The 57291-nt window shown below is 62.0% G+C and carries 53 protein-coding genes and 1 tRNA gene (2 of these 54 cut by a window edge); 31 read left to right on the top strand and 23 right to left on the bottom strand.

From position 1 onward, the window contains the following. The 4 genes from DS839_RS20570 to DS839_RS20555 form a co-directional block, all read left to right on the top strand. Window positions 1–1055 carry the 3' portion of an NAD-dependent succinate-semialdehyde dehydrogenase gene (locus DS839_RS20570; protein ID WP_119272331.1) on the top strand. The gene continues 415 nt to the left of window position 1, outside the view, so 1055 of the gene's 1470 nt are visible here — the last part of the coding sequence; its start codon lies beyond the left edge, outside the window; its stop codon occupies window positions 1053–1055. A 92-nt stretch (window positions 1056–1147) separates the two neighbouring features. Continuing rightward, on the top strand, window positions 1148–2335 hold the full coding sequence (gene doeA, locus DS839_RS20565) for an ectoine hydrolase DoeA (protein ID WP_119272330.1): 1188 nt from the start codon (window positions 1148–1150) through the stop codon (window positions 2333–2335). 24 nt (window positions 2336–2359) lie between these two features. Beyond that, complete coding sequence (locus DS839_RS20560) at window positions 2360–3142, top strand: maleate cis-trans isomerase family protein (RefSeq protein ID WP_119272329.1); 783 nt, start codon at window positions 2360–2362, stop codon at window positions 3140–3142. A 2-nt stretch (window positions 3143–3144) separates the two neighbouring features. Beyond that, on the top strand, window positions 3145–3948 hold the full coding sequence (locus DS839_RS20555; protein ID WP_119272328.1) for an aspartate dehydrogenase: 804 nt from the start codon (window positions 3145–3147) through the stop codon (window positions 3946–3948). A gap of 15 nt (window positions 3949–3963) precedes the next feature. Here DS839_RS20555 and DS839_RS20550 read toward each other — a convergent pair whose 3' ends face one another. The 6 genes from DS839_RS20550 to ehuB are packed head-to-tail and all read right to left on the bottom strand — an operon-like array spanning window position 3964 to window position 8419. Next, a complete protein-coding gene (locus tag DS839_RS20550) occupies window positions 3964–4539 on the bottom strand; it encodes an HD domain-containing protein (protein ID WP_119272327.1) in 576 nt (191 codons plus the stop codon). A gap of 44 nt (window positions 4540–4583) precedes the next feature. Then, window positions 4584–5342: an aldolase gene (locus DS839_RS20545; protein ID WP_119272326.1), complete on the bottom strand. Its 759-nt coding sequence runs from the start codon at window positions 5340–5342 to the stop codon at window positions 4584–4586. Between the two features lies 1 nt (window position 5343). Then, the gene (ehuA, locus tag DS839_RS20540) at window positions 5344–6186 is read right to left on the bottom strand and encodes an ectoine/hydroxyectoine ABC transporter ATP-binding protein EhuA (RefSeq protein ID WP_119272325.1); all 843 of its coding nucleotides are present in this window, start codon (window positions 6184–6186) and stop codon (window positions 5344–5346) included. Beyond that, window positions 6174–6830 carry an ectoine/hydroxyectoine ABC transporter permease subunit EhuD gene (gene ehuD, locus DS839_RS20535; RefSeq protein ID WP_119272324.1) on the bottom strand — a complete coding sequence of 219 codons (657 nt, stop codon included), beginning with the start codon at window positions 6828–6830 and terminating at the stop codon, window positions 6174–6176. Before ehuD ends, ehuA begins: the two co-directional genes overlap by 13 nt. Then, on the bottom strand, window positions 6827–7495 hold the full coding sequence (gene ehuC / locus DS839_RS20530; protein ID WP_368911790.1) for an ectoine/hydroxyectoine ABC transporter permease subunit EhuC: 669 nt from the start codon (window positions 7493–7495) through the stop codon (window positions 6827–6829). The genes ehuD and ehuC overlap by 4 nt, the downstream gene beginning before the upstream one ends. A 42-nt stretch (window positions 7496–7537) precedes the next feature. Then, a complete protein-coding gene (ehuB, locus tag DS839_RS20525; protein ID WP_162918692.1) occupies window positions 7538–8419 on the bottom strand; it encodes an ectoine/hydroxyectoine ABC transporter substrate-binding protein EhuB in 882 nt (293 codons plus the stop codon). A 210-nt stretch (window positions 8420–8629) separates the two neighbouring features. Between ehuB and DS839_RS20520 the strand changes: the two genes are divergently transcribed. Then, complete coding sequence (locus DS839_RS20520) at window positions 8630–9574, top strand: LysR substrate-binding domain-containing protein (RefSeq protein ID WP_119272322.1); 945 nt, start codon at window positions 8630–8632, stop codon at window positions 9572–9574. Window positions 9575–9621: 47 nt separating this feature from the next. Here the strand turns inward: DS839_RS20520 and DS839_RS20515 are convergent, their stop codons facing one another. The 3 genes from DS839_RS20515 to DS839_RS20505 form a co-directional block, all read right to left on the bottom strand. Continuing rightward, window positions 9622–10770, bottom strand: a complete 1149-nt coding sequence (locus DS839_RS20515) for an alpha-hydroxy acid oxidase (protein WP_119272321.1) — start codon at window positions 10768–10770, stop codon at window positions 9622–9624. 32 nt (window positions 10771–10802) lie between these two features. After that, on the bottom strand, window positions 10803–12458 hold the full coding sequence (locus tag DS839_RS20510) for a thiamine pyrophosphate-requiring protein (protein WP_162918691.1): 1656 nt from the start codon (window positions 12456–12458) through the stop codon (window positions 10803–10805). Between the two features lie 466 nt (window positions 12459–12924). After that, window positions 12925–12999 (bottom strand) — tRNA-Gly (locus DS839_RS20505). 111 nt (window positions 13000–13110) lie between these two features. Here DS839_RS20505 and DS839_RS20500 point away from each other — a divergent pair. The 6 genes from DS839_RS20500 (at window position 13111) to DS839_RS20475 (ending at window position 16700) form a co-directional block, all read left to right on the top strand. Then, window positions 13111–13605 carry a prolyl-tRNA synthetase associated domain-containing protein gene (locus DS839_RS20500; RefSeq protein ID WP_119272401.1) on the top strand — a complete coding sequence of 165 codons (495 nt, stop codon included), beginning with the start codon at window positions 13111–13113 and terminating at the stop codon, window positions 13603–13605. A 48-nt stretch (window positions 13606–13653) separates the two neighbouring features. Next, on the top strand, window positions 13654–14244 hold the full coding sequence (locus tag DS839_RS20495) for a hypothetical protein (RefSeq protein ID WP_119272319.1): 591 nt from the start codon (window positions 13654–13656) through the stop codon (window positions 14242–14244). Between the two features lie 305 nt (window positions 14245–14549). Then, complete coding sequence (gene trxA / locus DS839_RS20490; protein WP_119272318.1) at window positions 14550–15479, top strand: thioredoxin; 930 nt, start codon at window positions 14550–14552, stop codon at window positions 15477–15479. Between the two features lie 6 nt (window positions 15480–15485). Beyond that, window positions 15486–16157 (top strand): LON peptidase substrate-binding domain-containing protein, encoded by a 672-nt coding sequence (locus DS839_RS20485; protein WP_119272317.1) that lies wholly within the window; start codon window positions 15486–15488, stop codon window positions 16155–16157. 7 nt (window positions 16158–16164) lie between these two features. Further along, entirely contained in the window at window positions 16165–16350 is a 186-nt protein-coding gene (locus DS839_RS20480) for a Trm112 family protein (RefSeq protein WP_119272316.1), read from the top strand. Further along, complete coding sequence (locus DS839_RS20475) at window positions 16347–16700, top strand: gamma-butyrobetaine hydroxylase family protein (protein WP_119272315.1); 354 nt, start codon at window positions 16347–16349, stop codon at window positions 16698–16700. The genes DS839_RS20480 and DS839_RS20475 overlap by 4 nt, the downstream gene beginning before the upstream one ends. 86 nt (window positions 16701–16786) lie before the next feature. Here DS839_RS20475 and trmB read toward each other — a convergent pair whose 3' ends face one another. From trmB to lnt, 4 genes are all read right to left on the bottom strand, one after another. Continuing rightward, on the bottom strand, window positions 16787–17446 hold the full coding sequence (gene trmB, locus DS839_RS20470) for a tRNA (guanosine(46)-N7)-methyltransferase TrmB (protein ID WP_119272314.1): 660 nt from the start codon (window positions 17444–17446) through the stop codon (window positions 16787–16789). Further along, a complete protein-coding gene (gene metK, locus DS839_RS20465) occupies window positions 17443–18636 on the bottom strand; it encodes a methionine adenosyltransferase (protein WP_119272313.1) in 1194 nt (397 codons plus the stop codon). Before metK ends, trmB begins: the two co-directional genes overlap by 4 nt. A gap of 290 nt (window positions 18637–18926) precedes the next feature. After that, entirely contained in the window at window positions 18927–19331 is a 405-nt protein-coding gene (locus tag DS839_RS20460) for a helix-turn-helix domain-containing protein (protein WP_119272312.1), read from the bottom strand. Between the two features lie 195 nt (window positions 19332–19526). After that, complete coding sequence (gene lnt / locus DS839_RS20455; protein WP_162918690.1) at window positions 19527–21095, bottom strand: apolipoprotein N-acyltransferase; 1569 nt, start codon at window positions 21093–21095, stop codon at window positions 19527–19529. A 66-nt stretch (window positions 21096–21161) separates the two neighbouring features. Between lnt and DS839_RS20450 the strand changes: the two genes are divergently transcribed. After that, window positions 21162–21956 carry a maleate cis-trans isomerase family protein gene (locus DS839_RS20450; RefSeq protein ID WP_368911769.1) on the top strand — a complete coding sequence of 265 codons (795 nt, stop codon included), beginning with the start codon at window positions 21162–21164 and terminating at the stop codon, window positions 21954–21956. Window positions 21957–22131: 175 nt separating this feature from the next. On the opposite strand, the gene DS839_RS20445 is transcribed toward DS839_RS20450, so the two are convergent. Then, the gene (locus DS839_RS20445; protein WP_119272309.1) at window positions 22132–22557 is read right to left on the bottom strand and encodes an EamA family transporter; all 426 of its coding nucleotides are present in this window, start codon (window positions 22555–22557) and stop codon (window positions 22132–22134) included. A gap of 2 nt (window positions 22558–22559) precedes the next feature. After that, window positions 22560–23534: an agmatinase gene (gene speB / locus DS839_RS20440; RefSeq protein ID WP_119272308.1), complete on the bottom strand. Its 975-nt coding sequence runs from the start codon at window positions 23532–23534 to the stop codon at window positions 22560–22562. 167 nt (window positions 23535–23701) lie between these two features. Between speB and DS839_RS20435 the strand changes: the two genes are divergently transcribed. The 12 genes from DS839_RS20435 to DS839_RS20380 all read left to right on the top strand — a co-directional run bounded on the left by DS839_RS20435 (window position 23702) and on the right by DS839_RS20380 (window position 39062). Beyond that, window positions 23702–24766 (top strand): dipeptidase, encoded by a 1065-nt coding sequence (locus DS839_RS20435; protein WP_119272307.1) that lies wholly within the window; start codon window positions 23702–23704, stop codon window positions 24764–24766. 1 nt (window position 24767) lies between these two features. Beyond that, window positions 24768–25883 (top strand): NAD(P)/FAD-dependent oxidoreductase, encoded by a 1116-nt coding sequence (locus tag DS839_RS20430; protein WP_162918689.1) that lies wholly within the window; start codon window positions 24768–24770, stop codon window positions 25881–25883. 162 nt (window positions 25884–26045) lie between these two features. Next, a complete protein-coding gene (locus DS839_RS20425) occupies window positions 26046–27641 on the top strand; it encodes an ABC transporter substrate-binding protein (RefSeq protein ID WP_119272305.1) in 1596 nt (531 codons plus the stop codon). Window positions 27642–27697: 56 nt separating this feature from the next. Continuing rightward, window positions 27698–28711, top strand: a complete 1014-nt coding sequence (locus DS839_RS20420) for an ABC transporter permease subunit (protein WP_119272304.1) — start codon at window positions 27698–27700, stop codon at window positions 28709–28711. After that, the gene (locus DS839_RS20415; RefSeq protein ID WP_368911768.1) at window positions 28701–29612 is read left to right on the top strand and encodes an ABC transporter permease subunit; all 912 of its coding nucleotides are present in this window, start codon (window positions 28701–28703) and stop codon (window positions 29610–29612) included. Before DS839_RS20420 ends, DS839_RS20415 begins: the two co-directional genes overlap by 11 nt. A 12-nt stretch (window positions 29613–29624) precedes the next feature. After that, a complete protein-coding gene (locus DS839_RS20410; RefSeq protein WP_119272302.1) occupies window positions 29625–30620 on the top strand; it encodes an ABC transporter ATP-binding protein in 996 nt (331 codons plus the stop codon). Continuing rightward, window positions 30617–31609 carry a peptide ABC transporter ATP-binding protein gene (locus DS839_RS20405; RefSeq protein ID WP_119272301.1) on the top strand — a complete coding sequence of 331 codons (993 nt, stop codon included), beginning with the start codon at window positions 30617–30619 and terminating at the stop codon, window positions 31607–31609. Before DS839_RS20410 ends, DS839_RS20405 begins: the two co-directional genes overlap by 4 nt. A 22-nt stretch (window positions 31610–31631) precedes the next feature. Next, window positions 31632–33239, top strand: a complete 1608-nt coding sequence (locus DS839_RS20400; RefSeq protein ID WP_119272300.1) for a 5-guanidino-2-oxopentanoate decarboxylase — start codon at window positions 31632–31634, stop codon at window positions 33237–33239. Beyond that, a complete protein-coding gene (locus DS839_RS20395) occupies window positions 33232–33909 on the top strand; it encodes an HAD family hydrolase (protein ID WP_119272299.1) in 678 nt (225 codons plus the stop codon). The genes DS839_RS20400 and DS839_RS20395 overlap by 8 nt, the downstream gene beginning before the upstream one ends. A 22-nt stretch (window positions 33910–33931) precedes the next feature. Continuing rightward, window positions 33932–37372 (top strand): acyl-[ACP]--phospholipid O-acyltransferase, encoded by a 3441-nt coding sequence (locus DS839_RS20390; protein ID WP_368911767.1) that lies wholly within the window; start codon window positions 33932–33934, stop codon window positions 37370–37372. After that, window positions 37369–38646 carry an aconitase X gene (locus DS839_RS20385; RefSeq protein ID WP_119272298.1) on the top strand — a complete coding sequence of 426 codons (1278 nt, stop codon included), beginning with the start codon at window positions 37369–37371 and terminating at the stop codon, window positions 38644–38646. The genes DS839_RS20390 and DS839_RS20385 overlap by 4 nt, the downstream gene beginning before the upstream one ends. Continuing rightward, complete coding sequence (locus tag DS839_RS20380) at window positions 38643–39062, top strand: aconitase X swivel domain-containing protein (protein ID WP_119272297.1); 420 nt, start codon at window positions 38643–38645, stop codon at window positions 39060–39062. The genes DS839_RS20385 and DS839_RS20380 overlap by 4 nt, the downstream gene beginning before the upstream one ends. Here the strand turns inward: DS839_RS20380 and mdoH are convergent. The 3 genes from mdoH to DS839_RS20365 form a co-directional block, all read right to left on the bottom strand. Beyond that, entirely contained in the window at window positions 39034–40911 is a 1878-nt protein-coding gene (gene mdoH / locus DS839_RS20375) for a glucans biosynthesis glucosyltransferase MdoH (protein ID WP_162918688.1), read from the bottom strand. The genes DS839_RS20380 and mdoH overlap by 29 nt on opposite strands. Next, window positions 40896–42440 (bottom strand): OpgD/OpgG family glucan biosynthesis protein, encoded by a 1545-nt coding sequence (locus DS839_RS20370; RefSeq protein ID WP_119272295.1) that lies wholly within the window; start codon window positions 42438–42440, stop codon window positions 40896–40898. The genes mdoH and DS839_RS20370 overlap by 16 nt, the downstream gene beginning before the upstream one ends. Before the next feature lie 135 nt (window positions 42441–42575). Continuing rightward, complete coding sequence (locus DS839_RS20365; protein ID WP_119272294.1) at window positions 42576–44147, bottom strand: aldehyde dehydrogenase family protein; 1572 nt, start codon at window positions 44145–44147, stop codon at window positions 42576–42578. A gap of 120 nt (window positions 44148–44267) precedes the next feature. On the opposite strand from DS839_RS20365, the gene DS839_RS20360 reads away from it, so the two are divergent. From DS839_RS20360 to DS839_RS20345, 4 genes are all read left to right on the top strand, one after another. Continuing rightward, the gene (locus DS839_RS20360) at window positions 44268–45407 is read left to right on the top strand and encodes an AI-2E family transporter (protein WP_162918687.1); all 1140 of its coding nucleotides are present in this window, start codon (window positions 44268–44270) and stop codon (window positions 45405–45407) included. A 238-nt stretch (window positions 45408–45645) separates the two neighbouring features. Then, window positions 45646–46011 (top strand): SPW repeat protein, encoded by a 366-nt coding sequence (locus DS839_RS20355; protein WP_162918686.1) that lies wholly within the window; start codon window positions 45646–45648, stop codon window positions 46009–46011. Window positions 46012–46122: 111 nt separating this feature from the next. Next, a complete protein-coding gene (locus DS839_RS20350) occupies window positions 46123–47295 on the top strand; it encodes a pyridoxal phosphate-dependent aminotransferase (protein WP_119272291.1) in 1173 nt (390 codons plus the stop codon). A gap of 4 nt (window positions 47296–47299) precedes the next feature. Then, window positions 47300–48748 (top strand): aromatic amino acid lyase, encoded by a 1449-nt coding sequence (locus tag DS839_RS20345; protein ID WP_119272290.1) that lies wholly within the window; start codon window positions 47300–47302, stop codon window positions 48746–48748. On the opposite strand, the gene DS839_RS20340 is transcribed toward DS839_RS20345, so the two are convergent. Further along, entirely contained in the window at window positions 48738–49706 is a 969-nt protein-coding gene (locus DS839_RS20340) for an aminoglycoside phosphotransferase family protein (RefSeq protein ID WP_368911765.1), read from the bottom strand. The genes DS839_RS20345 and DS839_RS20340 overlap by 11 nt on opposite strands. Before the next feature lie 33 nt (window positions 49707–49739). Here DS839_RS20340 and DS839_RS20335 point away from each other — a divergent pair, with 33 nt between their 5' ends. Further along, window positions 49740–50954 (top strand): MFS transporter, encoded by a 1215-nt coding sequence (locus DS839_RS20335; RefSeq protein WP_368911764.1) that lies wholly within the window; start codon window positions 49740–49742, stop codon window positions 50952–50954. A 147-nt stretch (window positions 50955–51101) separates the two neighbouring features. Continuing rightward, window positions 51102–52646 carry a CYTH and CHAD domain-containing protein gene (locus DS839_RS20330; protein ID WP_119272288.1) on the top strand — a complete coding sequence of 515 codons (1545 nt, stop codon included), beginning with the start codon at window positions 51102–51104 and terminating at the stop codon, window positions 52644–52646. Between the two features lie 164 nt (window positions 52647–52810). On the opposite strand, the gene DS839_RS20325 is transcribed toward DS839_RS20330, so the two are convergent. Further along, window positions 52811–53038, bottom strand: coding sequence for a hypothetical protein (locus DS839_RS20325; protein ID WP_119272287.1), 228 nt, complete (start codon window positions 53036–53038; stop codon window positions 52811–52813). Between the two features lie 221 nt (window positions 53039–53259). Next, on the bottom strand, window positions 53260–54183 hold the full coding sequence (locus DS839_RS20320) for a LysR substrate-binding domain-containing protein (protein WP_119272286.1): 924 nt from the start codon (window positions 54181–54183) through the stop codon (window positions 53260–53262). Window positions 54184–54287: 104 nt separating this feature from the next. On the opposite strand from DS839_RS20320, the gene DS839_RS20315 reads away from it, so the two are divergent. Further along, window positions 54288–55322: an aldo/keto reductase gene (locus tag DS839_RS20315; protein WP_119272285.1), complete on the top strand. Its 1035-nt coding sequence runs from the start codon at window positions 54288–54290 to the stop codon at window positions 55320–55322. On the opposite strand, the gene DS839_RS20310 is transcribed toward DS839_RS20315, so the two are convergent. Together DS839_RS20310 and DS839_RS20305 are read right to left on the bottom strand one after the other, a co-directional pair. After that, window positions 55310–55918 carry a sarcosine oxidase subunit gamma gene (locus DS839_RS20310; RefSeq protein ID WP_162918685.1) on the bottom strand — a complete coding sequence of 203 codons (609 nt, stop codon included), beginning with the start codon at window positions 55916–55918 and terminating at the stop codon, window positions 55310–55312. The genes DS839_RS20315 and DS839_RS20310 overlap by 13 nt on opposite strands. After that, on the bottom strand, window positions 55911–57291 hold the 3' end of the coding sequence (locus DS839_RS20305) for a sarcosine oxidase subunit alpha family protein (RefSeq protein WP_119272283.1). 1562 nt of this gene lie beyond the right edge of the window; 1381 of the gene's 2943 nt are visible here — the last part of the coding sequence; its start codon lies off the right edge, out of view; the stop codon is at window positions 55911–55913. Before DS839_RS20305 ends, DS839_RS20310 begins: the two co-directional genes overlap by 8 nt.

The raw sequence follows: 57291 nt of genomic DNA, 5'->3' as shown, positions 1-57291 counted from the left end.
CTCTGCCTGACAGGCGCTTTATTGTCTTGAAGGAACCAATTGGCGTGGTCGCCGCGATCACCCCTTGGAATGCGCCCCACTCGATGGTCGCACGCAAGTGTTCGCCGGCTTTGGCCGCCGGTTGCCCTGTGGTTCTCAAACCCGCCGAACAGACGCCCCTCTCCGCGTTGGCGCTCGCCGTCTTGGCGGAGCGCGCTGGATTTCCGAAGGGCGTGATCAATATTGTTACCTGCGGCGATCCTGTCCCTATCGCGCGCACTCTGACGGACAGTGAGATCGTTCGCCTTGTAACGTTCACAGGGTCCAGCGAGGTTGGGCGCAACCTGGCACGGGAATGCGCACCCACGCTGAAGCGGCTGTCGCTGGAACTTGGCGGCAATGCCCCGTTCATCCTCTTCGAGGACGGCGACGTCGAGGCCGCCGTGGAAGGGGCAATGCAGGCAAAGTTTCGTGTGATTGGCCAGAACTGCGTCGGTGCGAACAGATTCTACATTCATGAGAGTCTGAAGGACCGCTTCGTCTCCGGCTTCAAGGCGCGGATGGCGCTTCTGCGGACAGGGCCGCCGACTGACGAGAACGCCATTGTCGGGCCTGTGATTGATGATGCGGCCGTGGCGAAACTCACGCGACTGGTAAGTGATGCGACTGGGAAAGGCGCACGCGTTCTGCTCGGTGGTGGCGTTCACCCCGCGGGCAAGTGCTTTTTTGCGCCCACTTTGATAACCGAGGTCGATAATTCCATGGCCATCGTCCATGAAGAGATTTTCGGGCCAGTCGCCACCATACAGAGCTTTGCGAACGAGGACGATGTAGTGCGTGCCGCCAATACGACGCCCTATGGTCTTGCGGCCTACTTTTATACGAAGGATCTGCGCCGAGCCTGGCGAGTCGCCGAACGGCTTGAGGCCGGCATGGTTGGCATCAATGTTGGGATGATGTCGTCGGCCGTAGCGCCGTTTGGCGGAGTTAAGCAATCCGGCTATGGCCGCGAGGGTTCGAAATACGGCATCGAGGAGTTCCTTGAGTTGAAATATGTCTGCATGGGCGGACTGTGACACTATGGCGGACAGGAAAGAGCCATGCCGCGATGTTGGTCGGCCAATATGATCAACCTGAGCTGTCCCCAACTCGACGCAGGAGATGCTGAATGATTCCGGCCCAACCCAAGCTCGCATTCTCACGCACCGAATATCGCGGCCGCCTGGAGGCAACTTGGGCATCGATGCAGAAGAATGAGATAGACTTGTTGGTGGTAACGGATCCTGCCAATATGGCTTGGCTTACCGGCTACGACGGATGGTCATTCTACGTTCACCAGTGCGTATTGGTGCCGCTGGGCGAGGATCCCCTTTGGTATGGCCGCATGCAGGACGTGCAGGGAGCGTACCGGCGCACCTACCTCCCCCACGATCGGGTGGTGGGTTACGAGGACCACTACGTCCAATCAACCCAACGACACCCTATGGATTTTCTTGCGGAGATCATTCGGCAGCGCGGGTTTTCCCATCAGAAGATCGGCGTGGAATTGGACAACTACTATTTCACCGCTGCCGCGTATCTATCATTGCAGAAACATCTACAACGTAGCGCGCTGAAGGATGCCACATATCTGGTCAATTGGCTGAGGGTCGTCAAATCATCGGCGGAAATTGACTATATGCGCAGTGCTGCCCGTGTCGTCGAAGGCGTATTTGAGCGTGTGCGCTCCGTCATGCGGCCTGGTCTGCGGCAGTGCGACCTGGTTGCCGAGATCTACGATGCCGAAATCAGGGGCAAAGGTGACGACTGGGGCGATTATACGGCCATTGTGCCGCTTATCGGCGCCGGGCCCGACGCTGCCGCGCCTCATCTTACTTGGACAGATGAACCGTTGCGAGCGAACGAAGGCATCTTCCTCGAGCTCTCAGGTGCGCACCGTCGCTACCACTGCCCGATGTCGCGCACGTTCTACATTGGAAAACCCGACGCGAAATTTCGCGAGACCGAGAAGGCAGTGCGTGAGGGCTTGGAGCAAGGACTGGACAAAGCCAAACCAGGCAATACTTGCGAGGACATTGCGGTGGCGTTTTACACTACGATCGAGCGCTACGGTCTCAAGAAAGACAGCCGTACCGGCTACTCGATAGGCCTTGCCTATCCACCTGACTGGGGTGAGCATACCCTCAGTCTGCGCCGCGACGATCGCACCGAACTGCGTCCCGGTATGACCATCCACTTCATGCCTGGACTGCATTTTGGCGATTGGGGTTTCCAGATCACCGAAAGCATCGCAATTACGAATACGGGCCACGAGTGCTTAGCCCGTGTCCCTCGCGAAATCATGGTCGTCGACTAACATCAAAACACACCGAGGCAAGTCATGTCTATTCAGCAGGCGAAAAACGAGATCCACAATTCCGTGCTCCATTTCGATGCGAGAATGGATGGCGGCTTTGCCGGCAAGCCGGTGATCGGGCTCATCACCTTGTCCACCGACTGCATAACAGAGTACGAACTCCGTCAAATGGCGCCGGCCGAAAAGATCGTGATCTCCGCCACTCGGATCAAGACACACAATCCGCTGACAGTAGCGATCCTGCGAGACCATGTTGCCGAAATTGGCAATGCGGTGCGGTTGTTTGATCCTGCTGAAACCGCGAACGTATACGCCTATGCATGCACCTCCGGGTCGGCCGTAAATTCGCACGAAGCACTCACCCAAGGGGTGCGCAATGCAGGTTCACAGGCGCCCATCACCGCGCCAATGCCGGGGGCGCTTGAGGCTTTCAAGACGCTCAATGTGACACGTATCGCCATGCTTACACCATACCCGGACGAAGTGACCTTGTTCATGCGCGATCATCTGGCAAGGAACGGCGTGGAGGTGGTATCGATGGGGTCATTTCATTTCGATATCGACTACGAGATGGCTCGTATTTCGCCGCAATCGATCATTGAATCGGCCGCTGCGCTGGATGATCCGCGCTCTCAGGCGGTTTTCCTGCCCTGCACCGGTCTGCGTGCCTCCAGCGCCATCGAAGCCCTTGAGCAGCGACTGGGGAAGCCGGTTGTGACAGCGCATCAGGCCATGCTCTGGCACGCCGTAAAACTTGCCGGATATCAAATCAAGCTGCCTCGCCTGGGCCGCCTCTTCCAACTCTGAGCATGACCGCCACCGTTGCGATCTGTGGCCTCGGAGCAATAGGGATGGAGGTGGCGCGTGGGCTTGATAGAGGCATAGAAGGCCTAAAGCTGATAGCTGTCGCGGCACGTGACCAGGAGTCTGCAAGAACTCGGGCGGCTACTCTGAATTGCAAGCCCGCCGTGGTTTCATTACCCGATCTGGCTCTGGCCGATATCGTCGTGGAAGCAGCGCCAGCGGAGGTTTTCTCCGATGTCGCTGAACCTGCGATCGATGAAGGCCGGATTTTCATTCCGGCGTCCGTAGGGGCGCTGCTTCGACGAATGGACCTGATCGAACGTGCCAAACTCACAGGGGCCCGAATTCTTCCGCCAACCGGGGCATTGCTCGGACTGGACGCCGTGCGGGCCGCGGCCGAAGGCGGTATACACACCGTCACTCTTGAAACCCGGAAACACCCGAGGAGCTATCAAGGAACTCCATGGGTTGTGTCGCGGACTATCGATCTCGGCGCCATGACTGAGCCGACCTGCATTTTCGATGGCAGTGCACGTGAAGCCGCCGCATGGTTTCCGGCGAACGCAAACATCGCAGCAGCCTTGGCCCTGGCAGGTATCGGTCCCGAGAGGACTCAGGTAAAATTCTGGGCCGTTCCGGATTTGCAGCGGAATGTGCACACGGTCAGTGTGGATTCGGACGCCGCGCGCTTTACCATGACCATCGAGGGCCTCCCCTCCCCTGCAAACCCACGCAGCAGCCGCTTAACTCCGCTATCCATACTGGCGAGTCTGCGCGGATTGGTGGCGACCTTGAAGAGTGGCAGCTGAGCCAAACACTGACCTCTAGTCGGGCGCACGCATCGAAACGGTGTACGGCACTCGGCCCAGGACCCGATACACCGCGGGTTTGAACGCCTCCAGAGGCATGTGTTGAAAATCCGGATCGAACGCCGCTTGATCATAGCGCGCACAAAACTCCACGCAAGCTTCGAAGTAAGGATGGCCTCGATACCGTTCCCGCTCGTTCGGATCACGGCCGTAGTACTGAAAGAAATAGATGCCTTGAAAGAGATCGTGATGGGCGACGATCCATCGCGTTCGCTCCGTCACGTATGGGCGAAGGATGTCGGCTGCGAAATTGCCATGATTCTCCGGCGCCAGGTCATCACCGATATCGTGCAGCAGGGCTGCCACGACCATCTCCTCGCTTTCACCGGCGACATGCGCGCGCGTCGCCGTCTGCAAGGAGTGAACCAGCCGGTTCACCGGGAAGCCGAACGTCTGACCCGCCATGCTCTCCAAGGTTCGCAACACGCGATCTGGAACGCCGGCGATGTGCTCTCTATCGTAACCGGCGATGATGGCGAAATCCTCGGCGGTCGCCTCCGCCATGGTCTTGAAGCTTGCCTGTCGATCCATCGAATGTTTCCTCCACCTCTGGTGGTCACTCCGCCGTGACCGGCTCAGTCCCGATAGTCTGGTTCCTCGGCATCGAGGCGCCTCTTCAACGCTGCAAAATGCAGATCAATCTGATATGCATCGGCGGCCATCTGGCGCCGTGTCTCGGAAGCCGCTTCCGCCGGCAGGACCCTCAGCTTGCGACCTGTTGACATCGCCAGCACCTGGGTCTGGCAAGCGCGCTCAAGATAATAGAGATCGTTGAATGCCTCAGCGATTGTCGGACCGACAACGGTGACACCGTGATTGGCCATGAACAAAACACGCTTGTCGCCCATCGCGCCGGCAATGCGATCACCTTCCTCGACACCCTTGACGAGACCGCCATAAACCGGATCGTAGGCAATCCGCCCGTGGAAAAAGATGGCATTCTGGCCGGCCATCTCCAGGGTCATATCCTCAAGCCACGTGAGAGCTGTGGCGTAAGGCATATGACTGTGCAGCACGGCTGCGCCGGCCGGATGCGCGATATGGATACGTGAATGGATCCAGAATGCGCTCTCCTCAACCTCGCCGTCGCCTTCGAGCTTCTCGCCTCTTTCGTTTACCAACACCAAATCGCTCGCGCGGATCTCGCTCCAATGCAGTCCATACGGATTGACCAGAAAACGGTGCTCGTCACCGGGCACCATGAGGCTGAAATGGTTGCAGATCCCTTCGTGATATCCGAAACGCACAGCCAGGCGGATCGCCGCTGCAAGATCCATCCGATATTCCTGCAGCCGGTTGTGCCCGGCGCGCGGTCGTGTTGTCGGCGTTGCCATCTTACCTTCCCTGGACCTTTCCCGTTAATTCAAGATCAGGTTTTGCTTCCGCATTCAGAACCGCATTCAAGAACGCGCGGGTTCGTTGCTCGACCGGCCTTCCCAGTATGAGATCAGGTGGTCCCTGCTCGACGATGCGGCCACCCTCAAAGAAGCAGACGCGATCGGCGATCTCGCGCGCAAACCCCATTTCGTGGGTGACCAGGATCATAGTCAGGTCATGCTCGTGCGCGAGTTCACGGATCACCTGAAGAACCTCACCGACAAGTTCCGGATCGAGGGCGGAGGTTACTTCGTCGAACAGCATCAGCCGCGGTCGCATCGCCAGGGCACGCGCTATCGCTACCCGCTGCTGTTGGCCGCCGGAGAGGCGGGCGGGATAGCTGGCCATTTTGTCTGATAAGCCCACCTTCCTTAGCAGCTCGGCGGCTCGCGCTTCCGCTTCCTGCCGCGACAGGCCAAGCACTCGACGCGGCGCCAACGAAACGTTCTCCAGGGCCGTCATGTGCGGAAACAGATTGAACATCTGGAAGACCATTCCAATCTTTTCGCGGATCTTGCGCAGATGCGCTTGGTTCGCCGGGCGTCGTTGACCGTCGACCAAGCGGTGCCATACCGGCTGACCGTCGATATCAACCGACCCGCTATCGATTCCTTCCAAGGTCATCAGGATTCGAAGCAGCGTGGATTTGCCGGATCCGCTTGGTCCGATGAAGACAACTTTCTCTCCATGTGCGACGTCCAGCGAAAGCTCGTTCAGGACCCGTGTTGGACCAAAATCCTTGACTACGCGATGGAATCGAACCATCGGGTGGGTTGGCTGCGATTGCGTCATCGTGTCCATCTTCCCAGCCAGCGTTCGACCTGCTGCACGAGCGCCGCGGCGCTCAAGCTCAGCACGAGGAAGATTGCGCCGACGATTGTGTAAGGCTCGGTGTATCGGAATGTTTCCGAGCCGATCAATTTTGCAACCGAGAGCATCTCATGTACCGAGATGACGAACAGGATGGGTGTCTCCTTGAACATTCCGATCAGGTAGTTGCCGAGTGCCGGCACGATCGGAAGCAAAGCCTGTGGCAGCACGATGTCGCGAAATGTGTGGTAGCGCCCAAGATTGAGAGCGACGGAGGCCTCACGCTGTCCCTGCGGCACTGATTCGAATCCAGCGCGAAAAACCTCCGATATGTAGCATCCATAGTGCAGCCCCAGGGCCAGGACTCCAGTCAGCCAGGCGCTCATCACGATGCCCCAGTTCGGAAGCACGTAGTACAGGAAGAAGATCTGCACGAGGAGGGGCGTGGAACGAATCGACTCGACAAAGCCGATGACAGCCCACGCAATTACTCCGCGACGTGGCCGGCAGGCGAAGATGAGGCCGATAACCATGGCCGCCGCGAACCCGCCGAAGGTCGCCGCAATGGTAACTCGTGCGCCCCCCAGGATCTGGGGAATTATGGATATGGCGAAATCCGTGTCCCAGAAACTCATGGCATAGTCCGCCGATCGATGCCCCTCGCGGCCCATCGCTCAAGGGCGCGAAAGACCGAGGTCAGGCAGATCGCCAATCCCAGATACATCAATAGTGTGAGACTGAATATTTCCAGTGGACGGTATGTACGACTGTATATCTGATAACCGGCATAGGTGAGGTCTGTGACCGAGATCAGCGAGACCAGCGCCGTCCCCTTCAGAACTTCAATTGACAGATTGCTGAAGGGCGGCAGCATGGTTCGAATGGCCTGCGGCAAAACCACGTCGAACATTGTTGACACGGCCGATAGATTGAGTGCCGTCGCCGCTTCCCACTGACCTTTCGGAAAGCTCTGCAGGGCACCCCTGACGATCTCGGAGCCGTACGCACCGCCATTCAATCCAAGAGCGAGGATGCCGGCGGCAATCGGCGGTATCTGGAGTCCCAACTTCGGAAGCACAAAATAGAGCCAGAACAACTGCACCAAGATTGAGGTGCCGCGGAAGAACTCGACATAGACACGCGAGCTCCATCGAATGATGCGCCACCGCGCAAGGCGCCCGATACCAGCGATAAAGGCGAGGATAAATGACAGCAAGATTGCACCTGCCCCCACTTCAATGGTTCGGACCAATCCTACGCTCAGAGGTCCGAGATAATCAAAGATTGGAGGCAGGTTCACAATGAAGCTCAATCGAGAACCGAAGCATGCGACGATATAGTCTCACTTCCCTTCGCAGAGTTCTTGGGCTGTCTTTGGTGGCGTAGGCGGATTCTCGGCACTGGTGATGCCGAAGGGAGCATAGAGGGCCGCCTGTTCGGGGCTGCCGCGGAAGGTGGCGAGCTGCGTGTTGAATGCATCGCGCAGATCGGTGTCCTCCTTGCGGAATACTTCACCTTGATAGAATTTCATCAATGCCCCCTCGATGACGACATCGCCAAACGGAAGCGCGCGCTCGACGCCCCCGCTGGGCCCCAACTCGTTAAGCATGGCTTGAACGGTGACCGGCGCCAACGCGAACGCATCGATCCGATCCGCTTTCAGTCCGGCAAGCATCGCGGCCGGATCGGGGAAATTGACCAAACGGGCCTCTGGCATGCCGAGTGCCTTCAGCCAATTGCCTTCCTCTGCGCCCTGGATTACGCCAATCCGCGCGTCGGCACTCTTCACTGCATCATCGTAACTGTGGATGTTTTTCGGATTGCCTGCCTTGACCATCATAGCGCTGCCAATGCCGACCGACGGTTCGTCGAATATCACAACCTCGCACCGTTTTGGCCGCACAGCCATTCCTGTGGCGATGATGTCGATCTGGTTGGCTTGCAAGGCCGGGATCAGGCTATCCCAGGCCATGTCAACTGCCTCGATATTGGCTATTCCGATCTTCGTCAGGATTGCGCGCGCGTTCTCAATGGCAAGCCCTGTTGGCTTGCCATTCTCGTCTATATAGGCAAATGGTTTTTCGCTGTTGAATCCAATGCGGAGCTTGCCTTCCCTCTTTCCGCGTTCGAGCGTGGTTTCGGCCATTGCCAAGGTCCCAACCGCCACCATCGAGACAATGGCTACCAATAGCGTGCATATCGTTCTTCTAGTCCAGGCGAGCATGTTAACCTCCCGTCTCTTAGGCATTATTTTTCATTCACCCGGACGACAGGTGAACACTACGGTTAGCCTGAGGCAATAGACGAGAAGTGATTCTTAGATTAATATCCATCTTAAGTTATCAGATGGCTTGTGCTTATCCGTTTGGCATTGCACACATTTGCATCCTGTCTCTGTCTTTGCACAGAAAACCGGCTGGGGCCCCTGGAGACAATGGTTTCTACAGAGGATATTCGCTTTTTTGTGGTTTTGGCCACATCGTCTTCGCTATCGGCGGCCGCACGGTCGCTTGACGTGACCCCGCCGGCCATCAGCCAGCGCTTACGGCTGATGGAGGAGAGGTTGGGTGTCCGATTGCTCGACCGAACCCGGCGCCGGATGATACTGACCGACGAGGGCAGCGCCCTCGTCGAACGAGGGCGCGAAATCCTCGACGAACTCGGGCGCTTGACGGATACCCTGGCGGCGCGCCGGGGTACTGTTTCGGGGCATCTTGGTATCGTGGCACCATTCGGCTTTGGCAGGCGCTATGTCGCACCGCTTGTCGGCCGTTTTCGTGGCTCTTTTCCTGACTTGAACATCAGTCTCAAACTATCGGACAGGCCGGGTCATGAACAGGATTCCGCCTGCGACCTGGTGATCCATATCGGCCAGCTGCGCAATTCTTCCCTGCAGGCGAGGCGTTTGGCGCCAAATGATCGGTTTCTCTGTGCTGCGCCCGAGTATTTGGCAAAGCGTGGAACACCGGAAAACCCTGAAGATCTCCGACACCACGATTGCATCGTTCTGCGGGAGAATATGGAGGACGCCACCAAGTTGAAGTTCTTGCAGGATGGGAGCCGCACCCCTGTCCAGGTCAGAATCGAAAGCGCCCTATCGAGCAATGATGGCGATGTCATCCGCACCTGGGCGCTGGCAGGTCTCGGGCTGATGGTTCGATCGGAGTGGGATGTCGCCGAAGATCTGGCGGCTGGCCGATTGGTCCGTCTGATGGAGCGTTGGCGCTTGCCGCCGGCCGATATCTACGCACTCTCAGAAAGCCGCCATGGCCGGTCCGCGCGGGCGAAGCGTTTTCTGGACTGGCTGCGAGATTCACTCAAGCCCGTCCCCTGGCGAAATTTAAAGCCGTTGCCGGTTGCTGCAGTCGGTGGAGATTGACGACGTACCCATCAGGGTGCTCCCGCCTCAACGACTATTGGACGCTATCACGGATTTTCTTTCCAGACGAAGCTTGGCAGGTCCGTAAGTTTCTCGCACCCGATTTGCCCCATTGTCGAACGTAATTCTTCTCGCAGCACGGAGATGACGTGGTCGCCTCCCGTTCGGCCAAGAGCGGCGACACCGAACATGAAGGCGCGGCCCAGAAGGACGAAATCCGCCCCACATGCCAGCGCCCGGGCAATGTCTAGGCCGGACCTGATTCCACCGTCGACCAGGACAGGCATATTCGCGCCGATGGCACGTTTCACCTCGGCCAGGACTTCGATCGCGGCCGGCGCCGCGTCGAGCTGCCTCCCGCCATGGTTTGAAACGACGATGGCATCAACCCCGATCCCTTTGCACGCCACGGCGTCGGCCGGATCGAGCACGCCCTTGGCGACAAGCTTCCCACGCCACCGATCACGGATTCTTTTCAACCGCTCCACTGAGACATGGCCCTCCATGATCCTCGCCACGAACTCGCCAAGCTCAACCAGGTTCAACTTTCCGGGCAGATAGGGTTTCAGATTTTCAAACTCGGGAACTCCCGTTTGAAGCGTGTGAATCGCCCATGCCGGGCGCTGCAGAATTTGAAGGAGCGTTCTGACGTCAAAGCGTGGTGGAATTGATAGACCGTTTCTAATATCGTGCTCGCGTCGCGTCGCGGTTGGCACATCAATCGTGACAACAAGGGTTTCGTATCCCGAGCGCTGCGCCCGAGCGATAAGATCCTCCTCGATCGCCGCGTCATTGGGGACATTGAGCTGAAACCAGGCATATTGCGGCGCGAGCTGGGCAATGCGCTCCAAGCGAGTGGTCGCAAACATGCTTAGGGCGAAGGGAATCTTGTGGCTTTGCGCCGTGACGGCAAGGAGTTCGGCAGATCCCGGCCAAATCATCCCGCTCAAACCCATCGGCGAGACACCAATGGGAAGGTCGTAGGTTCGATCCAAAAGTGTACAGGCAAGATTGGGCTTGCAACTCGTAAGGTATCTCGGGAGAAACCTCACGGCATCGAGGGCCTGGCGGTTGCGTCTCAAGCCAAGCTCTGCGCCAATCCCCCCAACCATATACTCGAAGGCAAATCGCGGCACGCGGCGTTTCGCCGCCACCTCCATCGACGCGACAGTTGGATACTTTTGGTCAACATTCATTCTGGTGTTGGAATGGCATCAGGCGCCGGCCGTTACATCTTCGGAAGAAGATTCGGTATGCGCACCTCCTCGCGCGTGATGATTTCGATGAGTGCTGGCATACCCTTGGCATTTTGCGCCAAAGCCCGTCTTAGCGCCGGCTTGATATCGGCAGGCTTATCCACGCTCTCGCCGTGTCCGCCCATAGCGGTCGCCATCGCCGCATAATTTCCACCTAACTTCTCGATTGAATACTTCTTGGCCGCTTCAGGATGATGTCTCGTGTAGCCGCCCATGACGGAGTTCTTAAGGACGATCGTGGTTACGCCGATCTGGTTGCGCACCCCGGTTTCAAAGTCCATCCCAGTCATGCCAAACGCCGCGTCTCCCATGATATTGATGCAATTCCAATCCGGGCGCGCCAACCTCGCGCCGTGCATCAGGCCGAGTCCCATTCCCAACTGTGTGGTTTTACCCCAGCCCATATAACCATGAGGAACAATGGTTTCGTAGAAGGCCGTCACCTGATCACGCGGCGTACCCGCATCATGAGTCACGACGGTTTTGCGGCGATCCACGGTGTGCATGAGATCCCAGACGACCCGATATGGCGAAATCGGTTCTTCCTCAGAGGTCAAATGCGGCATCCACTTGGCCATGAACGCGGATTTGACAGCGGCGACCTCGCCTGCAATTGCGTTTTCAGCTTTGCGCCCGTCTGGTCCGATACGGCCCTTTATCACCTCTATGACTGCGGCAAGCGAGAGTTTCGCGTCTCCGATGACCCCGAGGTCGACCGGGTAGTCTTTGGAGATATCGCCTTCCCAGTTGGTGAGCTGTGCAAATATTCTGCCTTCGGTCGGGAAGGGTGTGATGTAGTCCGATCGCGTAAAGCTCGTTCCCAGCCCAATGATCAGATCCGCCTTATCTAGAAAATGGATGACCTGATCAGGACGCGAATACCCTGCACAGCCAAGCGCCAGCGGATGGTTCTCTGGAAAGCAACTCTTTCCATTCAATGTCGACATGACCGGGATTTGTGTGAGCTCGGCCAACTCCAGCAGTTCGCGGCAAGCCTCGGCATAGAGGATGCCTTGACCCGCCACGATAACCGGAGCACGGGCGCGCAGAATGGCATTGGCCAGATCCGCAATGTCCTTTGGATCGGCAATCGGTGTCGAGCGGCGCTGCACCTTATATGCTGCCGCCAAGCTGGGATCGACCTCTTCGGTCATAATGTCGATGGGCACCTCCAACGTCACCGGCCCGGGCCTGCCATTTCGGAGCAATGCGAAGGCATGCTGCAGCATTTGCGGGATACGCCCCGAAACCGGAACCACCTCGCACCATTTGTTTAGAAACTGCATGTTGCGAGCAGCGCTGAAGTTGGGCGCTACGCCTTGGCTTTCTCGAGCATACCCGCCGGGGATATGCAGCACGGGTACGTTATCTGCATAACATTGCGCGATGGCTCCAACCGAATTCTCCGAACCTGGGCCATGTTGGACCGCCGTGCAGCAAATCTTGCATCCGGCCGTCGTTCGCGCATAACCGTCGGCAATATGCAGTGCATGACGTTCTTGCCGTACAATGATCGGTCTGATTCCAAACTTGGTTCCTGCTTCAATAAGATCGCTGTAGGGAAAGGCGGGCATGATCGCCACACCTTCCTTGCTTAAGATGGACGCAATAAGCTCGGAACCATTCATCTTCATCGCCTGCCCCACATTTCACTCGTCTTGATCATCAAGCGTTGTAGTTAGGCACGCCAATTCACGGGTTACAATTAACTCGACTTTGATAGTGAAGTTAATGCAGTAGTTATTGAATGCTCGACGAACAGCTCTCTCGATGCATGCGAGTCTTGCGGTTCTTTCAGACGGCGTGGCTTCGGACGATGACGTATTGGCGCCGAGTATGGCAGGTCGTTCCTGAAGCGGCGCAAAAGCCGATGCGGTGGGTACGAGACAAGGTCATTGCGTATGCCGTTCGTCGCAAAGGACGAAAGGTCCATCACGTGGACCTAGGCGAGGGACGCTGTCCTTCGGCCCCAATATTTCGGGCAAAGTCCGCCATCGACTTCCTGCAATTTCTTCGCTTTGCTTCCCCAGCCAAAATCAAATAGGGCCCCTCCGCCATGGGACCTTCATACGGCATTGATTTCATGTATAAATTTGGAGCGGGCGAAGGGATTCGAACCCTCGACCCCAACCTTGGCAAGGTTGTGCTCTACCCCTGAGCTACGCCCGCATTAGGTAAGGCGCCGGTTGAGTTCCGGCGCGCCGGTCTTATTGCTTAAGCCCGGCACAAATGCAATAGGAACCTCGCTTTTCCGGTAAACCCTTCCTTCAGATGGTGAAAATGCCTTCCAGCCGCGCCGATCTCATGGCCCGATTCTCGCAGCTGGGTATAAAGACCCAGACCCGCGAGCACCCACCCGTCTTCACGGTCGAGGAAGCAAGGGAGCTGCGCGGCCAGATCCCGGGCGGCCATTGCAAGAACCTCTTCCTCAAGGACGAGAAGGGCGTCGTCTGGCTGATCGTCTGCCTGGAGGATTCGAAGATCGACCTCAAAGCGGCCCCGGCCAGGATCGGCTCGCGCCGGCTGTCCTTCGGCAAGCCGCCGCTCCTCATGGAGCTCTTGGGGGTCGAGCCCGGCTCCGTCACCCCCTTCGGCCTGATCAACGACACCGAGAACCGCGTCACCGTCATCCTCGAGGAGCGCATGATGCAGGAGCCCCTTCTCAACTATCACCCGCTCAGCAATGACGCTACGACGACCATCGCCGCGGCCGATCTCTTGACCTTCATCCGCTCCTGCGGGCATGAGCCCCGCATCGTGGCGCTTGCCGATTGAATCATTCCGACTTGCGCTTTCCGCTCGCCTGGCGATGATCGGCGCATCATGGAAGCCGCACCTATTCCTCATGATGCGTTCATCCACATCCGCATCATCCTCGGCATCGTCCTGGGCTTGAGCCTGACGCGTCTCGTCTCAGGCTTGACGCGTTTCGTGCAGCATCCCCAGCGCGAGCAGATCTACCCGATCCATTTGGGCTGGGTCCTGTTCCTGCTTCTCGCCATCACCCATTTCTGGTGGTTCGAGTTCGGACTGGCCTCGCTCAGCCACTGGACCTTCGAGATCTATCTCTTCCTGATCTTCTATGCCGCGATCTTCGCGGTCCTCGCCGCCCTTCTGTTTCCCGACCGCATGGACGAGTACAAAGGGTTCGAGGACTATTTCCAGTCGCGCCGCCAATGGTTCTATGGCTTCCTGGCGCTCATCTTCGTGCTCGACCTCATCGACACCTGGATCAAGGGGGCTGACTATTTCCGCTCCTTCGGCATCGAATATCCCCTGCGCCAGGCCGCCTTCGCCTTGTGCTCGATCATCGCCATGTTCGTGCCGAGCCGGCGCTATCAGGCCGCCTTCGTCACCGTCGGGCTCATCTACCAGCTGTTCTGGATCCTCAGGCAGTTCGAGGTCCTGGCCTGAGGATTCGCTCTTGCTATCGCGGGCCAGACCGTGAGATTTGGAGAATCTCAGCATGGGCCTATGCATCTCGAGCGCCTCGGCGTCCTACCCGGCCGGATAATTCCCTGCTCGCTCAAGCGGAATTCCCTGCTCGGAACGCTAAGCCCTTGATTTTGCTGAGGCCGGCACTTTTTGCAAAAAATCCCTGATAATCCCTGATAATCCCTGAATTTGCGGGCGCCTGACCGCAAAATCCCGCCCGGTTGCAATCACTTGCCCGATCCGCCATTTAAGGGGTGAAAATCCCGCTTCCGAAAGGTCCTTCCATGGCTATCTCCTCGCAAGCCGTCCCCAAGACGAATGGCTCCGACGGCCCGCCCGCGGGCGCGCTGATCAAGGATTCCGACACCCGCAACTTCATGGCGGATGTGGTCGAGACCTCGCGCAAGGTGCCGGTCATCGTCGATTTCTGGGCCCCCTGGTGCGGCCCCTGCAAGCAGCTCGGCCCCATGCTCGAGAAGCAGGTGCAGCAGGCGGGCGGCAAGGTCCGGCTGGTCAAGATCAATGTCGATGAGAACCAGCAACTCGCCGCCCAGATGCGGGTGCAGTCGATCCCGGCCGTCTTTGCCTTTGTCGACGGCCAGCCGGTCGACGGCTTCATGGGGGCGCTGCCCGAAAGCCAGATCAAGCAGTTCATCGACCGCCTGGGGTCGCAGGGCAGCATGGCCGAGGAGATCGAGGCCGCGGTCTCGGCCGGCCGCGAGGCGCTGGCGCAGAACAACCTCGCCGAAGCGGCGCAGATCTTCGCCCAGGTCTTGAGCGTCGACCGCGAGCATGCGGGCGCCATCGCCGGCCTCGCCAAGTGCCAGATCGCGTCCGGCGATCTCGACCAGGCCAAAGCGACGCTTGCCCTGGTGCCGCCCGCCAAGGCGAACGATCCCGAGGTGGTGAGCGCCAAGGCGGCGCTCGAGCTCGCAGCGACCCCGGTCGATCACGGCGAGATCGCCAAGCTGACGCGCGCCGTCGAGGCCAATGCCGATGACCACCAGGCCCGCTTCGACCTGGCGCTGGCGCTCAATGCCGCCGGCAAGAAGGAAGAAGCGCTCGACAATCTCCTCTACATCGTCCGGCGCAAGCGCGACTGGAACGACGAGGCGGCGCGCAAGCAGCTCGTCAAGTTCTTCGAAGCCTGGGGCCCCAAGGACGAGTTCACCCTGCAGGGCCGCCGTAAATTGTCCTCTATTCTGTTCTCTTGATGGGTGATGGGTTTTCTCGACCAGTATAGGGCTCCGGCCGATCTGCCGCGCCGGCTGAAAGTGTTCCCGCTGCCGGGCGCGCTGCTCCTGCCGCATGCCGAATTGCCGCTCAACATCTTCGAGCCGCGCTATCTCGCGATGATCGAGGATGCGCTCGCGGGCGACCGGCTCATCGGCATGATCCAGCCGGACAAGGACGAAGCCGACTTGGCGGGCGCTCCCGCCTTGAAGCATATCGGCTGCGCCGGGCGCATCACCTCTTTCGCCGAGACGCCGGACGGCCGCATCCTGATCACCCTCTCCGGCATCTGCCGTTTCGCCATCGCCAAGGAATTTTCGACCGACAAGCCCTATCGCGAGGTCGAGCCGGATTTCTCAGGCTTCGCCGACGACCTCGCCGAGGCCGAAGGCGATGACGGCGTCGACCGCACCTCGCTCCTCAAGGTGTTCCGCGAATATCTCGCCGCCAATGACATGAGCGCCGACTGGGACCAGGTCAGGGCCGCCTCCACCGAGGCGCTGGTCAACACGCTGGCGGTCTTGGCGCCGCATGCGCCGCGCGACAAGCAGGCGCTGCTCGAGGCGAAGGACCTGAAGTCCCGTGCCGACGTGCTGATCGCGCTCACCGAGATGGCGCTGGCGCGGCAGGGTGCTGGGCCCACTTCCGGCCTCCAGTGAGACTTAGATGAGCCGCGCCACCGATCCCAAGCTGCTCGAGATCCTGGTCTGCCCGATGACCAAGACCAGGCTCGACTATGACCGCGAGAAGCAGGAGCTGATCTCGCGCGCCGCGCGCCTCGCTTACCCGATCCGCGACGGCATCCCGATCATGCTGGCGGACGAGGCGCGCGAGCTCGGCGAAAACGAATGACGAGCGACCCGCCGGAGGAGATTCGGCTCAAGGACCATGGCCGCACCCTCGAGATCACCTATGGCCCGGGCGAGACCTATGCGCTTTCGGCCGAATATCTGAGGGTCGAAAGCCCGAGCGCCGAAGTAAAGGGCCATGGCCCAGGCCAGGAAGTGACGGTTGCCGGCAAGAAGAATGTGAGAATCCTGCGCCTCGCCCCCGTCGGCCATTATGCGCTGCGCATCGTCTTCGATGATCGTCACGACACCGGCCTCTACACCTGGGGCTATCTGCGCGAGCTCGGCCGCGACGAACCCAAGCGCTGGCCGGCCTACCTGGAGAAACTCGCGGCCGAGAAGCTGATGCGTTGACGGCTCCCACAACCGTCATCCCGGCGAAAGCCGGGATCCATTGCATAAGTGCAACTGGGAGGCACTGCTCGCGTGGAAGAGAATTTTCAATCCCTTCTGAACGTCAGATAGCTCGGCATGCGGCCTTCGCGCTTGGCCTTGGCCTCGTAGCGCGTTTCGATCCAGTCCGGGAAGGGTTCGCGCCAGTCGGCTGCCGCCTCGGCGAGCCAGGTGAAGCCGCCTGATTTGCGCGTCTCGAACAAGGTCCATTGCACATAATGGGCGATGTCGCTGGCGAACAGGAAGAGGCCGCCCGGTTTCAGCAAACGGCGGAAGTGGCGCAGATTCTCCTGGGAGACGAGGCGGCGGCGGTGATGGCGGGTCTTGGGCCAGGGATCGGGATAGAGCAGATAGATGCGCTCGAGCGAGCCGTCGGGCAGGTCCGCGAAGAGCTCGCGCGCATCGCCCGCATGGACGGAGATGTTGCGCAAGTCCTTCGCTTCGATGAGCGCGAGCAGCTTCGCCACGCCGTTGACGAAAGGCTCGGCACCGATGAAGGCGATGTCGGGATGGAGCGCTGCCTGATGCGCCAGATGCTCGCCGCCGCCGAAGCCGATCTCGAGCCTCGCCGGCTTGCGGCGATCGAGACGCCCCGGATCGAAAGCAAGCATGGGCAGAAGCTCGGCGATCAGCCTCGCATGATGCGGACGCAAGGCCTTGCCCTTGCGCCGCCCATAGAGCTGGAAGCGCTGCGCCTCGTCGGTCACTTCACCGCGGCTTTGAGCGCCTTGACGAGATCGGTCTTCTCCCAGGAGAAGCCGCCGTCCTTTTCCGACCGCCGGCCGAAATGGCCATAGGAGGAGGTGCGCGCATATATCGGCTTGTTGAGGCCGAGATGGGTGCGGATGCCCCGCGGCGTCAGGTCCATGACCTTGGCCAAGGCCTTTTCGAGCTTCTTCTCGTCGACCTTGCCGGTGCCGTGGGTGTCGACATAGATCGACAAGGGCTGCGCCACGCCGATGGCATAGGAGAGCTGGATGGTGCAGCGCTTGGCGAGACCGGCGGCGACCACGTTCTTGGCGAGATAGCGCGCCGCATAGGCCGCCGAGCGGTCGACCTTGGTCGGGTCTTTGCCTGAGAAGGCGCCGCCGCCATGCGGTGCGGCACCGCCATAGGTGTCGACGATGATCTTGCGCCCGGTGAGCCCGCAATCGCCGTCGGGGCCGCCGATGAAGAATTTACCGGTCGGGTTGATGTGCCAGACCGTGTGCCCGTTGATCCAGCCCTTGGGCAGCGCCTTCTTCACATAGGGCTCGACCAGCTTGCGCATGTCCTGGGACGACAGGCTCTCATCGATATGCTGCTGCGAGACGACGATCTGGGTGACGCCGACCGGCTTGCCGTTCTTGTACTGGACGGTGACCTGGCTCTTGGCGTCGGGCCCCAGCGCCTTCTCCTTGCCGGAGCGGCGGGCCTCGGACAGCTCCTGCAGGATGCGGTGGGCATAATAGATGGGGGCCGGCATCTGCTCCGGCGTCTCATCGCAGGCATAGCCGAACATGATGCCCTGGTCGCCCGCCCCTTCGTCCTTCTTCTCGGCGGCATCGACGCCTTGCGCGATGTCGGCCGACTGGCTGTGCAGCAGGATCTCGATCTCGGCTTTCTTCCAGTGGAAGCCGTCCTGCTCGTAGCCGATGTCCTTGATGGCCTTGCGCGCGGCGGCCTCGATCTTGTCATGGGTGACGCTGACGGGCCCCCTATATTCGCCGGCGATGATGGCGCGGTTGGTCGTGCACATGGTCTCGCAGGCGACGCGCACATGCCCCGGATTCATGCCCTGGGCCAGGGCCTCGCGATAGAACAGGTCGACCACCTCGTCCGAGATGCGGTCGCACACCTTGTCCGGATGTCCTTCGGAAACCGATTCGCTGGTGAAAAGATAGTTCTTCCGAGCCATAGTCATCCTTTATCCAATCCCCGTCCACTCCCCCGCGAGAGGCCGCGGAAAGCCGGGCGTTTTCTGACAGGCTTGCCAAATCAGGTCAAGCGGTCGGCGCCTTTGCCGCAGGCGGGCCGTGACGCAAGGGAGTCTTCGAGCGATCCGCGACAGGCGGCGATATGCGCCGGCAAACTCCTGAATCCAGAGGGTTTTTCGTGCAGGTGGTCGATGAGGCATGCTTTGCGAGCAGGACCGTCACTCCAGGCGGAGCCGCCTGGAGTGACCGTCTTCCTGTTGTGCGAAAGGGCTTACGGGCCCTTGTAGTCAGCGAGGAGCTTCACCGCATTGAGGATAAGCTTGCGCTTGTCCGGATCGGTGGTCTCGCTGAAGATTCGGGCGATCTGCACACCATCGGGCGACTGGAGGGCGCCCGCGATGGCATCAGCCCCTTCCGACTCGGCAAAGCCGGAAGGGCCGTCATCTTCCTTCAGCTCGTCATAGAAAAACTGGACCGGCACGCCAAGGACGCGCGCGATCTGATAAAGGCGGCTAGCGCTGACGCGGTTCGAGCCTTTTTCGTATTTCTGGACTTGCTGGAATGTGATGCCGAGTAATTCGCCAAGCTTCTCCTGGCTCATACCGACAAGTAGCCGCCGCATGCGCACCCGATTGCCCACATGGCGGTCGACGAAGTTCGGGTCTCTTTTTGTCATTAAAGTACGTTTGTCCGACCACTGTTGATCCCCCGGTCTGACCAAATGTTACTTACCGAATGAACCTGAACCGACGCTTGAGCCCCTGTCATTTCGGCGGCGTAATGCTTAAACCACCCGCCCCATTTTTACAAATGGATTTATAGTGAGGTGCAACAATATTGAATTGGCAGGGTTCACATTTTCGACAGTGTACTACGATGATTGTCGTAGGACAATTCCAGCCAGAACGAGGAGAATGATGAGGCCAGCCAGGATGAAGTCGCCGGCGCGCGCATAGAGCGTCGGCGGCAGGCTCCGCGGCAGCTTGCCATCGAGCACGCCCTCGACGCCGAGCGGCAGGCTCGCTTGGCTCCGCCCATAGGCATCGACGATCGTCGATATGCCGGTATTGGCGGCGCGCACGAGCGGCAGGCCTTGCTCGATCGTGCGCAGTCGCGCTTGCGCCAGATGCTGATAGGGTCCGCTCGAACGCCCGAACCATCCGTCATTCGTCACATTGATGATGGCGGACGGGCGCTCCTTCGGATCGATGAGATCATGCGGGAAGATCGCCTCATAGCAGATGAGGACGGCGGCAGGCGGGAGACCCGGGAGCGTGATGTTGCGGGGGCCGGGACCTGCGGCGAAGCTTTCCGGCACGGTCACGACTTTGCGGAATCCGAGCGGCTTGAGGATATCCTCGAAAGGCAGGAATTCGCCGCCGGGCACGAGCCGCCACTTGTCGTAATGCGCCACGAGGCTCGCATCGCCGTCGAAGGCGAGAACGCTGTTGTAGACGCGCCGCTCGCCTTGCCCTTGCGCATCGCGCCGGAGCGCGCCCATGACGAGCGCGGTCTGCTGCGGCAGCAGCTCGGCGAGTTCGGCCAATCCTTGCGCGCTCTCGTCGATGAAGAAGGAGACAGAGCTTTCCGGCCAGATCACCAGGGAGATGTCGTCGATGCCGCGCGGATAGTGCGGGCTGGGCTGCGATGACAGCCGCTTCAGTTTGTCGAAATTCTCCCTGGCGCTCTCGGGCCGCCATTTCGCTTCCTGCGCGATATTGGGCTGGACGATACGCAAGGCGACACCGTCGACGGTTCCGCCATCGGCTCCGCCCAGGCGATGATTGCCCCACAGCCACAGCCCCGGCAGGACGACGAGGAGCGCCGCGGCCGCGAGCCACTCGCGCCGGCGCACCGACGCGAAGCCGAGCAAGGCGGGGAGCGTTGCCCAGAGCACGATGAAGAGAGTGAGGCCCGGCATGCCGATGAGAGAGGCCGCTTGCGCGAAGCCGCCCATGCCGTCGACGGCGAGGCCCGGCGCCGTCCAGGGAAAGCCGGTGAGGAAATGGCCGCGCAGCCACTCCGCGACGGCGATGAAGATGGCAAAGGTGATGATGCGCGCGAGACCCTTTTGCCCAAGGATGACCGTCGCCATGGCGGCGAGTCCCCAATAGAGCGCCATGCCGCCGGCGAGCGCGCCCACCATGAAGGGCATCATCCACAGATAGGTCGCGGCATCGACCAGGAAGGCGATGCCGATCCAGTAGAAGCAGGTAGTGAAATAGCCGAGGCCGAACAGCCAGCCTTGGGCGAAGGCCTGACGCGACGACGCCTTGCCGAGCGACCAGACGAGGATCGGAAAGCTGAGGAACAGGAGCGGCCAGAAATCGAAGGGCGGCATGGCGAGACCCGCCACGGCGCCGGCGAGGAACAGGAGCCCCGCTTTGCGCCAGAAGCCGAGCATGCCTACGCTTTGGGCAATTCCCTCCAGCCGACTCATGGCGCTACTATAGGTGCACGATCCGGACCCTGATACACTGCCCATATGCGGCCAATGGAGGCATCGATGGACCAGAAGACCAAAGACAGCATGATCCTCCTCGAGCATCTGCCTTTCGCAACCGACCGCGGCATCGCCGAGAAGGCGCGCATCGGCCTCATCGTGCTCGCGACCGACTACACGATCGAGCATGAATGGCGCCGGATCATGACCGATCTCAAAGGTGTCGCGCTCTATCACAGCCGCATCCTCAATGACGCGCAGATCACGCCCGAGACCTTGCGCGCCATGGAGCCGCGCATCGCCCAATCGGCCGACGTCATCCTGCCCGGCGCCGATTTCGACGTGATCGCCTATGGCTGCACTTCGGCCTCGATGGCGATCGGCGAGGAGAAGGTGTTCGAGCGCATCAGGGAAGTGCGCCCTCATGTCGAATGCACCACGCCGATCACCGCCGCCTTCGCCGCCTTTCGCAGCTTTGGCGCCCGCCGCATCGGCGTGCTCACCCCCTATCGCGCCGATGTGAACCGGATCGTGGCGAACTACATCTCGGCGCGCGGCTTCACCGTTCCGGTCTTCGGCTCCTTCAACGAGGAGGACGACAATATCGTCGCGCGCATCACGCCGAAGTCGATCAAGGACGGCATCCTCGCCATCAAGAAGCGCGCCGAGATCGACGCCGTCTTCGTCTCCTGCACTTCGGTACGCCTTGCCGAAGCGGCCGCCGACATCGAGCGCGAGATCGGCCTGCCGGTCACCTCGTCCAATCACGCGATGGCCTGGCATGCGCTGCGCCTTGCGCGTTACGAAGAAAAGCTGCCGCAATGGGGCAAGCTGTTCACCCTGCCGCTGACGGCGTGATCCCTCACCATCACTTCCCCTTCTCCCGTTGCGAAGCAATGGGAGAAGGTGCCCGAAGGGCGGATGAGGGCACTTCTGAAACAGTGACGGATCTCAGGCAAAGAGCCCTCACCCGGCCTTCGGCCACCCTCTCCCATCCTGCGGACGGGAGAGGGGGAAACCCGGAGAGAACTTGCTACCGCACCGCCACCAAAATGATGCCCATCGTGCACAGCACGACGCCGAGCCAGTTCACCGCCGACAGCTTCTCGCCCAGGAAGAGGCTCGCGAACACCGCCACCAGCACGATGCTGAGCTTGTCGACCGGCGCCACGCGTGCCGCATCGCCGAGCTTGAGGGCACGAAAATAGCACAGCCACGAGGCGCCGGTGGCGAGTCCTGAGAGCAGCAGGAACAGGTAGGTTCGCCCAGAGATGCTGCCCGGCGACTGGAATTGCCCGCTCGCCGCCAGGATCAAGGCGAGCACGCCCGCAATGATCAGCGTGCGGATGAATGTGGCGAGATCGGGCGGGATGGCCTCGACGCCGACCTTGGCGAAGAGCGCCGTCAGCGCCGCGAAGACGGCCGACAGCAGCGCCCAGAACTGCCAGGACGACAGCATTTCTACCTCCGCTTGGCCACGTCTTCCGCCATTGAGCACAGGATCTCGAACATCATGGTGGCGCCGGCATAGGCGGTGACGCCCGATGGATCGAAGGGTGGGGAGACCTCGACCACGTCGGCGCCGACGATATGGAGGCCGCGCAAGGCTCGGAGCATCTGCTGCGCCTCAAAGGTGGTGAAGCCGCCGATCTCGGGCGTGCCGGTGCCGGGCGCATAGACCGGGTCCAGCATGTCGATATCGAAGCTCACATAGATGGGACTGTCGCCCACGATGCGCCGGGCTTCCTCCATGACCGCTTTGGTTCCCTTCTCCATCGCCTCTTCGATGCGGATGATGCGCACCCCCACCTTCTCGGCATAGTTGATGTCCTCGGCGTCATACATCGTGCCCCTGATGCCGATCTGCACCGTGCGTTTGGGATCGAGCACGCCCTCTTCGATGGCGCGGCGGAACGGCGTGCCATGGGTATATTTGAAGCCGCCGAAATACTGGTCGTAGAGATCGGTATGGGCGTCGAAATGGATCATGCCGACGGGACGCTTTTCGCCGACCGCGCGCAGGATCGGCAGCGAGCAGAGATGATCGCCGCCGGCCGCCAGCGGCCTGATGCCTTTGCCGACGAGCGCCTTGAACCAGGTTTCGACCCGCTTGAGCCCGTCCTGCACATCGGCCGGGTTGACCGGGCAGTCGCCGAGATCGGCGCAGTTCACGAGGTCGTAAGGCACGGTGCGGGTGATTTGGTGCATCCGCCGGATCATGGCGGAATTGTCGCGGATCTGCCGCGGCGCATGGCGTGGGCCCGGGCGGTTGGTAGTTCCCGCATCCCAGGGGATTCCGGCAAGCCCGATCTCGATGCCTTTTGCCTCGTCCAGCGGCACATGCGGCAGGCGCATGAAGGTCGCAATGCCGCCGAAGCGCGGCGTGACCATGCCGGATACGGGCTGGTTGAACGGGCTTTTGGAATTCTTCACCATGCGGCAGACCTTTTCGTGGATTCGTGGCCGGGGAGCATGGCATGGCGGCCCAAGCCTTGTAAAACCACCCCTCCCCCCTCAGCAGATCAGCCTTTCACGGGTAAGGGGTTCACTCACGCGCCCACATAAGCTATGGGCATTTTTCCACATCCCGCGATGGTTCCCCGATGACCGACAGACTGCCCATTTTCGACGGCCATAATGATGTGCTCTTGCGCCTCTTCAACAAGAAGAACGACGCGGCGCATGAGCAATTCCTCACCGGCGACGGCGAAGGCCACATCGATCTGCCGCGTGCCATCAAGGGCGGCTTCGGCGGCGGCATGTTTGCCGTCTATATTTCGTCCAGGGACGATATCGGCGATGTCGAGGAGATGATGAAGGGCTCGTCCTATGACGTGCCCTTGCCGCGCATCATCTCCTCCGCCGAGGCGCTGCCGACGGCGGTGGCGATGATGGCGATCCTGTTCCGCATCGAGCGCGCCTCCGATGGCCGCGTGAAGGTCTGTCGCACCGCGCGCGAAATCCGCGACTGCCTCAAGCGCGGCGTGCTGGCGACCGTGCTCCATATCGAAGGCGCGGAAGCGATCGATGAAAAGCTCGATGCGCTCGAGGTCTTTTATCAGGCGGGCCTGCGCTCGATCGGCCCGGTCTGGAGCCGGCCGACCATTTTCGGCCACGGTGTGCCCTTCCGCTTCCCGGCCGGTCCCGATACCGGCCCCGGCCTCACCGATGCCGGCAAGGCGCTGGTCAAGGGCTGCAACGAGCTCGGCATCGCCATCGACCTCTCGCATCTCAATGAGAAGGGCTTCTGGGACGTGGCCCGCCTCTCCACGGCGCCCTTGATCGCCACCCACTCCAACGTCCATGCCATTTGCCAGCACACGCGCAACCTGACCGATCGCCAGCTCGCCGCCATCCGCGAGTCGGGCGGCATGGTCGGGCTCAATTTCGCGACCTGCTTCCTGAGGGCCGACGGCCAGGTGAACCCCAATACCTCGCTCGATCAGATGCTGCGCCATATCGACTATCTGATCCAGCATCTCGGCATCGAAGGTGTGGGCTTCGGCTCGGATTTCGACGGCGCGGTCGTGCCCCAGGAGATCGGCGATGTGTCGGGCCTCGGCAGGCTGAGCGACGCCTTGAAGAAGCGCGGCTTCAGCGACGATGTGATGCGCAAGCTCTGCCATGAGAACTGGATCAACGTGCTCGAGCGCAGCTGGGGCGAGTGACGTGTCGCGCAGTGTTGATGTCATCGTCATCGGCGGCGGCATTGCCGGGGCCTCGGTCGCAGCACGCCTCGCCCGCGACCACAAGCTTGTGGTGCTCGAGATGGAGGACCGCCCGGGCTACCACTCGACCGGCCGGTCGGCGGCGACCTACGAGCCGAATTACGGCCCGCCTTCCATTCGCAGCCTGACCCGCGCCAGCGGCGATTTCTTCGTAGCACCGCCCGAAAGCTTTGCCGCTTCACCTCTGGTCTCGCCGCGCCCCACCATCTTCGTGATACCGGAGCATCAGCAGCGCGAGGCCGAGGCGCTGCTCAAGACCGGCGTCGACTTCAGCGCGATATCCGTCGCCGAGGCGTGCCGCCAGTTCCCGCCGCTGCGCGCCGACTATGTCAAGGAGGCCCTGCTCGACGCGACGACCGCCGACATCGATGTCGACCTCCTGCATCAGGGCTTCCTGCGGATGATCAAGGCGGAAGGCGGCGAGATCGTCTGCAAGGCCGAGGTGCGGGCGATCGCGCGCCGCGGCGGCGCCTGGGAAGTGTCGACGCCGGCGGGCTCCTTCACTTCCGCCATTCTCATCAATGCCGCCGGCGCCTGGGGCGACGAGATCGCCAAGCTTGCGGGCCTTGCTGGCGTGGGGTTGCAGCCCAAGCGGCGCAGCATGGCGGTCGTGCCGGTCGAAGCTCAAATGAACGTGATGGCCTGGTCCTTTGTCGGCGATGTCGGGGAGACCTGGTATGCCAAGCCGTCGGGGGGCAGGCTGCTGGTCTCGCCGGCCGAGGCCGAGCCCGTCGGCCCCCATGATGCCTATGCCGACGACATGACCCTCGCCGAGGGCATTGCCCGGTTCCAGGAGGCCGTCGATATCGAGGTCACCCGCCTCGCCGGGAGCTGGGGGGGCTTGAGATCCTTCGCGCCCGACGGCAATCCGGTTTGCGGTTTCGACAGCGATGCTCAAGGGTTCTTCTGGCTGATCGGCCAGGGGGGCTATGGCATCCAGACCTCCCCGGCGCTCAGCGAGCTCGCCTCGGCCCTGGTCCGCCACAAGGCCGTGCCGGCCCATATAGAAAGAGAAGGCCTCAGGCTCGAGGACCTTTCGCCGGCTCGTTTCCATTAGCCAACGGGACCGGCCGCAATCGGTAATTATCCGAAAGTATGAGACGATTCTTTGGAATAACCGCGTTTCGCCTCTCAGTTCACTTCCATCGAAAAAGCTGCTTATATGCCGCACCGCCTTGAATGAATAAGGCGCTAAACGGACCCACCAGGGAGGACTTTTATGAAACGTATGACAATGCTGGCATCGGCATTGCTCGTTGGCACGATGCTGGCGGCAGGCGGTGCCCAGGCCAAATCTTTGGTCTATTGCTCGGAAGGCTCGCCGGAGAATTTCACGCCGGCGGTCAACACCACGGGCACCAGCTTCGATGCGGCGCGCCCGGTCTACAATCAGCTCGTCGAGTTTGAGCGCGGCACCACCAACGTCGTGCCGGGCCTTGCCGAATCCTATGAGGTTTCGCCGGACGGGCTCACCGTCACCTTCAAGCTGCGCAAAGGCGTCAAGTTCCATTCCGGCGTCAACGGCTTCACCCCGACACGGGACTTCAATGCCGACGACGTCATCTGGTCTTTCGAACGTCAGTGGAAGGCGGATCATCCGTATCACAAGGTTTCCGGCGGCGCTTACGACTACTTCAACGACATGGACATGCCCAACCTGTTGAAGGGGCTCGAGAAGGTCGACGACCTGACGGTGAAGATGACGCTCAGCGAGCCGAATGCGCCCTTCATCGCCAATCTGGGGATGGATTTTGCCAGCATCGGATCGGCCGAATATGCCAAGTTCCTGCAGGACAAGGGAGCGCTCGAGCAGTTCGACCAATTCCCGGTCGGCACCGGTCCCTTCCAGTTCGTCGACTATCAGAAGGATGCCGTGATCCGCTACAAGGCCTTCGACGCCTATTGGGGCGGCAAGGCCAAGATCGACGACCTCGTCTATGCCATCACGCCGGATGCCACCGCGCGCTATGCCAAGATGAAGGCCGGCGAATGCCATGTGATGGGCTATCCGAACCCGGCCGATCTCGAGGCCATGGGCAAGGATGAGGGCATCACCCTCATGAACCAGGCCGGTCTCAATATCGGCTATCTCGGGCTCAACGTGAAGAAGCCGCCCTTCGACAAGAAGGAAGTGCGCCAGGCCATCAACATGGCGATCGACCGCGACTCGATCCTGAAGGAGGTCTATCAGGGCGCCGGACAGAAGGCCAAGAACTTCATCCCGCCGACCATCTGGTCATACAATGACGCGGTGAAGGACTATGAGTATAACCCGGACAAGGCCAAGGAGATGCTGAAGGCTGCCGGCGTCGAGAACCTGCAGAGCGATCTGTGGTGGATGCCGGTGCAACGCCCCTACAATCCGAATGCCAAGCGCATGGCGGAGATGATGCAGGCGGACTTGGCCAAGGTCGGCATCAATGTCGAGCTCAAGTCCTATGAATGGGGCGAGTACCGCAAGCGTCTGCAGGCGGGTGAGCACCAGATGGGCCTTTTGGGCTGGACCGGTGACAATGGCGACCCGGACAACTTCTTCTTCCTCATGGGCTGCACGGGTGCCCGTGAAGGCGGCCAGAACATCTCGAAGTGGTGCGACCAGACCTTCGAGGACAAGCTGCAGCAGGCCAAGAAGCTGTCGGAGAAGGCCGACCGCACCAAGCTCTACGAGGAGATGCAGGTTTTCTCCAAGGAAGAGGCGCCGGTCGTGACCATCGCTCACTCGACCGTGTTCGAGCCGGTCAGCAAAAAGGTGTCTGACTACAAGGTCAGCCCCTTGGGCCGCCATGAATTCTACGGCGTAGATATCGCCGAATAACGATGCAGGAGCGGGGCGGCACTACAACCGCCCCGCTCCGCTTATAGCCAGAAGCCATGTTTCGATTTCTTTTGCGCCGACTGGCGCTGACGGTGCCGACTTTCCTGGCGCTGATGTTCGTTACGTTCATGATGATCCGCCTCGTGCCGGGCGATCCGATCGAGGTACGGCGCGGTGAGCGCGGGATTTCGCCCGAGCGCTTGGCCGAATTGCGTCATGAGATGGGTCTCGACCAGCCGATCTGGAAGCAGTTCCTGGACTATGTCTGGGGCCTCTTGCATGGCGATTTCGGCGTCTCGATCATCACCAAGAAGCCGGTATTCGAGGAATTCCTGACCCTCTTTCCGGCCACGGTCGAGCTGTCCTTCTGCGCGCTTCTCTTCGCCATCCTCATCGGCATTCCGGCCGGCGTCATCGCCGCCTCGCGCCGTGGCGGCATCTACGACCAGACTTTGATGGGTTTGGCCCTTACCGGCTATTCCATGCCGATCTTCTGGTGGGGCCTCATCCTCATTCTCATCATGTCGAACACTTTGCACCTCACTCCGGTGTCGGGCCGCGTCGACCTCATCAAATACTATTACCCGCAAGTCACCGGCTTCATGCTCATCGACAGCCTGCTTTCGGGCAAGAGCGGCGCCTTCATGGATGCGGTGCGGCATCTCATCTTGCCGACCATCGTGCTCGGCACCATCCCGCTCGCCATCATCGCGCGCATGACGCGCTCGTCGATGCTCGAAGTCCTGGAAGAGGACTATGTGCGCACAGCCCGCGCCAAAGGCCTGCCCACCTCGCGCGTCATCGGCATCCATGCCTTGCGCAATGCGCTGATTCCTGTCGTTACCGTGATTGGCCTCTCGGTCGGCGGGCTGCTCGCGGGCGCCGTCCTCACCGAGACGATCTTCTCCTGGCCGGGTGTCGGCAAGTGGCTCATCGAATCGATCGGCCGGCGTGATTATCCGGCGCTGCAAGGCGGCATCATGCTGATCTCGAGCATCGTCATCGTGGTCAACCTGCTCGTCGATCTCACCTATGGTCTCATCAATCCGAGGATTCGCCATGCCCGTTGACGTGACCTTGCCTTCGGCCGCTCAGCGCCCGCAAAGCCCGCCGAGCCCGCTTCTCAGCTTCTGGCGTTCCTTCCGCGAGAACCGTGGCGCCGTCTTGGGCCTCGCCGTCGTCTCGATCGTCATCTTCATCGCGATCTTCGCCAATGTGCTGGCGCCGCATGATCCCTTCGAGCAGTTCCGCGGCTTCACCAAATTGCCCCCCGTTTGGGCCGAGGGAGGCACCTGGACCTATCCGCTCGGCACCGACGCGCTCGGCCGCGACATGCTTTCCCGCCTGATGTATGGCAGCCGCATCTCTTTGTTCATCGGCCTGTCGGTGATGGTGGTCTCGATGTTCGTGGGCGTCGTCCTGGGATTGGCCTCCGCCTGGTTCGGCGGCTTCGTCGATGTGATCATCCTGCGCATCATGGATCTGATCATGTCGATCCCGAGCCTGGTGCTCGCCATCCTCATCGTCGCCATCATCGGCCCCAACCTCACCAACACGATCATCGCGGTGACCGTCGTGTATTTGCCGCGCTATGTGCGCCTGGTGCGCGCTTCCGCCTTGACCGAGCTGTCGAAAGATTATGTCACCGCGGCCAAGGTCTCAGGCGTCGGCCCGTTGCGGCTGATGCTCGTGACGGTTCTGCCCAATTGCCTGCCGCCGCTCATCGTGCAGGCGGCCTTGGGCGTATCCGACGCCATTCTCGAGGCGGCAGGCCTCGGCTTCCTTGGCCTCGGCGCACAACCGCCGACCCCCGAATGGGGCACCATGCTCGCCGATTCCCGCGACCTCATCACGTCCCATCCCTGGGTCATGGCATTGCCCGGCATCGCCATCTTGATCACGGTTCTCGCCATCAATCTCATGGGCGACGGCCTGCGCGACGCGCTCGATCCCCGCCTCAAGAAGAGTTGAGAAAGCGCGATCATGTCCCTCCTCGACATCCAGAACCTCACTGTCGAATTCAAGACCGCCAGCGGCTGGTTCCGTGCCGTGGACGGCGTCTCGCTCAAGGTCGACTCGCGCGAGGTCCTCGCCATTGTCGGTGAATCGGGTTCCGGCAAGTCGGTGTCCATGCTGGCGGTGATGGGGCTTCTGCCCTGGGCGGCGAAAGTGACTGCCGACCGCATGCAGTTCGCAGGCCGCGAGCTTCTGGCCATGAGCAAGCGCGAGCGCCGCCAGATCATCGGCAAGGACATCGCCATGATCTTCCAGGAGCCGATGTCGAGCCTCAATCCCTGCTTCAAGGTCGGCTATCAGCTCACCGAGGCGCTGAAGACCCATCTCAACATGGACAGGGCCAAGCGCCGCGAACGTGCCATCGAGCTTTTGCGTCTGGTTGGCATCCCAGCGCCTGAAACCCGGCTCAATTCCTTCCCGCATCAATTGTCGGGCGGCATGAACCAGCGCGTGATGATCGCCATGGCGATCGCCTGCAACCCCAAGCTCCTGATCGCCGATGAGCCGACCACCGCGCTCGATGTGACGATCCAGGCGCAGATCCTCGACCTGCTCCTCAAGGTGCAGCGCGACACCGGCATGGGGCTCGTTCTCATCACCCATTCCATGGGCGTCGTCGCCGAGACCGCCGAGCGCGTGTCGGTGCAATATGCCGGCCAGAAGGTCGAGGAGCAGCCGGTCAGGGGCCTGTTCCGCGATCCGCACCATCCCTATACGGCGGCCCTTCTCGCCGCTCTGCCCGAGCGCGCCCATATGAAGCGCCTGCCGTCGATCCCCGGCGTCGTGCCCGGCCAGTTCGACCGTCCGATAGGCTGCCTGTTCTCGCCGCGCTGCACCTTCGCCACCGATCTGTGCCGCACCGAGGTCCCGCCGCAGCAGAAGGAGCTGGGCGACGCCCTTTGCCACTATCCCCTGAAGAACGGCGTGGCGCTCGGCCATCCCGGCAAGGAGAAGGCCGCATGAGCGATGAAACCGTCGTCATTGCCCGCGATCTCGCCCGCTATTACGAGGTCTCGCGCGGCGCCTTCCGCGAATCGGCGACGCTCAAGGCGCTCGACGGTACGAGCTTCACCGTCAAGCGCGGCCAGACGCTCGCCGTCGTCGGTGAATCGGGTTGCGGCAAATCCACCCTCGCCCGCCTCGTCACCATGATCGAGACGCCGACCTCGGGCTCGCTGCAGATATCGGGCAACGAGATCGTCGGCGCTTCACCCCAGACGCTGCGCAGCCTGCGCTCGAAGGTGCAGATCGTCTTCCAGAACCCATACGGCTCGCTCAATCCGCGCCAGAAGATCGGCCACACGCTGGAAGAGCCCTTGCTCGTCAATACCTCGCTCCCGGCCAAGGAGCGCACCGAAAGAGCGCGCGCCATGATGGCCAATGTCGGCCTGCGTCCCGAGCATTATGAACGCTATCCGCACATGTTCTCGGGCGGCCAGCGCCAGCGCATCGCCATCGCCCGCGCCCTCATGCTCGATCCCGACATCCTCGTCCTCGACGAGCCGGTCTCGGCGCTCGACGTGTCGATCCAGGCGCAGGTGCTGAACCTTCTCGCCGACATCCAGGAGCGGCTCAATCTCGCCTATCTCTTCATCAGCCACGACCTCTCGGTGGTGCGTCACATCGCCAATGACGTGATGGTGATGTATCTCGGCCGCGTCGTCGAATACGGCACGCGCGACAACATCTTCAACAATCCGCAGCATCCCTATACCCGCGCTCTGCTCTCGGCGACGCCGATGGCGGATCCCGAGCGCAAGCGCGAGCGCATCGTGCTCAAGGGCGAGCTGCCCTCGCCCCTCAACCCGCCGACCGGCTGCGCCTTCAATCCGCGTTGTCCGCTCGCCTTCGATCTCTGCCCGATTGAACGTCCCCAACTCCTTGCGCATGAGGCGAGCCTTGTGGCATGCCATGCCGTGAACAAGCCCGAGGCCCGAACCAAAGCGGCCTGACGACGTAATCGGAGAAGTTGAAATGTCCCGCGCTGAACACTCGACCGGCGAAGCTCTTGTCGGCCTGCTCGAATCTTACGGCACCGACACCATCTTCGGTATCCCGGGCGTCCACAATGTGGAGATGTATCGCGCGCTGCCACGCTCGAAGATCAAGCATGTGCTGGTGCGCCACGAGCAGGGTGCGGGCTTCATGGCCGACGGCTATGCCCGCGCTTCCGGCAAGCCCGGCGTGTGCTTCACCATCACCGGCCCCGGCCTCACCAATATCATGACGCCATTGGGTCAGGCCTGGTCCGATTCGAGCCCGGTGCTCTGCATCTCCTCCGCCCTCGACATCGCCGACAGCGCGCAAGGCCGCGGTCGCTTGCATGAGATGCAGAACCAGCTCGGCGCCGCGGCGACCATCACCAATCTCGCGGTGCGCGCCTATACGCCCCAGGACGTGCGCGACGGCGTGGCCCGCGCCTTTTCGGCCTTCGCTTCCATGCGCCCGCGCCCGGCCTATCTCGAGCTGCCGCTCGACCTCCTCAAGGTCCCGGCAGGCAAGGGCTGGACCACCCACAGGACCCCGAAACTGCCGCAGGCCCCGGCCGACCAGATCAAAGAAGCGGCGGAGCGCCTCGCCAAGGCGAAGTCGCCGGTGATCCTCTTGGGCGGCGGTGCGCTCGGTGCCGGCAAGGCAGCACTTGCCATTGCCGAGAAGCTGGGGGCGCCGATCATCACCACGACCGCCGGCAAGGGTGCCGTTCCGGGCACTCATCCTTTGTGCCTCGGCTACCGCCTGGCGCAGCCCTCGGGCCAGAAGCTTCTGCGCGAGGCCGATGTGGTTCTGTGCGCCGGCTCGGAACTGTCCGAGACCGATTTCTGGGATTCGGGCTTCATCCTCGATCAGGGCCTCATCCGCATCGACCTCGACCCGATGACGCTGGCGCGCCCGCATGCGGCCGACATCGCCATCCTCGCCGATGCCGCGGAAGCGCTCGAGGCCATCGCGCGGAGCCTGTCCGCCGCTGATCATTCGGGGCGCCGCAAGGCGGCCGAGAAGTCCATTGCCGCGACGCTCGCGGCCGAAGCGGCGGAAGACAGCGAATTGCGGAAAGTTCTGCGCAAGGTGCTTGCCGTCATCCGCGACGCGCTGCCGCCCGAGACGGTGATCGCCTCCGACATGACGCAGATCGCCTATGCCGCCAACGAGATCTTCCCGGTTTTCGAGCCGCGGAGCTGGCTCCACCCGGTCGGCTTCGGCACGCTGGGCTTCGCGCTTCCCGCCGGCATCGGCGCCAAATTCGGCTGCCCCGACAAGCCGGTCGCGGTGATGATCGGCGATTACGGCATCCAATACACGATCAACGAGCTCGGCACCGCGGCCGAGCACAAATTGCCGCTTGTCATCTTGATGTGGAACAACGACGCGCTGGGCCAGATCCGCGACGACATGGTGAACAAGGGCATCCAGCCCAACGCCGTCACTTTGGTCAATCCCGACTTCCAGGCGCTCGCCAAGGCCTATCGCTGCGGCGCCGAGAAACCGGAGTCGCTCAAGGGCCTCGCCCAAGCGATCGGTCGCGCCCTCAAGGCTGACGGCCCGACCTTGATCGAAATGACGCCGCGCATGCTGAATGGTTGACGCGGCAGTCATCTTCGATGTCGACGGCGTCCTGCTCGAGCTGACGCCTCCGGAAGAGGACGCTTTTTTCTGGGCTTTCACCAAGCTCCATGGTCTTGAAGGCCTGTCGCGCGACTGGGACAGCTACCTGATCCGCAATGACGAGAACATCATCACCGAGATCCTCGGCAAGCATTTCGGCCGCAAGCCGTCGCGTGGCGAGCATCAGGCGATCGTCACCGCCTATCTCAACCATCTGGCAAGCGACATCGATCTCAAACGGCTCACGCCTTCGGCGGTCGAAGGCGCCGCCTGGCTCCTCGGGCGTCTGGGCGGACGTGCGAAGCTCGGTATCGCTACGGCCAATCTTCTCGAGGCCGCACAGCTGCGCCTTGCCGCCTGCCAATTATGGACGCCGGTCCAGAGCCATGCCTTCGGCGCCGATGGCGGCGGCGCCAAGCGCGAGATCCTTGCCCGCGCCATCGCCGCCTCGGGCTTGCCGCGCCAGCGCATCGTCTTTATTGGCGACAATCTTAACGATGTCGACGCGGGTCTCGCCCATGGCGTCCATTTCATCGGCTTTTCGCGCGATCAGGCGAAAGGCCGCCGTTTGGCCGAGGCCGGCGCAGAGCGGGTTTGCAATCGCCACCAGGATACGCTGAAACATATAGAAGACGCACTTCGCCTTTGATTCGGAAGGAACCGGCGCCACGATGGACAATGGCCATCCCAACCAATTCGCACTGCTGGCTACCCGGCGCTTCTGGCCGCTTTTCGTCACCCAGGCGATCGGCGCCTTCAATGACAATGCCTTCCGCTATGCGCTCTCGATCCTGCTCATCTACGACCTGGGACCAAGGCTCGGCTTCAATGCGCCCCTCCTCAACACTGTTTCCGCCGGCCTCCTGATCCTGCCTTTCTTCGTTTTCTCGGCGACCGCCGGCCAGATCGCCGACAAGTTCGACAAGGCGATGCTGGCGCGCCGCATCAAGCTCATCGAGATCGCGATCGTGGCGCTCGCCTCTTTCAGCCTGTTCACCGACCTGGTCTGGCTGCAGCTCTCGATCGTGCTCCTGACCGGCATCCAGTCGGCTTTCTTCGGCCCGATCAAATATTCGATCCTGCCGCAGCATCTCGAGCGCCACGAGCTTCTCGGCGGCAACGGCCTCATCGAGATGGGCACTTTCCTGTCGATCCTGCTCGGCACACTGTTCGGCAGCTTCGCCATCCAGTCCGAGATGGGCCGCCATGCGGTGAGCGTCGTGATGATCGGGCTTGCCCTCGTCGCCTATATGAGCGCCCGCCAGATTCCGGCAGCGCCGCCGCCCCAGCCCGATCTCAGGATCAATCCCAATATCGTGGCCGAGACCTGGCGCATGATCGGCATCGCGCGCGAGCGCCATGACGTCTTTCTCGCCATACTCGGCATTTCCTGGTTCTGGTTCTTGGGCGTCGTCTTCCTTACCCAGATCCCGCTCTTCTCCCAGACCGAGCTCGGCGCCAACGAGACGGTGGCGAGCCTCATCATCGCCGCCTTCACGGTCGCGATCGGCCTCGGCTCCATCGTCACCAACCGCCTGCTCAAGGGCGACGTGTCGGTCAAATATGTGCCGGTCGCCTCGATCCTGATCACGTTCTTCATCATCGACCTCTTTTTCGCCACCAGCAGCCTGCGGACGAGCGACTCGAGCACCCTCCTCGGCCCCGCCGACATCCTCACCAGCTTCTCCGGCTGGCGTGTGCTGATCGATCTCGGCCTGATCGCCTTTTGCGCGGGTCTCTTTGCCGTGCCGCTCTATGCCTTGGTTCAGCAGCGCTCGTCGCCGCTAAAGCGCGCGCGCGTCATCGCCGCCAACAACATCATCAACGCCATCTTCATGACGGCGGCGACGATCATTTCCGTCATTCTTCTCGGCGCCGGCCTTTCGGTGCGCGGCCTGTTCCTGGTGGTAGGCCTTGCCAATGCCGTCGCCGCCCTGTGGATCTGCCAGCTCTTGCCGCAGGAGCTCGCCGCCTATGTGGCGCGCCGGCTTTTCCGCCTCTTCTATCGCGTCGAGGTCAAAGGCTTCGAGAATTTCATCAAAGCCGGCCGCAAGGTACTGATCATCGCCAATCACACCTCCTTCCTCGACGGGCCGCTGATCTCGGCCTTCCTGCCCGAGCGCTGCCATTTCGCCATCAACACCCACATCGCCAACCGCTGGTGGGTCAAGCCCGCCTTCCACCTTTTCGATCTGCTGCCGATCGATCCCGCCAATCCGATGGCGCTCAAGACCCTGGCCAACGGCCTGAAGCGCGGCCGCAAGGTCGTCATCTTCCCGGAAGGCCGCATCACCCGCACCGGCTCGCTGATGAAGGTCTATGAGGGGCCGGGCGTCATCGCCCATCTCGCCGATGCCAAAATCCTGCCCATCCGCATCGACGGCGCGCTGTACACGCCCTTCTCGCTGATGAAGGGCAAGCTCAGGCTGCGCTGGTTTCCCAAGATCACCCTGACCTTCCTGCCCCCGGTCAAGCCCGAAGCGCCGGCCCATCTCAAGAGCGCCGAGTTGCGCGAATATCTCGCCGCCAGGCTCTACGACATCATGACCAACATGATGTTCCGCACCAGCTTCGTCGATGAGACCTTGTTCAAATCGCTGCTGAGCGCGCGCCATATTCACGGCCGCAACCATCAGATCCTCGAGGACATCCAGCGCACGCCCTTGACCTATGGCCGCATCGTGCTGGGAAGCTTCATCCTCGGCCGCCGCCTCGCGCAAGCGACCCCGGGCGAGAAGGCCGTCGGCGTGCTGTTGCCGACCGCCGCCGGCTGCTTCGTGACCCTCTTCGGCCTCCACGCCTCGGGCCGCGTGCCGGCGCTGCTCAATTATTCGACCGGCATCAACAACATGATCGCCGCCTGCCGGACGGCGGAAGTGAAAACCATCATCACCTCGCGCCGTTTCGTCGAGGCCGGCAATTTTGCCGACGACGTGGCGCTCCTCGAGAAGGAAGCGCGGATCATCTGGATCGAGGATGTGCGCGAGAAAATCGGCATCGTCGACAAGCTCTATGGGCTCATCGCCGGGTATTTCCCGAAAGCCGCTCTGGCTCGGCTCGGCTACAATGACGATGCGCATGCGCCCGCCGTTATCCTCTTCACCTCGGGCTCGGAGGGAACGCCTAAGGGCGTCGTCCTCTCGCATCACAATCTCCAGGCCAACCGCCATCAGGCGGCGGCGCGCATCGATTTCACGCCCAAGGACATCGTCTTCAACGCCATGCCGATGTTCCACACTTTCGGCCTCAATGCGGGCACGTTCCTGCCGGTGCTCGCAGGGGTCAGGACTTTCCTCTATCCCTCGCCGCTCCATTATAAGATCATCCCCGAGATGGCCTATGACATCAATGCGACGATCCTCTTCGGCACCGACACCTTCCTCACCGGCTACGCCCGCAATGCCCATCCATATGATTTCTATGCGGTGCGTTTCGTCGTGGCGGGAGCGGAGCGGGTGCGGCCGGAGACGCGCCAGACCTGGATGGACAAGTTCGGCCTGCGCATTCTCGAAGGCTATGGCGTCACCGAATGCTCGCCGGTGCTGGCGGTCAACACGCCCATCTACTATCGCGCCGGAACGGTCGGCCGCCTGCTCGACGGCATCGAGCATCGTCTCGATCCGGTCGAAGGCATCGAAGAAGGCGGCCGCCTCGTCGTCAAGGGTCCCAATATCATGATGGGCTATCTGCGCGCCGAAACGCCGGGCAAGATCGAGCCGCCGGAAGACGGCTGGTATGACACCGGCGACATCGTGAAGATCGACGACAAGGGCTTCGTCACCATTCTGGGGCGGGCCAAGCGCTTCTCCAAGATCGCCGGCGAAATGGTCTCGCTCGCCGCCGTCGAGATCAAGCTGCAGCAGGCTTTCCCGGACCACGTCCATGCGGTTGTCGCCGTTCCCGATCCGAAGAAGGGCGAGCAGCTCGTGCTCTTCACCACCGACCCCAAGCTCGACCGCAGCCGGATTGCCGAAGGGATGAAGGCCGAGGGCGCGATGGAGCTCATGATCCCGCGCATCATCATGCCCCTGGAGACCATGCCGCTCCTCGGCACCGGCAAGATCGACTATGTGACCTTGAACAAAATGGCGCGCGCGGAAAAAATCGCATGATCTCGCTCGACGACAAGGAACGCGCCTTTCTCGACGGCGCCCACGGCCCCGCGATGCAGCTCGCCATGCGGCTGGTGTTGCGCGCCGCCGAAATTCTTGGCGCCCGCTCCCTCGTGCCGGTGAGCTTCGCCCATATCGATGCCTGCTTCTATAGCGGCCAGGCACATGTCGATTTCGCGCAATTTCTCGTCGATCACGGCGCCAGGCTCGCCGTCCCCGCCTGGACGAACAACGGCGTGGTGAGCCTTGCCAATCCCGACATCCGCCCCGAGGCGAGCGATCCGGAAATGGTCAAGGGCGCGCGCAGGTTGATGCAGCTCTATGAGCAGCTCGGCTGCAAGCCGGTCTGGACCTGCGCGCCCTATCAGCTTCCTGGCGGGCCGAAATTCGGCGATCACATCGTGGCCGGCGAATCCAATGCGGTCTCCTTCTACAATTCCGTCATCGGCGCCCGCACCAATAAATATGGCGACTATCTCGACGTCGCCTGCGCGCTCATCGGCAAGGCGCCCAAGGCCGGCCTGCATCGGGACAAGGAGCGCCGCGGCGACATCCTCATCCGCACCGAGGATATCCCCGAGACGTGGAAGAACGAGAATATCTTCTATCATCTGCTGGGCCATCAGGCCGGCAAGCTCGCAGGGCAGCGCATCCCGGTCATCTCGGGGCTGCCGCCGCAACAGACGCCGGACGGGCTGAAGGCCTTGTCGGCCGCGGCCGCGGCGGCGGGCGGCGTCGAATTGTGGCATGCCATAGGCGTGACGCCCGAGGCGAAAACGGAAGGAGAAGCTTTCGGCGACAGCGTGCCCGAGCGGGTCATCGACCTCACGCCTGAACTGCTCCTGGAGGCGCGCCAGGATCTGACGACGGCGCAGGACGGCCCGCTCGACATGGTGGCGCTCGGCACGCCGCATTTCTCGCTGAGCGAATTCGAGCGGCTGGTGCCGCTCGTCACGGGCCGCAGGATCAAGCCCGGCCTCGCCTTCTATGTCTCGACCAGCCGCTATGTCCGCGATGGCGCCGCGGCAAAGGGATGGATCGCGGAGCTCGAGAGATTCGGCGCCACGGTCATCGCCGACACCTGCACTTATTACTCGCCCGCGGTGCGCCAATGCCGCGGCCGCATCATGACCAATGCCGCCAAATGGGCCTATTACGCGCCCGGCATGCTCGGCGTCGAAGTCGCCTTCGGCAGCCTTGCCGAATGCGTCGAGAGCGCCGTCAAGGGCGAGGTCTGGCGCGATCCGCAACTGTGGAGCAATGGCCTCGCATGACGACGCGCATTCTCAACAAGGGTGCTGCCCAGGGCGATGTCTTGGCGCTCGATGCGCCCTTGAGCTTCTGGGGCGCCTTCGATCCGCGCTCGGGCCGGATCATCGACGTTCATCATCCGCAGAAGGGCAAAAGCCTTTCCGGCACCATCCTCATGATGCGCGAGACGCGGGGCTCCGGCACCGCCCCCGGCGGCATGGCCGAGGCCATCAGGCTCGGCACAGCGCCCGCCGCCGTCATCCTGGTGAAGCCCGACATCAATCTGGCGGTCGGCGCGATGGTGGCGGAAACACTTTACGGGCGCGGCTGCCCGATCGTCGCGGTCGGCGAGGCGGACTATCGCCGGCTCTCCCGCCATCGCAGCCTGGCGATCGATGCCGAGGGCAATATCACTCCGCTGCCGCGAGACGTTCCTTAGGATTGGCGCCGTTCTGATCGCCGAAGATCGGCTCAGCCTCTTCCGGGATGCGGAACACGTTCCAGCGCCAGGCGCGTTCGCCCGAAGAGACGAGGCCCGTCCACCAGGAGACGACCGCCGACAGGCCGAGACCGAGCACGATCGGCGACAACCACAGGAAGGTCTTGGTCGTGATCAGGAAGGCCAGCACGCCGATGAGAACGCCGGCCACGATGTGCCAGGCATGCTTGTAGAGAAGCTCGTTGAACGGCGGCGCCTCCTCGGTGCGCTTCTGCGCCTTCCAGCCGGAGTCGCGGCCGAGAAACACATCGAGCACGAAACCCGATTGGATGAGCATCATGATCGGCGAGAGCAGTGCCGAGAGCAGCGATTCGGCGAACAGGCTCTTGATGAGGCCGCTGACGCCGCCGCAGCCGCGCCTGAGCACCGGGTCGATGATCGCCGCCAGGATGCCGAGGATCTTCGGCACGAACAGGACCGCCATGGTCAAGGTGAACAGCCTTAGAGCGCGCTCGGGGTCGAAGACCGGCCAGGCGGGGAAGAGCGTGAAGCCTTCCGGAAAATAATTGGGCTCGGTGTATTTGGCGACGGTCGAGAGCACGAGGCCGGTGAGCAGCAAGAACAGCCACAGCGGCGAAGCCAGATACGACATGATGCCCTGCAGGAAATGGATGCGGCTCACCCAATGCAGGCCTTTGACGCGCAAAAGCTTCATATGCTGCAGGTTGCCCTGGCTCCAGCGGCGGTCACGCGCCGCGAGCTCGATGAGATTGGGCGGGGTCTCCTCATAGGAGCCGCCGAGCCCGGGCAGCATATAGACGGCCCAGCCGGCGCGCCTTATGAGCGCCGCCTCGACGAAATCATGGCTCATGATGTGGCCGCCGAACGGCTTGCGCCCGTGGAGCTCGGGCAGGCCCGCGGCCTCGGCGAAGGCCTTGACGCGGATGATCGCGTTGTGTCCCCAGTAATTGCCGTCGCGCCCATGCCAGGCGGCAAGGCCGTTGGCGACGATCGGTCCATAGACGCGGCCGGCGAATTGCTGCATGCGCGCATAGAGCGTCCAGCGGTTGTGCAGCATCGGCAGGCTCTGGATGATGCCCGCCTTGTCGTCGGCCGCCATGGCGCGCGCCAGCGTGACGAGCGTCGACCCGGCCATCATGCTGTCGGCATCGAGCACGATCATATAGTCATAGGCGCCGCCCCAGCGGGTGACGAAATCGGCGATATTGCCGGCCTTCTTGTGATGATTTTCGACGCGCCTTCGGTAATAGAGCTGGATCAGGTCGCCGAGGTCGTGGCGCAATTTGCCGAAGACCTGCGCTTCCCCACGGATATGGGCGGGCTCGCGGCTGTCACTCAAGACGAAGATGTCGAACTTGTCGTTGGCTTTCTCCGCCGCGATGGCGCGGCCCATGCGCGCCAGCGCTTCTGCGACGGTTTCGGGATCCTCATGATAGACCGGCATGAGGAGCGCGGTGCGCCCGATCTTGTCCTGATCGGCGAGCACATAGCGCTGCCGTCTGAGGCACAGGAAGCCGAGGACGGCGCTGGCGCAGGCGAAGGAGATCCAGGCGAAGGTTATGGCGAAGAGCGCCGCGAAGATGACCTGAAGCCAGGTGATGTCGGCCGGGCTGATCACCTGGTAGATTTCATAGGTGCCGAGGCCGGTCAGAGCGAGCGTCGCCGAGAACACGAACCAACGGCACAGATGGATCGAGGGATGCGAGCGACCGGCGGAATGGGGCCGCCCCGAGGGCCAATGTTCGAGATCCTGGACGGGCATCTCGAGCCGGGATTCCGGCGGCAGAATATCGTCCTTTGCTGGTACGATATCTACGATTTTGTCCACCGATAGAGCCATGTCTCGCTTACCCTGTCCTGGCCGCGCTTGAGCACGGCCCGGAGCTCGGACATTTCAGCATTTCCGACATCGATCTCGAAAGACAATCTGACGCCGCCGCTTTGCGGATTGGGCTGAGTGACCACATTGCTGATCGTACCCTGGCTCGCCGTCACATCGGCGACGACGTCGCCGGTCAATGAGCCGCCCTCGAAATCGATGACATAGAGGCGTTTATTCTGGTCGAAATTGAGACCGCCGCCGGAGAATCTCGCCATCGCCTTGAAGTCCTTGCGGTCGAGAGGCCATTCGTCGCACCAATAGAGCCGGTAGACGAAGGAGACCGAGCTGTCCTTGGCCGGCCTCTGCTTGGGCTGCCAGAAGACCGCGATATTGTCGTTGATCTCGCGCTGCGAAGGGATCTCATAGAGCTCGACCGCGCCTTGGCCCCAATCGCCGATCGGTTCTACCCACAGGCTCGGCCGTTTCTCATATTTGGCTTCGAGATCGAGGAAATCGTCATAGCGCCGCTTGCGCTGCATCAGGCCGAAGCCGCCGGGGCTGTTGTCGACGAAGGCCGAGACTTGCAGCGTCTTCGGATTGGCGAGAGCCCGCCACAGATATTCGCCCGCACCCGTCAGCATCATCAGCCCGTCTGTATCGCACACCGCCGGCCGGTAGTCATCGAAGGCGGTACGATCCATCGCATCGAAGAGAAACATGCTGGTGAGCGGCGCTATGCCGACATGCTCGATGTCGCGGCGCGGGAAGATGGTCATCTCGACATCCATCTGCGTCGCCTGGCCGGGCTTGATGGTGAAGCGGTAGGCGCCCGTGGCCGACGGGCTGTCGAGCAGCGCCCACACCACGATCGAGACCGCATCGGGTGTCGGCGTGCGGATCCAGAAGGAGCGGAAGAACGGAAACTCCTCGCCATTGGGCTGGCCGGTGTCGATCGCAAGACCGCGCGCCGAAAGACCGTAGAGATGACCCTTGCCTATGGCGCGGAAATAGGACGCCCCCTGGAACACGCAGAACTCGTCATTGTAGTCCTTGCTGTTGATCGGGTAGCGCAGCCTGAAGCCGGCATAGTGGAGATCCATATCGCCCTTGGGCTTCGCCACCAGCGGACCGAAGGTGAAGAGATCGGGCACATAGTTGAGCTTCGCCTGCTCGCCGTCGTTGACGACGAAGATGTCGACCGGCGATGTGTAATAGAAGCCCGAATGAAACAGGTCGAAGGAGAAGCCATGCGGCTGTCCCTTCCAGATCGACTTCTCCGGGTTGAAGCGGATGTCGCGATACTGATCATAGGTAAGATTGTCGAGGCCGGACGGCATCGCGATCTTTTCTTCGACGAAAGGCTTCTTGGCGCGCGCCCGCGCCAGTTCCAGCACGTAATCGTCGCTGAAGGGTTCCGCCTTGGCGAAAAGCTCAACGGTCTGAGCCGCTGCTTCCAGGAGACCCGTTCTGGCAGCGACGCCCAGTATCGCCAGCCCTTGCAGCGTGTTCAGCACGCCACGCCGTGTAACGCTCATTCAACACAACTCCTCGCCCGGCTCAACATGATGCCGGATCATGGTTTTTTGCCAGTCGCTGGAACCTGGGAGCACCCCAAAGTGCGCCGCAACATGAAGCCCCGGGAACGATTTGTAAAGGCCCGGGAACCGGCATTAGCCGCGCATGATGGTGAGACTTTGTTCGCGCATGTAGCGAGGAATGGTAAATGGCCCTAGCCCTCCTTTGCCGTCAATTCCCGACCCTTTCCAGCCGCAGAAGCTCTGAACCCCGGGCCAAGCCCCGGTGGTGGCACCACTGCGCCTGTTGACATAGAGAACGCCTGCCTCGGCGCGCTCGAGAAACCTCTCGATCTCCTGGGGATTCTCCGAATAGAGTCCCGCGCAAAGCCCATAAACATTGCGATTTCCCCAAGCGATGGCCTCGTCGAGCGAGGTACAGACCTGCACCGAGAGGAACGGCAGGAAAAGTTCCTCTTTGTTAATCCAGTGATCGCGGGGAAGTTCCGCCACCACCGTCGGGGCGACGAAATGCCCCCTGTCGAAGCGGGCACCGGCCAGCTTCTCGCCGCCATGGACGATGCGGCCTTTTGCCCGAGCCGCCTTCACCGCCTTGTGAAAGCGCTCGACCGCCGTCTCGCTGATCACCGGACCCATGAAGGTCGTACGCTCTTCCGGATTGCCGATGGCGATCGCCTCGGCGTGCGTCTTGAGCCGCTGCAGCAATTCTTGCGCCACGGCTTCCTCGACATAGACGACCGAGCAGGCCGAGCATTTCTCACCGGAAAGACCAAAGGCCGAGCGGATGAGGCCTTCCGCGGCGCGGTCGAGATCGGCCTTGGCGGTCACATAGGCCGGATTCTTGCCCCCCATTTCGCTGATCACCGGCTTGGCATAGGGGCCGGAGGCCATCTTGCGGAAGATGCGCATGCCGGCTTGGTGGCTGCCGGTGAAGGCGATACCGTCAATGCCATCCGCATCGACCAGCAAGGGTCCCGCCTCCTCGCCATTGATGAGATTGACCAGGCCGGGCGGCAGGCCCGCGGATTCCACCGTCTCCATCAGAAGGGCCGCCGTCAGTCCCGATTGCGGAGCGGGCTTGAACACCGCCGTGTTGCCGGCGACGAGACAGGCCCCTAGCATGTTACAAGGCAGAGCCACCGGGAAGTTGAAGGGCGCGATGACCGCGAAGACGCCGACCGGCTTGAGGACCGAGCTGGTTTCCTCGCGCGGGACGGCACGGCTCATCGGCCGCGCAAAGCCGCGGTTGCGCTCCATCTCGTCGCAATACCAGCGGATGAGGTCGACCGCCTCTTCCGCCTCGCCCATGGCTTCGAGCCGCGATTTGCCGACCTCGTAAAGGGCGGCCATGCCGAGATCGTATTTGCGCCGGTCGAGCTCCTTGGCCCATTTGCGCAAAGCCTTAACCCGTGCCTTCCAACCCATCCCTGACCAGGCCCCGAAGGCCTGGCGGGCCGCGGCGACGGCACTCTTCACGGCCGTGCGGTCGCCCGAGACCAGCCGCGCCACCAGGAGGTCGCGATCGAAGGGGCAATAGACCTCGTAAGCGCGTCCGCTCACATCGTGCCGGCCTTCCACCACATTGGGCCAGGCCTGGCCCAGAGCCGATTTGCGGAAGCGCGGCAGGGCGCCGTCCAGCCAGTCGTGGAGGGCTGAAAAATCAGCGGCGATGTTGGAATAGGTGACGCGCGGCAGGGCCCTGGCCATATAGGAATTACTTTCTCAAAAGTGCTGGAAAGTAAACAGTTACGATGCCGCCGGAAGCTCCCAGGGAACCGGCCCTTCTCCCAGACGTTAATGTGAGCTTTGAGGGAGATGAGGACGCTAATGGATGTGGGCCCGGTCGAGGCGAAAACGGCGAATGGGCGGCTCCACCTCTCAAAGCTGGTCTCGGCTTCCATCATTGGCATATTCGCAATCCTGCTGATCGGCGCTTTGTACTTTGCCCGCACCTTCTTCCTGCCGGTCATGCTGGCGCTGCTGATCACGCTGACCTTCTCGCCCCTGGTGCGCTATTTGCGCCGCCACGGCATTCCTTCCGTCGTTTCCGCGATCATGATTGTGCTGGCGATGTTCGCCGTCTTCGGCGCCGCCGCATACTATCTGGCCGATCCGGTAAGCCAGGTGATTGCGGACGCGCCGGCCGTTGCGCAGCGCCTGGAGGAGCGTTTCGCTCCCCTGCGCGAGCCCTTGCGCAAGATCATGAGCGCCTCGGCTCAGCTCGAGCAGATCGCGGCGGCGGTGAGCCCCGCGACCGAGAGGGTCGTCGTGGCCCAGCCAGGCCTTGCCGCTTGGGCCGCCGACACACTGGGTGGATTGGGCGCCACGCTCGGCGTCACCTTGGTGCTTGTCGTCTTCCTGCTGTCTTCCGGCGATCTGTTTTTGCACAAGCTGGTGCGCATTCTTCCAACCTACAGTGACAAGAAGCGGTCGGTGCGGGTCGTCCACGATGTCGAGTTCGAGGTCTCGCGCTATCTCCTCACCATCACCGCGATCAATATCTGTTTCGGCGCTGCCGTCGCTTTTGCCATGGCGGTGCTCGGCATGCCCAATGCCCTGCTCTGGGGTGCCGCCGCGACGGTGCTCAATTTCATCCCTTATGTCGGCGCCGCCATCGGCACGGGCACGGCGCTTATTGCCGGTCTGATCACCTATGGCTCGATCGGCCTCGCGCTGCTGCCGCCCGCCGCCTATCTTCTTTTCCACACGCTCGAAAGCGCCTTCATCACGCCGCTCGTCCTCGGCCGAAGGCTCGAGCTCAACGTCGTGGTGATCTTCGTCTCGCTCGCTTTCTGGAGTTGGATATGGGGCATCGTCGGGGCGCTCATCGCCGTGCCCATCCTCGTCGTCGTCAAGGTGTTCTGCGATTCCTTTCCTGGCCTTGCCAATGTCGGTGAATTCCTGTCCGGCAATAATTTCACCGTCGAGCCCGCGGCCGACCAGGATACAGCCGCCGTGGAAAATTGACGTTTCGTCGCATCATCTTGACGCGGCGCCCGGCCTTCCTACCTATTGTCGTTAGAGCAAACTGTTCCTGCGCGCCAAGGGTGGTGGGAACGCTCCTTCCCGCTCTCTTCCCAGGAACAGAGAACGAGCAACCGGCGTTGCGGGTCTCGTGGGCACTGCTCGCGCAATGCCGGAGCGCTTCCCGCCAAAGTCTCCCGACTTTGGCGACAGGGAAGCGCTCAAAACTATGGAGTTGTTCATGGTGGATATTGGCAAAAGGCTGACGGACCAGTGGAAGGATGCCGTCAATCTTATCCTCGGCCTCTGGCTGGTCGTTTCGCCCTGGGCCCTGGGCTTCGCTGTCGATCGGACCCCGGCCTGGAACGCCTGGGCCGTCGGCGTGATCATTGCCGTCGCCGCGCTGGCCGCGCTGATCGCCTTCCATAAATGGGAGGAATGGATCGAAGCGGCGCTCGGTCTCTGGCTGATCGTGTCGCCCTATCTCCTGGGCTTCGCCACGCAGATGAATGCCACATGGAACCACGTCATTGTCGGCATCATCGTGGCCGCCTTGGCGGTCTGGGCGGCAGTCGGGCCTGAGACGGCCGGCCGGGTGATGAGGTAACGAACCGGGGATGCCGCGGCGACGCGACATTCCCTAACAACGTTAGGGTATGCATGACCTCGACGGCGCTGGGGCTTTGCTCTAAGAAGCCGGCCTCATCGAGGAACCATCATGCGCTATGCGAAGATCACGGAGCGGCTCGAGGGCCTGGGCTCCCACAAATGGGCTGTTCACATCGAGGGCAAGGACCGCGAGGCCCGCGGCGAAGAATTGATCTTCTTGTCCATCGGCGAGCCCGATGCCGCCGTCCCCGAGGCGATCATGGATGTTGCCGACCGGCAGATGCGCGCCGGGCGCACCCGCTACTCCAATGGTCGCGGCGAGCCCCAGATCCTGCGCGCTCTCTCCACCATGTATTCGCAGCGCACCGGCCGCCATGTCGGCCCGAGCCAGTTCCTGTTCCTGCCCGGCACCCAGACGGCGCTCTATGTGGCTTTCATGGGCATCATCGATATCGGCGATGAAGTGTTGCTGCCCGACCCTTATTACGCGACCTATGAAGGCGTCATCGCCGCGGCGGGCGGTGTTGCCGTGCCGGTGCTCGCCGATCCCGATCGCGGCTTTCATCTGAAGGCCGCCGACCTCGCGAAGAAGATCACGCCCAGGACCCGCGCTCTCCTTCTCAACACGCCCGGCAATCCGACCGGCACCGTCTTCACGGCCGACGAGATCGCCGAGATCGGCGCGCTCTGCCGCAAGCATGATCTGTGGATCGTTTCGGACGAAGTCTATGCGACGCTGACTTACGGCAACACGATCTTCGTCTCGCCTTTCGACGATGAAGAGCTCGAAGAACGCACCATCGTGGTCTCCTCCGTCTCCAAATCGCATGCCATGCCGGGCTTCCGCTGCGGCTGGATCGCGGCGTCGGAGGAATTCTGCGACCGCGTCCTGCCGCTGTCGGAGACCATCCTCTTCGGCTCGCAGCCCTTCCTCGAGGACGCGGCGGCTTTCGCGCTGCAGAATCATTTTCCGGAAGTCGATGCGATGAAGGTGAGCTATGAAGAGCGTGCCAAGGCGCTCATTTCCGGCCTGAACGGCGCCAAGACCGTTTCCGCGCGCATGCCCGAGGGTGGCATGTTCGTGATGGTCGATATACGCAAGACCGGCCTTTCGGGCGATCAGTTTGCCCGCCGGCTCCTCGCCGAGGAAGCTGTCGTCACCATGCCCGGCGAAAGCTTCGGCACCGGCGGGGCCGGGCATTTGCGCGTCGCCTTGACGGTGGATGAGGGCCAGATCACGGAAGCCGCGAAACGGATCAAGCGCCTCGCCGAACGGATCTAGTCACATGACGGTCACGCTGACGAAGAGAGCGGATATCAATCTCAACTCCGTTCTCGCCGTCGCCTGGAAGAATGAGAGCGCACAGATCAGCGAGGCGGCGCTCGACCGGATCGCGCGCTGCCGCGCCTCCTTCCTCGAGCTCATCGACAGCGATCCGCCTCCGGTCATCTATGGCGTGACCACCGCCATGGGCGAATTGGCGAGCACGAAGCTCGAAAAGGAAGAGCGCGATCGCCATGCCCGGATCAAGGCCTTCGCCGCGGCGACGTCGTTCGGCGATCCTTATCCCGAGCGTATCGTCAGGGGGATCGTGCTGGCGCGCCTCGCCAATTTCCTCGAAGGCCATGCCGCGACGACGCCACGCATCGCCCTTGCCGTCGCCGAAATGCTCGACGGGCGGCCGATGCCGCAAGTGCCCTCTTCCGGACAAGGCGGCGCTGGCGAGATCCTGGCGCTCTATCCGCTTTTTGCCGCGCTCACGACGCGCTTCGATCTCGAGGTCAAGGAACGGGGATCGCTGATCAACGGCTCGCCCTGCGCCGCGGCCCTCCTTGCGGATTCGGCCCTGGCGGCAAGGCGCCGCCTCCATTTGATCGAGCATGTCTTCGCCTTGTCGATCGAGGCGTTCCGCGCCCCGCTCGAGCATTATGATGCCGCTCTCGAGGACCTGTGGGGCGATCCGCATGAGGCAGCGGCCCTCGATGGCCTGCGCCGTCTTCTCCACGGTGCGGGCGACGGCCGGCGCAACTATCAGGCGCCGGTCAGCTATCGCATCGTGCCCCGTATCCTGGGTCACGCCCATCGCGCAATCGCTGCCGCGGAGCGCGCGGCCACGGTGTCGCTCAGCTCCGCTTCCGACAACCCGGTCTATATACCGCCGGACGAGAAGCATCCCTTGGGGCGGTGCATCAGCACCGGTGGCTATCACAACGCCATGGCCGCCCCCGCCCTCGATGACCTCGCCGCGATCTGGGCCGATATCTGCCTGCTCTGCGATCGCCATGGCTCAAAACTCCTGAACGGCAAGGTATCGGGGCTTCCCGATCTGCTGCTCATCGACCGGCATCCGAGCGACAGCGACGGGCATGGCAATCTGGGCTATGTGCCGATGGCGACTACCGGATATCTCGAACAGGCCAAGCACGCCGCACAGCGCACCTTCATCCCGGGAACGGAATCGGCGGGCGCCGGCCAGGACGATGTCGCGGCGACGGCGTTCCCGGCTTGGGCCAAGGAGGAAAAGGCCGGGCGCTGCCTCGATGCCTGCCTCGCGACGCTGGCCGTGGTCGCATCGCAAGCGCTTTATGTGACGAACCGGCAGGCGCCGCCCCCGCTGCGCGATTTTCTCGCGGAAGTGCGCAGCATCGTCCCGCCGGTCGAGAAGGATCGTGTCCTCGGACCCGAACTTCTTGGCCTGACCGAGCTCTTCACGAAAAAGGTCTTTACCCCATAAGCGCTTGCGCGATCGCGCGCCTCGCAATGGCGACAAGGACAGGATTCGTGTCGAGATAATAGGGCAGCGCGATCAATCCCATCGACAAGGCCCAGCCGCGGCCGCGCGCCCAGGCGGCATCGTCCACGGGATGGGTTGCGCGAAAAGTTTCGCGTGCCGGCGCATCGAGAACGGTCCAGGCCGGCATGAGGTCGCAGGCCGGATCGCCGGTGCCGAGGCAACCGAAGTCGATGACGGCGGCGAGCCGGCCGTTCTCGGTGATGAGGTTGCCCGGATGGAGATCGCCATGCAGCCATGTGGGCTCGCCCTCATAGACCTGGGCCGCAAGCGCTGTTTCCCAGACCTTTGTCGCCTTGCCGGCATCGATCATGCCGGCGAGCTTTACGATCGCCATCCGGGTTTCGGCATCGCGTCTGGCGAGCGGCTCGCCGCGCCCCGAATTATGCGGGCCGGGGCCAGGCCCCTTCGCGCAATCGATCCGCTGCAGGGCCGAGACGAAGCTGGCCAGATCCTTTGCCGCCTGGCCGAGATCGGCGATCGGCGCCGCAAGCGCCGTCTCGCCCTCGAGCCATCGGCAGACCGACCACCGGAAAGGAAAGGCCTCGCCGGGTGCGCCCATGCCGATGGGCGCCGGCACGGGCAGCGGCAAATGCCTGGCAAGCTCGGGCAGCCAGCGCTGCTCCTTGACGATCTGTCCCGCCGCTGACGGACGCCGCGGCAGGCGCACCGCCATGTCGGCGCCGAGCCTGAAGATCACATTGTCGGTGCCGCCGGAGGGTGCCGGCCACAGCGGCAGATTTGACCAGTGCGGAAACTGCGCCGCGATCAGGCGGCTGACCTGGCCTTGATCGACTTCGACCTCATCCTCATGCATGGCGAGCGCATATCGCAAGGCAGGCGGCAAGGCTACACTTCCCTGTATAGGGGCCATGCGGAACTGCGCCTTGGACGCGAACATGGCTCATCTAACTATCTGCGGATGGAAAAGCTCGTGACCGAAGAAGCACTGGCGGCAGCGCCGGCGGCGCCCGTGACCATCACCGACTGGCGCGCCGTCCTGGTTGTCGTGGCCTCGGGTGTCGTTGCCGCCCTCCAGGTCGGCAAGGGCATCATCACCTTGCCGGCCCTGCGCGCCGATTTCGCCCTCGGGCTCGAAGCCGCGGGCTGGATCATCTCGGTCTTTGCCTTTCTGGGCGTGGTGGGCGGCATCCCCGCCGGCGTGGCGGTGAACCGCTTCGGCGACAGGTTCATCTCGCTCTCGGGCCTTCTCATTCTCGCCCTCGGCGCCCTCATCAGCGCGCTCAGCGCGAGCTTCGCCCTTCTGCTCGCGGCCCGCATCATCGAAGGAACGGGTTTTCTTCTGATAACGGTCGCGGCCCCGTCGCTGCTGCAGCGCATGGTAGCGACCCGCGACCGCGATCTGGCCTTCGGCATGTGGAGCGCTTTCATGCCGGGCGGCATGGCGATCGCTTTGCTCTGCGGTGCTGCTCTAGAGGGCTGGCGCACCTTCTGGCTCATCAATGCCGCACTTGCCGTCCTTGCCGCCTTGCTCGTCGCCGTGATCGTGCCGCGCAGAAAAAGTGTCCGCCCCCAGCCCGCCTGGGGCACCCTCGCCCGCGACGCCTGGACCACCATCGTCTCGCCGGGACCGCTGTTCATAGCGTTCATCTTCGCCCTCTACAGCATGCTCTATTTCGCGCTGACGAGCTTCCTGCCCATCCTGCTCACCGAACGCCTGGGCTTCTCCTCAGGAGTGGCGGGCATCCTCAGCGCCCTCGTGGTCGCGGCGAACATCCTGGGCAATCTCGCGGCCGGCCTGGTGCTCAGGCGCGGCATTGCGCGCTGGCGGCCCATGGCGTTCGCCAGCATCGTCATGGGCCTCGCCGGCATCGCGATCTTCCTCGCACCGCTCCCCGCTTTTCTCATCCTGCTGCTTTGCCTGATCTTTTCCGGTGTCGGCGGCCTCTTGCCGGCCACGGCGCTCGCCTCGGCACCGCTGCTCGCTCATGAGCCGCGGCTTGCACCCATGGGGCTCGGCCTTCTGATGCAAGGCAGCAATCTCGGCCAGGTCGCAGCACCCGTGGCGGTGGGCGCCGCCGTCGATGCGGCAGGCTGGCCGGCCGCCGCCTGGCCCGTCGCCATCGCCGCAACAGCAGCATTGCTGCTCACTTTCCTGTTGCGCCGCTTCTCCGTCATGAGGCGCTGATCTTGTTGAAGGCGCTCGCATTTCGCGCATAGATCAAGGCGCAACTACCCGAACGTCACGTGACAAATCTACAAAGTTGATGTCGCTTTCGGTTTACTTCCTCCCGGTTTCAGCACAAGATCGCGCGGCGGCGAGAGGAAAAGATCGATGGCTCAGGAAATCGAGCTCAAATTCCTCATCGAAAGTGGCGGCCTGCCGATGCTCGATGCCTTGCCCGTGATCGGCAAGCGTTTGCGTCGCACGCCGCGCAAGCACATCGAGACGACATATTTCGATACATCCGATCGGCGCTTTACCGACAATGGCTTTGCGCTCCGGGTCCGCAAGCAGGACAAGAACGCGCTGCTCTCGATCAAGCAGGCGGGATCCTTGGGCTTAGGCCGCGAGGAATGGGAACGCCCGATCACCGGCGATGAGCCCAATGCCCATGACATGTCGGACTCGCCCGCCGCATCCCTTCTCCAGGGAAATGGCAGCGATGCGCAATTGTCGCCGCTTTATACCGTGGCGGTCGATCGTGCGAGCTTCCTGGTGAAGGAAGGCTCGGCGCAGATCGAGATCGCGGTCGATCGCGGCGAGATCAAGCGCAACGGCGCCGAGCTTCCGGTCTGCGAGTTGGAGCTCGAATTGAAGAAGGGCGATCCGCGCCAGCTTTTCGCTCTTGCCCAGCGTTTCATCGACAAGGCGCCCTTGCGCCTGAGCCTGGTCAGCAAGGGCGATCGCGGCGATCGCCTGGTCGATGGCAGCTGGGGCCGGCCCGTCGGCGCATCGACACCGAAGCTCAACGCCACCATGACCGCAGCGCAGGCCTTCCGCACCATTTGTCATTCCTGCCTCTATGATTTCATGCTGAACGAGCCGGCGGTGGAAGAGGACGGCGATATCGAAGGCGTGCATCGCGCCCGCATCGCGGTCCGCCGCCTGCGTGCCGCCCTTACCCTCTTCCGGCCCATGGTCGACGACCGGGACTTTGACCGCTTGCGCCGCGAGCTCAACTGGCTGTCGGATCTTTTGGGAGCGGCACGCGACCTCGACGTGATGCAAGTGGAGACTTTCGAGCCCCAGGTCCATGCGGGCTCGGCACCGCTCGGCGCGACCTCGCTCCTGGCCGAAGTCGGCAAGCGCCGGAAGGAAGCGCGCCGGACCTTGCAGGCGGCGCTTCATTCCGACCGCATGCGCAAGCTTCTCTTCGATCTCGTCCGCTGGCTCGACCATGGCGAATGGCAGGCGCGAGCGGAAGCGCAGGATCCGGTGCTGACGCGGGCAAACGAGCTGCTTGCCCGCCGCTTCAAGCAATTGCGCCAGCGCGCCCGCCATCTGACGGAAGCCGATGCCAAGACGCGCCACCGGATCAGGATCACGGCCAAGAAGCTGCGCTATATGAGCGAGTTCTTTGACAATCTGGTCGTCGGCGGAAAACGCCGCTCGCGATACAGAACCTTGGTCCGCTCGCTCGAGAGGATTCAGGCCGCGCTCGGCGAAATGCAGGATGGCGAAGCGCGCGCCCAGTTCCTGCAGACGCTGGTCACCAACATGGCAGGCGACGAGCCGGCGAGCCGGGCGGCGATCACCGCCTTTGCCGCTGGCGTGTTCACCGCCGTCGAGCGGCCCAAGGAGAAGAAGCTGCTGCGCAAGGCCGAGAAGGCTTTCGCCAAGATCGCGGAGACGAAACCGTTCCTGAAAGCGGCATAGTGTTCCGTCGCTGACAAAGGCATCACAAACCGGCGTCACCTTGCGCAAGCTCTTTACGTGCCGGCATGCGTGCCTTTGCTATCCTTTCAAACCTTTCTAACAGCCCTCCAATATCCTTTCATAGTCTTTCAATATCCTTTGCCTCATCCTTGGCTTCAGGCTTTTCATGATCCATGAGCCTTCCTCGGCATTGCGATATCGGCAAGGAGCACGCATCTGGTGGCATCACCGAGGCCGGACGGAATCAGGAGCCGCTGCCTGGTCTTCCGGCAACAGGTGCGGAGCTCCTGCGAAGTGCTGCGAATACTTTCGCCAATCGTAAGAATGGCTGCGATGATGACGACGACGACCGCGGCGATCTTCACCGCGCCTTGGCAAGGCGTGCTGGTCATGTGACGATTCCATTTGGGAAGGAGAGCGGGGAAATTACAAAAGCTGATGTACCCGGGCGGCGACTGTGGGCGGATCAAGTCCGGTCATGAACTCCGGGCACATGGTTTTCGATCCTGATATTTTCCAAAGTACGCTTTGGCCCACGATGTCAATAGGCAAAACTATCACCCATGCGAAAAATCAGGGAAGCATCCTGAATGGCCGGCCGAACTCGGTCTGCTTAAACAATACCCGACAGCGATTGTCGACGAGCTTGCTGGCCCAGGAAAAGCCGGCGATGCGCTTTTGCCAAGGACCGCAACCGGTCGCTGATCCGGCGAATATGTCTTTGCTGCCGGTCTTGATCGTGACTTACCAACCATTGGTCATGCCCTAATTCCTCTATGATGCCGGATGCGCGAATGAGTCCATTACGCGCATCTCCGATGAAACACGGCAGCACACATAGTCCAAGACCGGCTTGAGCCGCCTCGAGTACTTCCTGACCCGATCTGCATCTCAGGATAGGTGCGCGTTCCAGATGTTCATCGAGCCAAACCGCCGACGGCGTTTTCGGACCGGGCGGCGAGAAAGCGATCCAACGGCATGCCTGGAATCGGCGATGATCTCTGACTTCTGCTTTCTCTTCTACGTAGGCCGAACCGCCAAATACGGCGAACTCCACGCGCGTCAGCTTGTGGCCGGCCAGTCCTGGAATCTCCGGCCGGCGGTTTCTGAGTCCGAGGCTCGCTTCCCGACGCAGGAGATCCGCGAGGCCCGTGCCGCTCACAAGCTCAATCTGAATATTCTCGCCTTCGTCGACCAGGTCACCCATGTGGCGAGCGATAAATGCGCTTGTCCATGCTCCTGCGGCGATCCTCACGACTGACCCGGTCTCGTCCGCCACACGCCAGCGATCGATGTTCAGAGCATTCAATTCGAGAGCCTCGGCCAGCCGCAGAAGATCCTTTCCTCTCTGCGTCAGCACGTAACCATCGCGCTGACGCACAAAGATCTGACCACCGAGGGCCGCCTCCAGCGCCGCCATTCTGCGCCCCAGCGTAGGAGGGCTTACCCCCGACAGCCGGGCAGCGCCGGCCAATCCACCGGCGCGCGCGACGATCAGGAACAGCCGCAGATCATCCCATCGCCATATTTCATCCATGAAATGATCATTCCGCAATTATCGCTTCTAAATCAAGCTTTCATGGCTCTATTTGAATAGACGCGTCTCAATCATTTCATTCATGGACGTTGTGGAAAACGCAGATGCCTGACGAATTTCGCCATCGCCGGCTTGGCAGGTCCGGCCTCGTTACCGGTCCTCTCGGAGTAGGCACCTGGGCAATCGGCGGCCCCTTTTTCAGCGGGCCTGGCTGTCGATATCCCTTGGGCGCCCCCCTTGGCTATGGCAAGGCCGACGACAGAGCCTCGATCCAGGCTTTGCGGAGAGCTGCCGAGCTCGGTGTTACACTCTTCGACACGGCGGACGCCTATGGCACCGGGCATGGAGAACGGGTCCTGGGTGAAGCTCTCAAGGAAGTTCGCAATCACGTCGTTATTTCAACCAAGTTCGGCAACACCTACGATGAAAACCGCCGCGAGCTCACGGGAACAGATGCTTCTCCCCACTATATTCGCCGGGCCTGTCATGCCTCGTTGAAGCGCCTTCAAACGGAATGGATCGATCTCTACCACTTGCATATCGGTGACCTCACTCTGGACCAGGCGGCTACTGTCGCCGATACGCTCGACGCGTTGTGTAAGGAAGGCCTCATCCGCCATTATGGCTGGAGCACGGACGATCCCCTTCGTGCTGCCGCTTTCGCCGATCGTCCCACTGCCACCGCGGTTCAATTCGACATGAATCTCTTCGAGGATGCGCCCGAGATTCTCGAGATATGCGAAACCAATCACTTCGCCGGCATCGTCCGTCTCCCTCTGGCCATGGGATTCTTGACCGGCAAGTATTCTCCGAGCAGTCACCTTCCCCAAGATGACATCCGCAGCAAGCCCCCGTCGTGGCTTCGCTACTTCAAGGAAGGCGGAAGTGCCGCAAAGGACTGGTATGCTGCGCTGGATGGCGTGAGAGAGATCTTGACCGCGAAGGGCCGTACGTTGGCTCAGGGCGCATTGGCATGGATCTGGGCACGCAGCGCTTGCACCGTTCCCATTCCAGGCATTCGGACCGTTGCCCAGGCAGAAGAAAATGCCGGCGCTACTGAGTTCGGCCCTCTGTCACGAGATCAGATGGCGGAGATTGCCGAGCTTTTGCACAATCCAAGCCAGGCTCACAGAACCTGATAGCCGAATTCTTCCGCCTGCTCAGTCAGCCATTCCCAGAAATTCTCCGAGAAGCCGCGGAAGACCGAGAGCTCGAACGCATCCTCACCCGTCTGCGTGAGATGAACGCCGACATGCGCCATTTGCGTGACCGCCGACTTGCCCGGCCCGAAGGTGGAAGGATGGAGATCGATCGGCGTGCCCTTGGCGAGAAGGGCGCGAGCCTTGGGGCCTGAAACGCGCAAGATGACGCGGCCATGGCTCTGGTCCGAGCAGGAAGCGAGGCCCTCGAGCCGGGCTTTGAGATCGCGATAGAGCTCGCTTTCCGCCTTGCCTTCGGCAATGGCGTAATATTGATCGGCACCGCACCAATGGAAGGAGAGCGACGGCGTGCCCGTGCTTTCACCCACGCCCGGCAACGAGCATTTGTAAGCCGCCTCGATCGCCCGGGCGAGCGCCGCCGACTGGCCCTTGCGCGCGATGACGGTGACGATCGACATCGGATGGCGCACCGAGAGCGTGACGCCCGGCACGCCCTTGTCGGCGCCGAAGCGGCCCTGCAGCGCGATATCGGCCAGAGGCGAGACGCGCGGGATGGCTGAAGAACTTTTAGGCATGGAGCTTCTTGTTCTCCTTGTCGTAATGCATGGGATCGCAGATCTCGGCATACATATGGATGTTGCGCAGGCCGTCGAAGACCTTGACGATCTCGCCATGGCGCTCGCGCCCGTTCTTGAACAGCGCCAGCCCCAGCCAATAGCCGAGCGTCGGCGAATAGGCGACGGACGTGACATAGCCCTGGCTTGAGGCGAGCGAGGGCGCGTCGTCCTTCTTCAGGAGATGCGATCCGGCGCGGATGCGGTCGTTTCTGTCGACCGGCCTGATGCCGACCACCGCGTCGCGGTCCTTGGCGACGAGGCCTTCGCGCCCAGCCATCATGCGTCCGATAAAATCCTTCTTGGTCGACATCATGCGCCCGAGGCCGAGATCGGCGGCGGTCGTCGTGCCGTTGAGCTCGCCGCCCGCGACATGGCCCTTCTCGATGCGCATGACCGAGAGCGCCTCGATACCGTAAGGCGTGATGCCGAACTCCTCGCCCGCCTGCATCAAGGCGCGGGCGACGAGATTGCCGTAATCCGCCGGCACGGAAAGCTCATAGGCATGCTCGCCCGAGAACGAGATGCGGAACAGCCTCGCCGTGATGCCGCCGAGGATGCTGATCTCCTTCGCCGCGAGATAGGGGAAGGTCGTGTCGTCGAGCGTCACGTCGTCCACGATCTTCTGAAGCGTTGGCCGCGCCTTGGGCCCGGCAACCGCCATTTGCGCCCATTGCTCGGAGACCGACACATATTGCACGTCGAGCTCGGGCCACAGCGCCTGGTGGCAGAATTCCATATGCGTCATGATCTTGGCCGCGTTGGCCGTGGTCGTGGTCATGAAGAAATGGTCCTGGGCCAGCCTCGACGTCGTGCCGTCGTCCATGACGATGCCGTCCTCGCGCAGCATGAGGCCATAGCGCGCCTTGCCGACCTCGAGCTGGGCGAAGCCATTGCAATAGAGCCGGTTGAGGAATTCGGCCGCGTCGGGTCCCTGGACGTCGATCTTGCCGAGGGTCGACACGTCGCAGATGCCGACCTTCTCGCGCGCGGCCTTCACCTCGCGGATGACCGGATCGAGCCAGCCTTCTTCGTGCGCCAGCGGGAACCAGCTCGACCTGAGCCACAGGCCGGTCTCGACGAAGACGGCACCTTGCTCTTCCGCCCAGTCATGCAGCGGCGTCTTGCGCACCGGCATGAAGTGATGGCCGGTATAGGGGCCGGCAAAAGCGGCGAAGGGTACGGGCGTATAGAAGGGCCGGAAGGTCGTCGTGCCGATCTCGGCGATCGACTTGCCTTGCGATTCGGCCAGGATGGCGATGGTGTTGACATTGCCGAGCTTGCCCTGGTCGGTCGCCATGCCGGCGGTCGTATAGCGCTTGGCGAGCTCGATC

This window comes from Taklimakanibacter deserti (assembly GCA_003574785.1).
Note: the sequence above shows the minus strand (reverse complement) of the source record. Positions and strands in the feature narration are given on the sequence as shown.

Excerpts from the sequence above, each read along its gene's own strand:
- DS839_RS20330 (WP_119272288.1), top strand. The coding sequence starts at position 51,102 with ATGGCTCAGGAAATCGAGCTCAAATTCCTCATCGAAAGTGGCGGCCTG.
- DS839_RS20370 (WP_119272295.1), bottom strand. The coding sequence starts at position 42,440 with ATGAGCGTTACACGGCGTGGCGTGCTGAACACGCTGCAAGGGCTGGCG.
- DS839_RS20550 (WP_119272327.1), bottom strand. The coding sequence starts at position 4,539 with ATGGATCGACAGGCAAGCTTCAAGACCATGGCGGAGGCGACCGCCGAG.
- DS839_RS20390 (WP_368911767.1), top strand. The coding sequence starts at position 33,932 with ATGGACAATGGCCATCCCAACCAATTCGCACTGCTGGCTACCCGGCGC.
- DS839_RS20425 (WP_119272305.1), top strand. The coding sequence starts at position 26,046 with ATGAAACGTATGACAATGCTGGCATCGGCATTGCTCGTTGGCACGATG.
- DS839_RS20485 (WP_119272317.1), top strand. The coding sequence starts at position 15,486 with ATGGGTTTTCTCGACCAGTATAGGGCTCCGGCCGATCTGCCGCGCCGG.
- DS839_RS20405 (WP_119272301.1), top strand. The coding sequence starts at position 30,617 with ATGAGCGATGAAACCGTCGTCATTGCCCGCGATCTCGCCCGCTATTAC.
- DS839_RS20310 (WP_162918685.1), bottom strand. The coding sequence starts at position 55,918 with ATGCCTAAAAGTTCTTCAGCCATCCCGCGCGTCTCGCCTCTGGCCGAT.
- DS839_RS20500 (WP_119272401.1), top strand. The coding sequence starts at position 13,111 with ATGCCTTCCAGCCGCGCCGATCTCATGGCCCGATTCTCGCAGCTGGGT.
- lnt (WP_162918690.1), bottom strand. The coding sequence starts at position 21,095 with ATGAGTCGGCTGGAGGGAATTGCCCAAAGCGTAGGCATGCTCGGCTTC.
- DS839_RS20315 (WP_119272285.1), top strand. The coding sequence starts at position 54,288 with ATGCCTGACGAATTTCGCCATCGCCGGCTTGGCAGGTCCGGCCTCGTT.
- DS839_RS20515 (WP_119272321.1), bottom strand. The coding sequence starts at position 10,770 with ATGAATGTTGACCAAAAGTATCCAACTGTCGCGTCGATGGAGGTGGCG.
- DS839_RS20520 (WP_119272322.1), top strand. The coding sequence starts at position 8,630 with ATGGTTTCTACAGAGGATATTCGCTTTTTTGTGGTTTTGGCCACATCG.
- trxA (WP_119272318.1), top strand. The coding sequence starts at position 14,550 with ATGGCTATCTCCTCGCAAGCCGTCCCCAAGACGAATGGCTCCGACGGC.
- DS839_RS20320 (WP_119272286.1), bottom strand. The coding sequence starts at position 54,183 with ATGGATGAAATATGGCGATGGGATGATCTGCGGCTGTTCCTGATCGTC.
- DS839_RS20365 (WP_119272294.1), bottom strand. The coding sequence starts at position 44,147 with ATGGCCAGGGCCCTGCCGCGCGTCACCTATTCCAACATCGCCGCTGAT.
- doeA (WP_119272330.1), top strand. The coding sequence starts at position 1,148 with ATGATTCCGGCCCAACCCAAGCTCGCATTCTCACGCACCGAATATCGC.
- DS839_RS20445 (WP_119272309.1), bottom strand. The coding sequence starts at position 22,557 with ATGCTGTCGTCCTGGCAGTTCTGGGCGCTGCTGTCGGCCGTCTTCGCG.
- DS839_RS20555 (WP_119272328.1), top strand. The coding sequence starts at position 3,145 with ATGACCGCCACCGTTGCGATCTGTGGCCTCGGAGCAATAGGGATGGAG.
- DS839_RS20395 (WP_119272299.1), top strand. The coding sequence starts at position 33,232 with ATGGTTGACGCGGCAGTCATCTTCGATGTCGACGGCGTCCTGCTCGAG.
- DS839_RS20345 (WP_119272290.1), top strand. The coding sequence starts at position 47,300 with ATGACGGTCACGCTGACGAAGAGAGCGGATATCAATCTCAACTCCGTT.
- DS839_RS20385 (WP_119272298.1), top strand. The coding sequence starts at position 37,369 with ATGATCTCGCTCGACGACAAGGAACGCGCCTTTCTCGACGGCGCCCAC.
- DS839_RS20340 (WP_368911765.1), bottom strand. The coding sequence starts at position 49,706 with ATGTTCGCGTCCAAGGCGCAGTTCCGCATGGCCCCTATACAGGGAAGT.
- DS839_RS20460 (WP_119272312.1), bottom strand. The coding sequence starts at position 19,331 with ATGACAAAAAGAGACCCGAACTTCGTCGACCGCCATGTGGGCAATCGG.
- DS839_RS20350 (WP_119272291.1), top strand. The coding sequence starts at position 46,123 with ATGCGCTATGCGAAGATCACGGAGCGGCTCGAGGGCCTGGGCTCCCAC.
- speB (WP_119272308.1), bottom strand. The coding sequence starts at position 23,534 with ATGGTGAAGAATTCCAAAAGCCCGTTCAACCAGCCCGTATCCGGCATG.
- DS839_RS20495 (WP_119272319.1), top strand. The coding sequence starts at position 13,654 with ATGGAAGCCGCACCTATTCCTCATGATGCGTTCATCCACATCCGCATC.
- DS839_RS20545 (WP_119272326.1), bottom strand. The coding sequence starts at position 5,342 with ATGGCAACGCCGACAACACGACCGCGCGCCGGGCACAACCGGCTGCAG.
- DS839_RS20510 (WP_162918691.1), bottom strand. The coding sequence starts at position 12,458 with ATGAATGGTTCCGAGCTTATTGCGTCCATCTTAAGCAAGGAAGGTGTG.
- DS839_RS20415 (WP_368911768.1), top strand. The coding sequence starts at position 28,701 with ATGCCCGTTGACGTGACCTTGCCTTCGGCCGCTCAGCGCCCGCAAAGC.
- DS839_RS20400 (WP_119272300.1), top strand. The coding sequence starts at position 31,632 with ATGTCCCGCGCTGAACACTCGACCGGCGAAGCTCTTGTCGGCCTGCTC.
- ehuB (WP_162918692.1), bottom strand. The coding sequence starts at position 8,419 with ATGCTCGCCTGGACTAGAAGAACGATATGCACGCTATTGGTAGCCATT.
- DS839_RS20480 (WP_119272316.1), top strand. The coding sequence starts at position 16,165 with ATGAGCCGCGCCACCGATCCCAAGCTGCTCGAGATCCTGGTCTGCCCG.
- DS839_RS20380 (WP_119272297.1), top strand. The coding sequence starts at position 38,643 with ATGACGACGCGCATTCTCAACAAGGGTGCTGCCCAGGGCGATGTCTTG.
- metK (WP_119272313.1), bottom strand. The coding sequence starts at position 18,636 with ATGGCTCGGAAGAACTATCTTTTCACCAGCGAATCGGTTTCCGAAGGA.
- DS839_RS20325 (WP_119272287.1), bottom strand. The coding sequence starts at position 53,038 with ATGACCAGCACGCCTTGCCAAGGCGCGGTGAAGATCGCCGCGGTCGTC.
- DS839_RS20450 (WP_368911769.1), top strand. The coding sequence starts at position 21,162 with ATGGACCAGAAGACCAAAGACAGCATGATCCTCCTCGAGCATCTGCCT.
- DS839_RS20475 (WP_119272315.1), top strand. The coding sequence starts at position 16,347 with ATGACGAGCGACCCGCCGGAGGAGATTCGGCTCAAGGACCATGGCCGC.
- DS839_RS20420 (WP_119272304.1), top strand. The coding sequence starts at position 27,698 with ATGTTTCGATTTCTTTTGCGCCGACTGGCGCTGACGGTGCCGACTTTC.
- DS839_RS20435 (WP_119272307.1), top strand. The coding sequence starts at position 23,702 with ATGACCGACAGACTGCCCATTTTCGACGGCCATAATGATGTGCTCTTG.
- ehuD (WP_119272324.1), bottom strand. The coding sequence starts at position 6,830 with ATGAGTTTCTGGGACACGGATTTCGCCATATCCATAATTCCCCAGATC.
- ehuA (WP_119272325.1), bottom strand. The coding sequence starts at position 6,186 with ATGGACACGATGACGCAATCGCAGCCAACCCACCCGATGGTTCGATTC.
- DS839_RS20355 (WP_162918686.1), top strand. The coding sequence starts at position 45,646 with ATGGTGGATATTGGCAAAAGGCTGACGGACCAGTGGAAGGATGCCGTC.
- DS839_RS20410 (WP_119272302.1), top strand. The coding sequence starts at position 29,625 with ATGTCCCTCCTCGACATCCAGAACCTCACTGTCGAATTCAAGACCGCC.
- DS839_RS20560 (WP_119272329.1), top strand. The coding sequence starts at position 2,360 with ATGTCTATTCAGCAGGCGAAAAACGAGATCCACAATTCCGTGCTCCAT.
- DS839_RS20360 (WP_162918687.1), top strand. The coding sequence starts at position 44,268 with ATGGATGTGGGCCCGGTCGAGGCGAAAACGGCGAATGGGCGGCTCCAC.